The organism is Silvanigrella aquatica, assembly GCF_001907975.1.
Taxonomy (GTDB): Bacteria; Bdellovibrionota_B; Oligoflexia; order Silvanigrellales; family Silvanigrellaceae; genus Silvanigrella; species Silvanigrella aquatica.
Map to the genome: position 1 here is coordinate 2,740,987 of NZ_CP017834.1, position 57,671 is coordinate 2,798,657.

The following is a 57,671-nucleotide window of genomic DNA, read 5'->3' on the forward strand; positions in this document are numbered from 1 at the left end:
AAGATTACAAAAACAGAGTGCGGTTCCCTTGACCTAGAATAGAGTCTCTTTACAGAGAACTCGAAATTCCTAGAAAGGAGGTGATCCAGCCGCAGGTTCCCCTACGGCTACCTTGTTACGACTTAACCCCAATCATCGCACAAGCCTTGGCAGGCTGCCCCCTTACGGTTAGCCCACCTGCTTCTGGCTTATGCAACTTTCGTGGTTTGACGGGCGGTGTGTACAAGGCCCGGGAACGTATTCACCGCAGCCTGATGATCTGCGATTACTAGAGATTCCAACTTCATGTGGTCGAGTTGCAGACCACAATCCGAACTGAGACCATGTTTTTGCGTTTGGCTCCACCTCTCGGCTTTGCTTCGCTTTGTCTTGGCCATTGTAGTACGTGTGTAGCCCTGGATGTAAGGGCCATGAGGACTTGACGTCATCCCCACCTTCCTCCGGTTTATCACCGGCAGTACCCCTATAGTTGCCAACTTAATGATGCCAAATAAGGGAAAGGGTTGCGCTCGTTGCGGGACTTAACCCAACATCTCACGACACGAGCTGACGACAGCCATGCAGCACCTGTATCCGTGTGTATTGCTACTATTACGCATCTCTGCGCTTTTCACGGTATGTCAAACCCAGGTAAGGTTCTTCGCGTTGCTTCGAATTAAACCACATACTCCACCTCTTGTGCGGGCCCCCGTCAATTCCTTTGAGTTTTAGTCTTGCGACCGTACTCCCCAGGCGGATAACTTAGCGCGTGGGCTACGGTACTGGAGGGGTCAACTCCCCCAACACCTAGTTATCATCGTTTACGGCGTGGACTACCAGGGTATCTAATCCTGTTTGCTCCCCACGCTTTCGTTCCTCAGCGTCAGTATTCGGCCAGGTGGTCGCCTTCGCCTCCGGTGTTCCTGCTGATCTCTACGGATGTCACTCCTACACCAGCAATTCCACCACCCTCTCCGAAACTCAAGAAACACAGTCTCAAATGCACGTCCCAGGTTAAGCCTGGGGATTTCACACTTGACTTGCATTCCCGCCTACGAACCCTTTACGCCCAGTAATTCCGAACAACGCTCGCACCCTTCGTATTACCGCGGCTGCTGGCACGAAGTTTGCCGGTGCTTCTTCTTTTGGTACCATCAAAGAACTGCTTTATTAAAACAACTCCCCTTCTTCCCAACCGAAAGAGCTTTACAACCCGAAGGCCTTCATCACTCACGCGGCGTTGCTGCGTCAGGGTTTCCCCCATTGCGCAATATTCCCCACTGCTGCCTCCCGTAGGAGTCTGGGCCGTGTCTCAGTCCCAGTGTGGCTGATCGTCCTCTCAGACCAGCTATCCATCTTCGCCTTGGTGGGCTGTTACCCCGCCAACTAGCTAATGGAACATGGGCTCATCTTTCGGCTGCCGGCCCGAAGGTCCCGGCATTTCCAGCATCGCTGCTGCTTACGCGGTCTTAGCTACAGTTTCCCGTAGTTATCCCCCTCCAAAAGGCAGATTCCCATGCATTACTCACCCGTGCGCCACTAAGGTATTGCTACCTCCGTTCGACTTGCATGTGTTAGGCACGCCGCCAGCGTTCGTTCTGAGCCAGGATCAAACTCTTAGCTCTAATTTACTTACGTTGAACTATTTCTAGTCCCACGATTTTTTTACTATCTTGACGGTTCTTTTACGGAACCTTAACAACCTCTTCTTAAAAACTTTTACATTCCTAATCCAACGTTGCTCGGGAACCGCACTCTGTTTTTGCTTTCTTCTCTTGTCAAATTACTTAACCAGCGTTTTCAGGTTGTTAGATTCTTTTCAGAACCTTTTCACCTGCTGGTGAATGAAGTAGCTACAGAAACCGAATTCTTTTGTCAAACTTTTTGCAAAGAATTTTCCACTTATTTTTTTATTCAATATTTTCATGATGTTATTTTGCTAAAGAAAGTCGCTTTTCATTTTTGGACAATCGATATATTGTTCCTGCCGACATTGAATATCTTAATTTTTAAGGATTTTTTATGCATATAGGACTTATTGGAGCCTCAGGAAGACTCGGCACACTCGTTTGCGAAAATTTAGTTCAACAAAAGCTTACCTTTACCAAAATAGCGCGTGAGGACTTGCAAAACATCCCAAGTTTTATGCAGTTGCTTCAACATGTCTCTGAAAGTATGATTATATTGGACATCAGCTTACCTGTTGGCACAGAAAATATATGTAATATTATCAATAATTTAGAAGAAAAAAATCTAAAACAAATTAAAGGCCTCGTCATAGGCACCACAGGTCATAATGACCGCCAAAAGCAGTTGCTTTTAAGCACTTCGCAAAAAATCCCCATCTGCATGGTCTCTAATTTTTCTAAAGGTGTTTATCTTTTTGAAGAGATATTAAAAGCAAAAACATCTCAGGGCTTAACTGTAACTGAGCTGGCAAGAGCTCTAGGCTTTGATATGGCAATGACAGAAATTCATCACACTCTCAAAAAAGATGCGCCCAGTGGAACAGCAATCACTCTAGCTGAGGCCGGTAAAATCCCAGCGAAGCAAATAAGCTCAGTCCGCGTTGGTAAAGTCGTAGGCGATCACTCGATTCATTTGAGTGCTGATTCAGAAAGTCTTGAAATCAAACACACGGCTCACGCGCGCAAACTCTTTGCCGAAGGAGCCATTGAGCTTTGCAAAAATATATATACTCAAGCTCCAAAACCAGGATTTCTTAGAAAAGAAGACTTTTTCATATCATAATCAGGTCTCAGATTCGATCTATTGCATAAAATGTAAGGCTCTATTATACCTTCATAGGGATTCGCCCAAAATTTTGTAAGCATAATAAAATCATAGTAAACTTATAAAATTTTGGTTGATGACACTCTCTCACTTAATTTAATTTGGTTGGAATATGGATACCGTCATTCTTGTTTTTAGAGTATTATTTTTAGTTATTGGTTCAATAGTAGGTATATTTTATATCCTATTTCAATTTTACCAGAAACTACCGTCAGCATCTTTCAAACTTTCTACTACTGATTATGTTATTGCATTTTTAATTGCATTTATTTTTGGATTTGCAACAAATTCTTACATAGGTCTTGGTGCTTTTATTCCCCTATTATTGGTTAAATATTTATGCACCAAACTCATCAGTCCTACTAAATTATCTGGCTCTGGAATGTGGATGGAAATTGATTGGAAAAAGCTCACCCCACGCGGTTACGAGCGCAATGTGCCAAGACACATCATGGAACAAATGAATAAGATGATTGAAAGCACTCCCAAAGACACACATTTTATAATTCCAAGACTTTATGCGATAATTGGAATTCGTTTTATGCTACGTAAAATGAAAAAAGAAAGCGCAAATCTTCCTAAAGGATTTACGCCTCAGCAACAGAACATGGGCATGGATCAAATGACATCATTGGCACAAAATATATTGAAGTTAGATACTGGTAAATCGGAGAAAAAAGATTTGAATATAGGTGTCTTAAAAATCACACGCCACTAATTTTCTTCCCTAGGCAGGTCAAAAATCCATTCTACATTATTATTTTCTTTACTAAATCCAGCAATAAGTACTGTGGGAATGGAATCATTTTTAGAAGATAAATTTAATATTTTTTCAAAATTATCAGAATATTCAGGTAAATTTAGACTTTTTATCCACTCTAAAATTGAATTTAATGAAGTTCCTACAAGAACTATTTGAGGATTATTTTCATTGGAAAAAAATTGGGACAAGCGTTCCAAGGCATCTTTTAAAGTACCAATTTGGGGATTTGAAAGAGTATGTTTGTCAAAGCGGTTGTCCACACAAATGGGTAATGCGAGTCCTTTTGCCAAAGTTTCGCATGTCTTAAAAGTTCTATCTTCATTTCCAGAAACCATTATAATATCAGGAAATAATTTAAGAGAAGCTGATATTGCCTTTTCAAAACTATCTTGCTCTTTAAACGATCGCCAAATAACATCTTCATTCAATGATTTTGCACGAATATCATACTTTTCTTGAATATTAATTTTAAGAGTTTCAGATAAAAAAGAAATAATAGTTTCAGTAAGAGTTTCGGCGCCTTGCTCTCCTGTTCGACTTAAATAGTCGGGAGCACCCATTTCAGATTGCGTAAAAAATAAAAAAAGCGATTTCATGATGTTCCCTTCCTATTGAAAAAACAGATTTACCAATAAGTTTTATCTCTCGCCTCAGTCAAGTCCTTATAGTATGTTAAAAAATGATCGAAGCAAAATCATTCTGTATCAGAAGTTTTGTGAAAAACGGTTTTAATTTATTAATAAAATTGTATGGAGCTTGATAATGGCTAATGAAATTGAATTTGAAAATCATTTTTCAGCACGAGTCATCGTAGTTGTGTTTCCAAATGGGTATAAAATTGAAAATGAAGAAGACCTGGCAATATTAAAAGATGCTTGGACAAAAAATTTAAAATCTTGGCATTCTCCTTATACTTGTTTATTTGATTTAAGGAATTTTAAATTAAATTCTGATTATCAATTGGCATTTGAAAAATTAATTAACTTCTTTAAAAATTTTTTTATGAGAAAAATAATCGGATTTTACGATGAAAATTCTGAAAAAGTAACGGTTCATTTTGAAACTGTTATTGGAATCGATACGGCATCGGCACAAACAGGACTTGCCCGAGGTAATGGTTTTGAAAAAAATATTACCGATTTACGCAGTAAAATTCAGATTGATAATGACTTTAATGCTCATGTTATGGAAATTAATTTTTTAGCTGATACGGAATTTGTCACTGCTTCCGATATCTCTATTTTTAAATCTAAACTCCAAAATATTCTCATGTTATGGCACACGCCCTATAGCATTATGATCAATTGCGTGAACTGCAAATTTTCAGAAGAAGCTAAAACTGAATTTGCAAAAATAGATCGTTTTTTAAAAGGATTTTTCTGTAAAACAATAATAGGTTATGCCCCTAAGGCTGATAAAGAAACATATCCCTTTCCTGTGGTTCGTTCACGCCATTTGGCCGCGGCATCTTTAGAAAATAATGGATTAGAGTCCGGAGAAATTGCAAATTGCTCTACACGTAAAATTGGCACATAGCTATTCAAAATTAGAGTTACAATTAAGCTGACAACAGATTTCACATAGGAGCTTAATGGTATGTCTAATACAATTACTGAAAAAGAGATACTCTTAGCGTTTTCAAAAAACAGTAATCAAAAAGTAATCGAACTAAATGGTATTGCTAACGTTTTGCTAAAAGAAGGCGCAAAACCCGAACTTTTTGATGCCCTCTCCAGAACAACAAGCGCGATGAAAACCTTTGCAATAACCTGCCATCAACATCACATAGCAGAATTTATTTCAAAAATGATTGAACCTGATTTTGACAGAATTCGTGTTGAAAATCTTACCATTACAGAAGAAATAAAATCTGCACTAAAAGAAAAAATTTCAAAACTTAAAACGATGATCAAAGATGCTTCTAAAGACATGCCTGCACAAGATAATATTGAACCACTTTCTCTACAAGACGAAGGAATGTACTCCTTATTGACTTCCATTGGACAACTGAGTGTGTGGAGTTTTCATGAACTCATGAATGCTCTGGCAAAAGTACATGGTTATACAGAAATGCTAGAAGATGTTTATCAGCACGTGCCAGACAATGTCCCTGAAGTTAAAAGTGAATTAAAAACAATACAAGAAAAATTAATATCGAATACAGCTCATATGACGGGAATTATAAATCGCATCAGAGCACTTCGTGGTAAAACAAAAATCAATATCAAAGAACATAATATTAGAGATATTGTAAAAAACATTCAAGAGTTAACTCAACAACCACCTAAAACATTAAATTGGTCTGCCTTGCATATTCCAAGCGTTAATGTTCAATTTGATCAAATTATATTTGAACAAATATGGGTTCATTTATGGAAACTATTAGGAGAGTGGCAAAATCCAGGTACTTTAATTCAATCTATGTGCTTTGGTAAAATCGATCCAAACAAATCAAACCAAAATAATAAATTTATGAATTTATTATCCTTATATATTTGGTTAGAGCCTAATGGAACAGCTAAATTCGATCCTACAAAATTAAATTATTCTACTCAAACGCCTCAAGCTGACTTAGCATATGTTTTTCATTTTACCTCAAAAATTGCACAAAGAATTTCTGCTAATATAACCTGTGCCAAAGCCTCTTTTGGCGGAGTTGTTTTTTGTATATCTATTCCTTGCGGAGAATTACAAATAACACATTCTGAAACAGGTTACGCCATACCACAGCCCCTACATATTTCCAAAATGAATCAAAAAGAAGGCCCCTTAAAAAACATTCTTATTCTAGATGACGAAAAAGATCTTCGTACCATTTTAAGTTTGAAAATTAGTAAAATGGGATATGGTGTCTCCGTAGCAAGTACAATTGCCGAAGCAACTCAAATGCTAGAATCTAAGAAAATCGACCTCATTATTTCGGATCTTTTTTTAACGCAAGAAAGTGGCCTCGATTTACTAAAGAAAATGAGTGCGACCTCACCAGAAATTCCCTTTATTTTTATTACAGGAGCAAATGAAGATGATATTTCTAAGCCAATATTAGATATTTTAGCAAAATATTCAAAAGGTTTTCTAACCAAACCAATACCAACACAACTGCTTAAAGAAACAATTGAAAATATACTTCCTTTATAATATGTATATTTTGTCTTTTTTAAAAGGAAAAAGTATGAAAAATAAAAAGTTATCCAAATTAATTAACTGTAGAAATATAATCACAATATCATTACTTACATTTGTAAATTCTTCATTTGCTGATAATACAATGAATTTTAACTTTTCATCTCAAATACCTGACGGAGACTATAAGAATATAGTCACTACAATTGTAAATCCAACCCGATTTCAATTTATGTCTTCACCCTCAAGAAATATAGGTCGTATTATTCCGGTAGGAATTTCAGTTGGCGGGGGCGTTTCTTATGTAAATATCCCTCAATCAACAACAGATTCTTTAAATAAATACACCGATTCAGCTAATAATTTTCCCTCAGCCATTGTCATACCAAGACTTATTGCTAAAATAGATATCCCCGGAGGCTTAGATGTTGCTGTTAACTACGCAACCATTCCTCAAAGTTCAATCGTACTTTCGGGTATTGCTGTTCAATATTCTTTATTTGATCCAAGACTCGTCCCTGTATCTTTCGCCCTTCGAGGGGGTTACACGCGCATTCAAGGATTTGCCCCATTAGATGCCAACTCAACCAACGTAGAAGCACTGCTTGGTGCTAAATTAGCTATATTAAAGCCTTATGTTGGAGTTGGAAATAATTGGTCAAATGCCAGCACAAATATCACAAATCAATATGTTACCTTGTCTAAAAGTCTATCATGGACAGAAACATACGGAATTTTAGGTTTGCAACTTTCAGCACTCTTAGGATTAGGTGTCGAAGCCCAAATTTCTTCAAGCCAAACAATATATAATGCAAAACTTTCTATAGAAATTTAAAATCAATAAAATCATCAAAATTGCATATCACCCCAATAACTTCCTACAATAGGAAATTTTTGCTCTGTTAATTCCAAAATTGAATATCCGAAATCTTGAACAAGCATCTGGGAGTTCTCACAAGAAAGCCTTTTTGCCACAGGAATTCAAGACGTGTTCCTGCAATGCCATGGAGGCTTTTATTATGATTTTTTTTACCTTGCAAAAGAAACTCAGAGAGCTTGTCACTTCAAAGTGCACGCTACTATGGCTAGAGGGAACGAAACACGAAAGAGTTATGAAAATAAAATTATCAGGAAACAAAATTTTACTTACTTTAGCCAACGATACCACACGAGTTATTGCATTCGAGCGCTATGCGACGACTTCAGTAGGATTGCAATTTTGGTACCAAGGTAAAGCAGGCGTTTTATATAAATGGGAGCAAGTGACTTCACCAGAGCACTATGGACAACTTCCCAAAGATGATTTTTTACCAGATGACGATCCAACTCCACCAGACATTGCGGCTTAAAAGCTCAATTATTTAAATGGAGTAAATGGGAGCGAATATGAGGCTGACTGCAAAAATTCTTTCATGGTTATTGGCTGCCGTTGTGGTTGTCATGGTCATGTTTACAAGTTTAGCAATATATATGTTGCAGAAAAATCTTGAAGAAGAAGCCTTTCGTTCTCATAAACTTATTTACTCTTTATTCCTTCCCACCATTACTCGTTACCTTTGGGAATTTGATATTACAGGAATTAAAGAAACATTATCAAATATTATTGAAAATAATTACGCAAATAAAATTTACATTTATGATGCTGATACAATATTGGTCACATATCTTTTTAAAGATAAAAGCACAGGAAAAATATCTAACGTAAGAGATAATGATAAAACAGTTGAAACAAATAAAATAATCTCTCCTGAAAATAAAGATCTCCTTGAAAAGAAGTCTGCTGCAAATGAAGAGTTTTTTATTTATAATGAAAATTCAGTAAACGACACATCAAGAATTATAGGAGCGATGCAGCATAAAAAGGGGACAAATGCGAGTGCATCTGTCATTGGCTATTTTGTACTTGATTATTCAACAGACAATATTACAACTGCAATTCGTTCCATGATAAGAGGCGTTGTTATTCTTGCCTTATGTGTTACCATTATGCTTGTGGTATCAATTGGATTTTTATTAAGGAAAACCCTTATAAATAGTATCTTAAAATTAAGCCAAGCAAGTATAAATATTGCGAAAGGAAAATTTACAAAAATAGATGTTCCTAAAAGAAGTAAAGATGAAATGGTAGATCTCTTAAGAAATTTCAATATGATGATCACCCAAATTGAAGTTAATCAAGAAAATTTAAAGCTCCTTGCCGAGGAAGGTATAAAAATTTCTAGCAAATTTAATATAAGTGATGTTGCTATTCAAGTTTCAGAATCACTTAATAAAATAGCTAAATTAAATATTAATACGGAGTTTTTTGTCATCAATACCATGCTGCAATCAAACCCTACAGAAGGTTTCCATGAAATGCTAAAATCAGGGACACGCAGCATGATCAAATTGACAGATGAGATTGATGATCCACCAAATAAAAAACGTTTCTTTATTAAAGATTCATCAAATAAAATTTGTATTATTCTTCAAATTGATGATTTAAGAAGTGCTCATCTTTATTCTTTTACTGCAGCAGAATCTATTTATAATGCCATTCGTGCTTTACAAATTAGCATTACTAATGCATTAGATAATATTCATTTCGTAGCAGATCAAAAGGAACAACAAAGACTTGTTAGCGAACAAGAAACAGCACGACTGGTGCAAAATAATTTAATGCCAAAATTTGAATATAGAAAAGTGGGTAATTTTGAATTAGCAAATCACTTTGAAGCTGCGGCAGAATGCGCGGGAGATTGGTGGAATTATTATATTCTTCCTAATGAGAAATTGTTACTTCTTTTAGGGGACGTAACAGGCCACGGTACCGCAAGCGCCTTATTGACTGCTGTTGTGAAAGGATATTGCGATTCTATTCACATTCAACCTGAAATTACATCAAAAGACATTCTAAGCCAGCTCGACACTGTCGTAAGACAGAGTGGCGATGGTAATAAAGTAATGACGATGTTTGCCGCCATTCTCGATCCTATTAACGGCACTATTACTTTTTCTAATGCCGCTCATAACTTCCCCATGATGATTAAACTTAAAAACAATGGTAAAGTTGTTGAAAAATTAATCGCTCAAGGAAGACCTTTAGGTTATGAATTATTATCAACTTCTGAAGGACAAACAAGTTATGCATACGATCAAAGACAAATAAAACTTGAGCCAGGCGATGTTCTTTTTATCTTTTCCGATGGACTGGTTGAAGCAACAAATAAAAACGGAGATGAATTTACCGAAAGAAGATTAAAAAATGCTTTACAAAAATATTCTGATAAAGAAGCGAAAGAAATGAAAGAATGTATCATAACAGAATTTAGAGAATTTATATCGCATAAAAAACTTGATGACGATGTTACATTCCTTGTTTGTAAATTTAATTTAAATACTTAAATCATTCCATTAATTTAATAATTTCAGCTTCTATTTGAAGCCATATTTCTTCATCTGAAAGCAATTTCTTTTTAAGCATTTGAAGCTCCTTGTCAAGTTCATCAATTTTATGATAATTACTTGTGTCTTCTTTTTCAATTTTAATTTCTAATTCTTTTATTTTATTTGTTAAATTTAAAATTTCAGATTCAATTTTATCTTTCGCTTTTTCTAATTTTTGCTTTTCTTTTTTCACATCTTTTTGTTGCTGCTTTATGTCTTCGCCAGATTTTTCATTTTGAAAAATAGCATTCGAATTATCCTCAACGATTCGTGCCATTTCCATACTTCTATCAGGACTAAGAATATCAGGAAAGCCGGACAAGGGGGCTAATCTTTCATAGTCATCTAATTTACCTTCAAATAAAGCAAATCGACCATCGTTTGTCATGGCAAAAACATGGGTACAAATGGAATCAATAAAGTTTCTATCGTGGCTCACAAATAACAAAGTACCTTCATACTCTTCAATGGCGCCCGCAAGAATTTCAGCGCTGGACATATCTAAGTGGTTTGTAGGTTCATCAAGTAATAAGAAATTGGCTTGTTGCAATAATAAACACGCTAAACCAACACGACTTTTTTCACCGCCAGATAACACACCCACTCGTTTAAAAACATCGTCCCCGCGAAAGAGAAAACTTCCTAATAAGCTTCTTGCTTTGCGTTCGCCCACATCGTCAGATATGCTCATCACATTTTCAAGTATGGTTTTATGTTCATCAAGATTTTCCAATTGATCCTGTGCAAAAAAAGCCATGGAGACATTATGGCCAAGCTCAAAACCTCCCGAAAGAGATTGTATTTTGCTGGCAATTGTTTTTAGAAAAGTTGATTTTCCAATACCATTAGGACCAATAATTGCTATTTTTTGTCCACGTAATACATTTAATTTAATGTCTTTCGATAAAATAGAAGTATATCCTATACTCATGGATTCTACTTTCAAAACTTCCTTGCCACTTTGTGTTACTTTAGGTAAGGAAAATGAAATTTCTTCGACATTGTCATCAATATCAAAACTATCTTCGAGCTCTTTCATACGTGTCAGCATTTTCATGCGGCTTTGCGCTTGTTTCGCTTTAGAAGCTTTTGCTTTAAATCTGTCAACAAATTTTTGAATTTCATCAGCTCTTTTTTTATGTCTTTCAAAAGCAGCTGTTTCGAGTTCTAAACGTTGTTCTCTTTGCTCTAAAAAGGAATCAAAATTTCCTTTATAGGGAGTAAATTTTCCGTTGTATAAATGAAGGGTAATTGTAGACAATCTATTTAATAAAGCTCTATCATGTGAAACAAATAACAATGTTCCTTTAAAATCTTGCAAAAACTTTTCCACCCAAATTAAACTCGGCAAATCGAGGTGATTTGTAGGTTCGTCAAGAACAAGAAATTCCGGATCATTTAAAAACACACGGGCCAATTCAAGACGCATTCTCCAGCCACCAGAAAGCTGCTTGGGACTTTTTCCAAGTTGCGAAGCTAAAAATCCAAGGCCTATTAAAATTCCTTTGGCACGAGCTTCCAGAGCATAGCCGCCCGCTTCACGAAAATTATCTTCGATTTTTTCAAATTTCTTATGAACATCTTCACTATAATTATTTTCCATTTCCAAAAGAATATTGTCGAGCTGAATTTTAAGTTCACGAAGTTTTAGGGCACCGTCAACACATTCCTCAAGAACAGTCGGCTTCGGATTAGGGTTAGGTTCCTGGGGTAAATAACCTAAGTTAACACGGGCAGGTTTTAAAATTTCTCCAGAATCTGCCTCATCAAGTCCACAAATAATATTGAGTAAGGTCGATTTTCCAGCCCCATTAGGACCGACCAAAGCAACCCTCTCCCCTTCTGGAAAATGATAAGAGGAGTTTTGAAAAAGTACTTTTTTACCATATGCCTTGGCTAAATTTTCGATCCGGATCATGCTACAGTCCCATTCCTATTGTTCAATTTCTTTTATCAATCCAATGAATTAAATCAGAAAGGGCTTGAGAACGATATTGTTCCGTTTCATTAAAAATCTCATGTCCAGCCCCCTGAATCACCTTAAAAGAGCTATCATTGTGAGAGAAATAAGGCACGCATTTTTTCGTCACTTCCAATTTGACCAATTTATCATCCTCTGCTGCAACAATGGTAACAGGTGCCGATATCAAGCGAATGGCTTGGATTATTTTTTTTTCTTCTACAGCAGATAAAAATGTATTTCCCATTCTTGCTGTTATATATTTTAAATTCAATTCATCGTCTTTTGCTGCTTGATTATTCTCTGGATTATTTGAAAGTTTTTCAGGGAGAATGCCAATAGGAGCTAATATTTTTGGAAGATATTTTGAAACTTTATCTGCTAAAAATCTTTTCCAAATAGGAATCTCTTCTTTTACACCATAGCAAGGTGAACTTAAAAAAAGAGGGGGACAAGAATCGGCAAGATGTGCCGCCGCATAAGTCACTAACAACGATCCAAAACTATGCCCCATTATTCCAAAAAAAGAGTTTTTTTGCTTAGTAAAACCAAGAATTTGTTTGACATAATTTATCATAAAAATCACATCTAGCACCATGGCGTGTAAATTTTCCGCATCTCCTCTGACAGGTCCTGACTTTCCATGCCCCCTAATATCAAAAATGGCAAAAGCTAAATTTTTTGCACAGACTGTTTTTGCTACATGAGAATATCTGCCACTGTGTTCCCCAAAACCATGCACGGCAAGAACAACACCTTCTAAATTTGACTCCTGCTGAACTCTTTTTGCAGGAGTGTAAACACGGAAAAAAAGCTCGTTTTCATCAAAACTTTTTATGATTTCTGCACGTTCTTGAAACATACTGCAATCTCCTCTTGCTTCAAATTTTCCTATAGCATTTCAGATAGCTGCAATGTTTTCACACAACTTTCAAACGAAAACAATTTATCCTGCAAGAAGAACTCAAGATCATTTTTTCTTGAAACCAAAAGGGGGCTGTTATGCTGCGTAGTTTAAACACCGCTGCAACAGGCATGGATTCACAGCAGAGATTAATTGATACGCTATCGAACAATATGGCAAACGTAAATACGATTGGTTTCAAGGCAAGCAGAGCGTATTTTCATGATCTGCTATATCAAAACATCCGCGCACCAGGCTTACAAACAACAACGGGAGTCGTAGCTCCCAGCGGCATTCAAATAGGAAATGGCTCCAAAATTGTTTCTGTTGAAAAATCATTTGAGGAAGGCGCTATTAAAATTACAAACAAAGACACAGACATGGCCATTATGGGGAAAGGTTTCTTTCGCATTCAGCTTCCTGACGGAAATATTGCTTACAGTCGTGATGGGACATTTCGCCGCAGCGCCGATGGCCGCATTGTGACAGCAGAAGGACTCCCTTTAATTCCTGAAATCGTGGTCCCGCAAAACACATTGCATTTGAACATTGGAATCGATGGCATTGTCACGGCTAAAGTAAGTGGTGAGCAAGATCCGAGAAATTTAGGGCAAATTCAATTGGCAAATTTCATAAACCCCGCAGGCCTAAACTCAATGGGTAGAAACCTTTATACCGTAACAGCAGCCTCAGGCGAACCTATTGTCTCGATTCCGGGAGAAAATGGATTGGGAACAATTGATCAGGGTGAATTAGAAACAAGTAACGTAAATATTGTTGAAGAAATGGTTCAACTTATTGTAGGACAAAGAGCTTACGAACTAAATAGTAAAGTGATAAAAACAGGCGATGAAATGCTCGCTTCAACAAACCAAATGAAGTAGTAGGCATTTAAATGATAATGGATCAACCACTTATATATATTGAATATAAATCACTTTCAAACGATGAGAGTATCTCAGAAATACAAAAAGACATCATCGTGCAGCTTATTAAAATAAATAAGCCTCATGATCTCATTATTATTGAAAATCTTCATGAAAAGGAACAGAATCATAAACAATATATTTTAAGCGCAAAATGCATTCAATGCCAAGTTATTGATAATTCGCAATTAGAGATCGACAGTACTTCAATTAAAAAATCAAACAATAAATTTACTGATGAATATACATTTAATGTGTCAAGTTTTTCTAATAAAAAAACCACTTGGAAAATTGAAATAATTGAAAAGAAAATTATTTATTATATTGCAGCAAAACAATATATTTCACCCAATAATATATTATCAGAAAAAGATCTTGAGGTTGTTTCCTGCATGACATCAGAACCCAAATGTCTTCCCAAATTTCCTTTTTTTTCGAGTAACGATGCACTACAACAATTTTCAATATATAAAAATAAAAAGGCAGCAACTTCATTCCGTGAAGGACAGGAGATTGAAGCAAAATGGCTTTCCGATGAAATACTTATTCGAAGTGGAGAAAAGACTAAAGTTACTTACAGCCCCAACAATTCATTGACCATCCAAACTTTTGGAAAATCCCTTTCCAATGGTGGACGTGGAGAAATAATTCGTGTTCAAATAAACGACTGGTTCGACAAAGGCGCTACTTCTCGTCCTATTGGAATCATTGAAGGAACAGTCGTAGCTCCAGGTGAGGTTGAATATGCAGCCAAATAGCAAATACACACAATACAAAACAACTCTCGATCAAATCAATCTTCAAGATGAAGATGGTTATGTTGAAGTCTTAAAAACAGCTATTATAAGAGAAAATAAGAAACAAAATAAATCCTTAAAATATTCCAAATTAATTCAAAATTCAGATAATGACGAATTAAAAAATGTTTGGGGTACAACCGTTGAAAAATATTTAAATTCTGTAGAATATGCTTTTGATAAAGGAAACAGCACAGGTAAAAAGTTTTCAAATGCTTTAGATAATATTCCAGAACCCACTTCTAAAAAATTTGTACTGCGTTTTACACTTGGCTTTGTTGTCCTTGTGCTTATTATATTTTTTTCCAGCTGCAAGGTACAAGCACAAGTTCCCTTACCACCTGATAGCGCAATCCCTTCCTCTATTAGCAGGGCAGAAATTCAACAAAGGCAAGAAACTCAACGAGGACAAGAACAACTCTTTATTAAAAGAGAAAGCCTACAAATTAAAGCGAAAGAGCCTGGTTCCACTTCTGGAAGCATATGGGCAGATTCCCAACAACCAAAATCCCTTGTTACAGAATACCAACCCACTCATACGGGCGAAGTTATTACCATCACTATCCCCGATGATTTGCAATACAAACAACCCACAGATCAACCCAACTCCCCTACAGGACAAAAATTTGAACCTGTGAAATCAATGAAATTTGAAATTGTAGGAATCGAACCTGGTGGAGATGTGTTTTTAAGAGGGATAAAAAACTACGTCAGCGAAACGGGAGAACAAAGATCTATAATGGTTATGGCAAAAATGCCGCAAAGAAGTTTAAATAAATTTGAAGTCAGCGCTCGCGAACTAACTGAAGTTGCTGTGAATTCAGTTATTAATGGAGCCTCCTCCGATTATTCTGCTGCGGGATGGGATCAAACCGTTTCACGCAAAGTTTCAGGCTTTGCTCCCGATCTCAACTCCGCCGTAGGAGCTTTAGAGGGACAAAAGAAAGAACTTGAAATCCAACAAAAAGCATTAAAAGATCAACAAAAAGCTTTAACCGATGAAGCCGAAAGACTTAAAAAGGATCGCGATCGCTTAAACGCAGAAACAGCGCAAGCGAAACAAATTCTCGATGCAGCCACAATTGCTGATCCCAGTTCACAAAATGGAAAAGGGGGAGGTAACAACGCAAATCAAGGTGCTGGGGCAAATAATAATACTAAGAAAACGGGTAATTAATTTATAGTTAAAGGGGAATCCCTTGCTTAAGAATATAAAAAGTTACTGTAAAATTTTTGTTTCATTATACCTCATTAATTTGTTACAAATAACTCCTATTTTTGCTGAAGAAACAGAACTGCCCGTTAGAATAAAAGATTTGGTAGAAGTCAGAGGTGTGCGCTCTAATCCCTTAAGCGGAATGGGATTGATCGTGGGTCTGCAAGGAACAGGAGATAGTAAATCGAGCATTGCGACCAATAGAGCCGCTGCCGCCGTAATGAACCGTCTCGGAATTACGGTCACACCAGAAGAAGTGATCACAAAAAACGTCGCTGTCGTCGTTGTCACCGCAGAACTTCCTCCTTTTGCGCGCATAGGTGACAAAATAGATATTCGCATTTCCAGCATGGGTGATAGCACAAGTTTAGAAGGGGGCACTTTACTCCTCACAAGCCTCAGCGGCGTCGATAGCCAAGTTTATGCAACAGCTCAAGGAAGCATAAGCCAAGGAACATCCATGGCGGGAAATGAAGGCGGAGCGGGACAACCCGCAAAAAGCACAACACCCAAAACAGTTTCTTTAGCCATGAGCGGTGTCGTCGAAAAAGAATTTTTTTCAACATTTATTAATAATAACAATATCGAATTGAGTTTAAAAAATGCTGACTTCACCACAGCAAGCCGCGTTGCTAAAGCTTTAAACGATTATTTTGGAGAGTTTATTGCCGATCCCATCAACAGTGGACTCATTTCAATAAAAATTCCAAAAACAGTGACAAGAAATAATCCTAGTTTTAATCCTGTTACTTTTATGTCACTTCTTGAACAAATTAAAGTAACACCTGATTCAAAAGCTCTCGTTGTCATAAATGAACGCACAGGAACAATCATTTCGGGGCAAAATGTCATTATTGAACCCGTTGCCATAAGCCATGGTCGACTTGAAATTCAAGTCGGGAAGAAAAGTAATAAAGTGAGTGAACTTCCTGCCAGCACGACAGTGGGAGAACTGGTCAGAGCTTTAAATACGCTGGGTGCAGGACCCAAAGATGTGGTTTCGATATTACAAACTCTAGAAAGCGCTAAAGCATTAAGAGCTCAATTAAAATTAATGTAATAGAGGTACACCTATGAGAATTAATTTAATAGATAATGCACCAATTGTTAAAAACAATGAATTTTTAAAGGCAAATGAAAAAGAAACATTAAATCCTAAAATTGCACAAAAACTCAAGGACGCGGAAAACGTAGCAAAAGAATTTGAAACAATTTATTTAGATATGATGATAAAAAGCATGCGCCAAACCGCAAAACCAGAAGACGAAAGTAACGCTCAAGATATTTTTAAAAGCATGCTGGATGGTGAATATTCTAAACTTATGGCCAACTCACAAAACTTTGGCATTCGTGATCTCATTTTAAATTGGATGAAAGAAAGCGATCCCGATTTAAATCCGAATGTAAAAGTCATGAAATATGAAAATAAATTAGATGCATCTGGAAAAAAAGATCTTAAAAATGCACAGGACACGATTTCAAAAATGAAAAATGACTCCTATATGTCCAAAATGGCTATTGAGCAATTTAAAATAGAAATGGCAAAGTAAGTTATTGCGAGAGCCATAATGAATTTGAATTTGAAGAATTTTCCGTAACAACAAGTGGACGCAATTGAATTTTACTTTGAGAATTTACATTATTATTTTCTTCGCCACTATATGGCTGAAAATAAATATCTCTTACTTTATTTTCATTCAAACTCACATTAGATTGTAAAAAACTCTGCCCACCATCAGAAGAAAAAAACAAGCCCAAATCTGTACCCAAATACAAAACAGTACCTAGTTTATAAATACTATTAATTCTACTTGTTCCAAGTCCATTATCACTAGTGGAAGTTATATTTTGAAAATTTTCTCCACTGTTGTGTGAAAACCAATAACCCTGGCTTGTAGCTATATAAATATCATTATTATGGCAATATAAATTATTTATTGTTGGAGAAACATTTGCTATATCCCCAAAGCTAGGCACTAGATTAGGTTTATCTTCAGATTGGTCATATTTCAAAAGTTTGAATGTATCTCCATTTTCATTTGGCGAATAATGATATAATTCATTATTTTGAGTGACAGCAAAAATTGATTTTTCATTTGAAAATAACTTTTTTATTCTTATTTTACGCAATATAGACAAATCAGAATTATGAATTATGATTTTATATCCTGATTTTTTAATAATATATTCATTTATAACTTTCAAATCAAAATAAAACATATTTAATCCAGAAATAAAATAAATTTTACTACCGAATTGTACCATATTATCAATAGAATTAATTAAGTTACTTTTATTTTTATAATCAAATAGAGGTTGTTCAAAACTTTTTCCAAAATCTTTAGATATATAAAGCCCATTACTTGTGCCTAAAAACAAATAGTTATTATAAAATATAACCGAATTTATTTTAACTGTACTTTTTAATTTTTTTTGTATAATTATATCTTGAAATTCTCTTCCATAATTATTAGACAATTTTAAACCCTGATTTGTGGCTAAAAATATTTTATTTTCAAATAATTCAATTTTATTTATAATTCTATTAGATAGATTTTTATTATCATACTGAATATCATATATTTTTTTAAAAATTTTCGGATAATCTTCTATAGATTCAGAAATTAAAGACCCATTTTTAATCAAATATAAAACAGTTCCGATAGATGTAACAGATGAAATATTATCATCTCCAAACTTTTTTTCCTTATTAAAAACGCCATTGACTCCCGTATTAGACAGCCATAATCCCTTACTTGTTGCTAAATATACAATATTATTTTTTACATAAATTGAGTTAAAATCGATATTCCCATGTTGCCTGGAATCATTTATTGTTAAAAATGAATTCTTAAAATTCATTTTTTCATCACTCATATCTGCATAATGTATCTGATTTTTTGTTAGAATATAAAAGACATTATTATTTATAAATATATTTTTTATTTCTTTATTAGAATCGTTAAATATTTCTTTTAAAAAATTATGATTATTTGAATCCATTGAAATAATCTGTTCTTTAGTTGCGATATAAAATTTATTTTTATCCTGGGCTATAGCAACAACAGAATTTAATTCAAATGCACATATTCCATTAAATTCATATTTATTTACACCTTTTTCATATTTACCAAATTTATCTATACCTTCTTTTGGATTACGAATAACTGCGAGTATACGATCTTGAAATACATTAATTGAAGAGACAAAATCAGAGTTTTTTATATTTTTTTTAGTTTTAAACCCTTTTCCACCATGACGTGAAAAGTAGAGCCCATCTTCATTTCCTTTTTGTAAAAAATAAAGCTTATCGCCATCTAAATGAATATTTGAAATTGTATTTAAATCTGCACTATCATTTGAATCCAAAAAGTTTTTTTTCTTATAATAAAAGCCGCTTGTCGTAGTAGCGTATATTTTTTCATTATCTACAGTAACACTCATCATATTACCAAAAATTTTACCGCTAAATATTTCTTTAAATTTTGGGAAACTCACTTCTTTATTATCTGTTTTATTCAAATAACTTAAATGTATTCCATTAGATGAACAATCTGAATTTTTACAAGGAGATGCTACATATAGAATATTATCAATTATTTTTAAATCATATATTTCATTATTTTTTAAATCATCTATTTTTGCCAAATTACATTTATTTTTCTCATCTTTATTGCAATAGTATAATCCATTACTTGTACCAATAAATAATAAGTTTTTATATTTAGTAATTTCATTTATCGAAGAATCATATGGTAATTTTATATTTTCTCTCTCAAAATTTTGCGAATAAAAATTAGGAGAAAAATAAATTGATTCCTCTAAAACTCCATAAGAATATTTTTTCAAATCTAAAACCAAATATAAATTATTTTGAAATAAAAAAATCTTAGAAATTGAATAATCTGAAATATCATTAAGAAAATTTGGAATATTATTAAGATTAAATTTATTGTTATTACAAAATTTCATATCTTGACAAAGAGGAGATAATACTCCTTCTTTTAAATATAAAAGATTATTTTTACTTGTAGCAATAATTAAAACATCATCATTAGATGCAATACTTTTTACTTTCATTCCATTTAATAATTCAAATTTTTCAAATCTGTAATCTTCTTTATTAACATCATAAAAATAAAGCACAGATTTATTTGTTAATGCATAAATAATATCACCTAAAGACACCATGTTAGTAATCTCAGAATTATCATCAATTCCAGAGACATTCTTAAATTTTCCATGCATTCCATTTATGGAATATTTTACATTTTTAATTTGATTATTTATTAAAGTTGCAAAAGTTATACCATGAAAATTATAAACTCTATATATCGATTCATTTTTTAATTCATTCGATTTTTTAATTTCACCTTCATCCAAGTTTTTAATATTAATATAAAATAAATTTGATTTAAAACCAGTTTTACGATCATCATTCTCAACAAAATAATCTGTTTTAAACCTGAATATGTTTTTCATTTTTTGAAAATTTCTATTAACAATCAAAAGATCTGCATAACAAAATGATTTTTCTGGATAAATACTCTTAGTATTTAATGATGAATTCTTATCGCAAGTATTGTTATATATATCATCATAGCTATATTTTTTTATACTTAAATTAAAATCTCCCTCATTTTGAAATTTAATTTTTTTAAATGAAAATCCTCCTTTATATAAATTAATATCATCAAAATTATTTTCTGATTTTACACTTAATAATAATTGTCCAGTTAAAATCTCCTCACTTATATTGTTCTCATCAGTATTCATTATGACAACTTCAATTTTTGGTGTGTCTAAGAAATTATGATTTATCATTTTTACATTTGCATATAATTTCTGTACATAGTCTATTTTTGTTTCATAATTTTTTTTGTTCTCTTTTTTTTTGCTTATTGGTAATGGAATATTATCAGAAAAAAATTCACTTTTTAGTATAGAATTTTTTCTATCTAATATTTTATGATAATTGATTTTATTATGGGTTAAGTCAACTCGACTAAGATGCAACTCACATCCTATGTCTTTTTCTTTAACTCTTAATAAATCAAATGATTGATAATCCGAGCTTGTGCCGATACTCCAGCTATCCCCCTCAGAATGACCTTCACAATTTTGATATGTCCCTTTTAAAATTAAATTGTCATTACTATCTATAGTCGTGTGTTCTGAAAATGAGTAACTTTGCTTTACAATCAATTCTGGAATCAAAAAAGAATCATGCGTTTCATTTTCTTTTCCACATGAAATTAAAAAAATTACACTTAATATTATTGAAATCTTATTTAAAAGATAGAAATATTTAGAAATCATATCCATTCACTCATTTTTAAATAAAAAAAGTAATTAATTTCAGAAATAATATTCAATTTTTTTATTAAATTAAATTTTTTAAATATTATTTATTATAATGCTTTTAAAGGAACTCTCAAAGAGTAACAAAGCTTGATTCATCAAGGCGTTGAATATTATAAACATTTTTAATTTGCAACAAATAATTCACTTAAATTCTAAAAAAAACACCCTCGTAAAATTAATATTACCATTATTAGCAAGAGCAATACTAGATATAGAGAACCATATCTTTTAGAATTTCAATTTGAAATTAATCTTGGTTATCTATATATCAATAAATAAAAAATATATGCAATAAAAATAAATATAAATTGCCTTTTAAATTCAGACATATTTTTTTATTATCATATTTAATATTAAATATGAATATTTATAAAATTTTTAGCAATCTATTTCAATTTTATCTTGCGCTATCTCGATATCTCCAATAAGGAAATGAGAGTAAAATAATTATATCTTTAATATCAATTACTTGAATTATTTGTTTTCCAAAATCCCGACAACTAAACACTCAACATATTAATATAATTATAAAAAATAATATTCATTAACAATTTATCAATTAGATCCCGAAAAGTGAGACTGTAATCCCTTTTGTCATTCAAGACCATGGAGTACATATTGATCAAAAAAAAGCCGCTTAACAAATTTAATCATGAAGAAACCATATTGAGAATCTTTCTTTCAGAAAATCAGATGGGAATAGAAAACACAAAAAAACTACAACAAGTTAAAGAAACATACACTTCCCTAACATATGATCAAAAGTGCTATATTGCTCAATTTACCGCTGAGCTCATAAAGACAAAATACCAAAATTTTGAAAAATTTTCAGATCATCTCTACTCATACAGCATGCTGTCAAATGACATTGACAAGTGGACTTACTCAGAAAAGCTTATAGAGTATTTATCTGAAAGCAATCATGACAATAACTTTATTCTAAAAATATGTGAAGTCTTACTTGAAATCATTGACTATGAATTTGATAAAGAGATCTATAATAGCCCATTGATTGCAAATTGCCTTGCTTTATTAATTGATATTGGAATTAATACTACCAAAAACAGGAGCAAAGAAATTCATAATTTAAATATTTTTGACTATATAACCTCAAATTTAATAGCAAGATCTAATTTAAATCATTTGGAAATTCGTATTGCTCTAGTTTATTACCTATCACGAGTTGAAGAAAAAAATCAAATACATTTGCAAAAAATTCTTTCCCGCTTTGGACAAAGTCTTTTAGAACATATATTTGGTAAGTATTTTTCAAATACAAAAAGCACTCCTGTTGCCTTTTTATTTTTACTAGATCATTTAAGTAATTTCATTTCAGGATCAGCTTATCTTGCCGAAATGGGCAATGCCGTTTTGCAAAGTCAAATGTTAAAAAATCCTAAAGATTTTATTATATTCCTTGAAAACTTTTTATTGCGAAGTCCTATTCAAAGTGAATTTATGCACGCTATGACAATTCACATTTCCTTTTTATTAAAAAAATCATGTGAAATTAACAACCTAGAATTAATAGAAAGCTTATTACAAATCATGTCAAATCATCTCGATAAAATCTACGATTTAAACAAGAATGATTTTAACCTGCAATATGACAACATAATTGATATTATTACAAATGCGCACAATAAAAAATCAAGAGAAGCATTAAAAAAACTAGAAAAATACTATCTCCAAAAATCAGATAAAAAATCGAATAAAAAAATAATATACTCAAATTTTAAAAATAAAAAAGCAAATATAAAAGTATCAGCAAAAGATGATAAAATATATTCTCACTTTGAAGAAATACTTATTTTGGCAGCATAACACAAATTTTCCTACACTATTCATCAAAATATTGAAATAATAAAAGCACTCTTGCACATTAGTTTGAGTATTAAGGGAAAAAAATGCCTAAAAAACATGAACCATTAAAAAACGAAGAGCAAAATATTAAAAAAAAGAAATTCTTAAAAAAAATTTTTATTCCATCCTCCTTTAAAATTGGAGTTTTAATAACATTTATTTGTATCTTTTTCCTTTTGCGACATTATACTCTTCCCAAAAATGCGCTTGATCTCGTCGGACAACTTGAACGCGAGCTCTATGATATTCGCTTTAAATTAAGAGGCCCTCAAAAGATGAGCGGTGTTGTGGGAGCACTTACTGCTGATGATAAAAGTATTGAAAAGTTTGGACGCTGGCCATTTCCTCGTGGCATTTACGAAAAAGTATTTCAAAATTTAAAAAAAGCGGGAGTCAAATGGATTGGATTTGATGTTTTTTTCTCTGAGCCTTCTCATCGTTTGCTTAGTGAATCCATTCCCGATCTAAAGGAAATTGTCAGTTTACAAAATAAAAATCCCGCTTTATTTGACAGTAAAATAGCGTCACTTTTAGAAGCCAGCCCTGGCGATGTGTCCTTAGGCAAAGGGATTGATGATTTTGGCAATATCGTTCAAGGTTTTTTTTATATTGAATCTTCATCGCAATTAAAATCTTCAAATTATAATTGGCAAAGCAGCTTTTTAAGACTTAAAAATTCTTCCATAGATTTTATGGATTTTCCCACAGGATATCATTTAGAACAATACAATGACCTTAAAAGTCCTGGTGCTGTTACAAACACAAATGTTGTTGCAGGGAAATCAAAATATATGGGTTTTGCAAATAATCAATCGGATTCCGATGGCCTTATTCGCAAAGCAATCTTAGTAAAATCCATAGAACCTTATAATCAGCAAGGTAAAAAAATCAGTACGCCCCTTCTTGTTCCGAGCCTTGCCCTATCACTTGCCGCAAATTATTTATCTAGTGGAATTATAATTCATTTTGATCCCTCTGGAATTGACTCAATAGAGTTATATCCTTCCTCAAGTAAAAAAAATACAATTAAAATACCGGTATATTTCGATGGAACTGGCAAATTATTAATCAATCATTATGGTGAATTTTCACAAATTCCTCATATTTCTCTTGAAGATGCTTACAATAATAACTTACCCAAAAACATTCCACAAATTCTTGTCTATGGAGGCACAGCGACAGGAACAAATGACAAACGCCCCTCACCATTTGATGAAAATTTTGATGGTGTTGGCCATCATATCGCAATTATAGAAAATATTTTAACTCAAAACTTTATGCAACGACCTATTTCAGCACCTCTTTTAGAAGTTACTTTATTATTATTATCTGGAATTATATTTTCATATGTATTAAAATATATGAGTGCATTAAAATCTTCATTTTTTATATTATCAATTCTTATTATTTTTTATATTATCGATGAAAAATACTTATTTGGAAAAGGGTACTGGTTTTATGCCGGAATGTTTTATTTACAAAGTGTATCCATTTATTTTGGCATAACAATATTTAAATATTTTACCGAAGAACGGGAAAAGAAAAAAGTCAAAGGAGCTTTCCAGCATTACCTAAATCCAGCGGTAATCAACCAACTTATGGAGCACCCCGAACGTTTGAAACTAGGTGGTGAAAAAAAATTTATGACCGTATTTTTCTCTGATGTAAGAGGATTTACAACAATAAGCGAAGCGTTATCTCCAGAAAAATTGACAGCATTATTAAATGAATATTTTACACCTATGACAAAAATTATTTTAGATTCCAATGGACTTTTAGATAAATACATTGGCGATGCCATTATGGCCGTTTGGGGAGCTCCTATTGCCATAGAAAATCATGCTGACAGAGCGTTATCATCAAGCATAAAAATGCTTGATGAGCTTGAAAAACTACAACTAAAATGGAAAAATGAAGGGCTTCCTTTTCTTGATATTGGTATTGGTTTAAATACGGGCGACATGGTTGTAGGAAATATGGGAAGTGATCAACGCTTTGATTATACCGTACTCGGTGATGCTGTTAACTTAGGAGCCCGATTAGAAGGTATTAATAAAAACTATGGTACTCGTATTATCTGCTCTGAATTTACAAAGCAATCTCTTAAAGAACCAAATAAGTTTCTCCTTCGAGAACTCGATAATATTCAAGTTAAAGGAAAAAATGAACCTGTTCGTATTTTTGAAGTCATGCGATTTCAAGACACAGATAGACAAAAAGCAATCAATCTGGCGCAAACATTTGAAGAAGGTTTAAGTCTTTATAGACAACAAAAATGGGATGACGCTATTCAAAAATTTAAAAAGGCGATAGAAGTAAATGAGGGGAACGATCCTCCAAGTCAAGAATTCATTGAGCGTTGCAAATATCTCAAAAATAAAGGTCTTGAAAAAGACTGGAATGGAGTTTGGGTATTTAAAACAAAATAAGGAAACACAATGACAACTATAAGAGAAACACTTACAAGTGATTTAAAACAAGCCTTAAAGAATCATGATAAAGAATTAACCGGTGTTCTAAGAATGCTTATTAGCGCCATTCAATATGGCCAAACCGCAGCAAAACCCATTGCAGAATTAGATGCCGTTCTCTCCTATCGAAAACAATTGCTTGATGCACTGGAAATGTTTCCCAAAGAGAGTGAAAAATACACCCAAACAGAAAATGAACTTAAACTCGTTGAAAAATATGTCCCACGGGCTCCAACGGAACAAGAATTATTTGAAATCATACGTAACAAAATCTCTCAAACTCCTCCGCAAGAAAAAATAAATATCGGCAGTATTATGAAAGAAATCAAACAGCTTTATCCTACATGCGATGGCAAAGCCGTTATGACACTCATTCAAAAAGAAGTTTCCTTAAATAAATAAATCAATATAAATATTTTAAATAGAGAAAATATTATTATGACTTCAAAAAAACATTCTGAGTTTAAAACTCTGTCTTTATGTTCGCTTGGTGGTGCTTTTGAATATTATGACTTCTCTTTATTTGCACTTATGGCTCCTGTCATTGGGCAACATTTTTTTAATGAATCTATTCCTAGCATCGCCCTCATGAAAACATTCGGCATTTTTGCTGCCGGTTATTTTGCTCGATTTTTAGGAGGATTTTATTTTAGTCACCTTGGTGATACAACGGGACGTAAATCACCCTTTATGATCACTCTATTTCTCATGGCCATCCCCACTTTAGGAATTGCAATTTTACCTACATATGAGCAAATCGGTATTTTAGCTCCGCTTATTTTATTGTTACTCAGAATTGCACAAGGCTTTGCTTTGGGCGGTGAAGCTCCCTGTGCCATGGCATTTATACATGAATATGCAAGTAAAAATAAAAAGTGTTTTGCAATGGGACTCCTATTTGGTGGAATTTTATTTGGTTCCTTTTTTGCTTCTTTAATATATACATTTTTAAATACTTTGATTCCTAAAGCAATGTTTGATGATTGGGGTTGGCGCATTCCTTTTGCAGTTGGAGGAATATTAGGAATTATAGGTGTCTATTTAAGAAAAAATCTTAAAGAAAGTAATGAGTTTATCCACTGCAAAAAATCTAATCTTTTACTGAAAGTCCCTTTTTTAAAAATATTCCAAAAACATTTATCTAAAATATTTATTGGTATTATCTTTTTATTGCCTTCATCCACAGCATTTTTATATTATTTATTAATCTCATCTAAAACATTAGAAACGGAATATCATTTTGATCCAAAATTTATTAAGGAAGTCACAACTCTAGGATTTTTCTTAAACGCAATTTTTGGTATTTTCTTTGGTTATTTATCAGATAAGTTTACAGCTAAAAAAATATATATCTTAGGTATTATTTCATTGTGTATATTATCTTCTGTTTCTCATTTTATTTTATCCATGGGAAGTGACACAATATTTTTATTATTTATCATGTTATTGAGCATAAATTTAGGTGCTTGTGTAGGATCCGTGTTTCACATTCTTACAATGATGTTCCCCATTCAAATTCGAACTTCATCGCTTGCACTTGCCTTAAATACAACAAATGGATTATTTATTGGCATAACCCCTTTATTGCTATCAAACATCGCCAGTTTTACCAATAATAATGCTTTACCTGGCTTTTATATTTTAACACTTTGCTTATTATCGCTGGTAATTATTATTAAATTTAATAAAAAATATTTATAACATGAGTTGAGAGAAATTTCATTTTTTTGAGATTGATTGATGACAAACTATCCTCTTACTTTTAAACTCTCGTACGCCATAGCATCTTTAAAGTATTTTTAGCACGGTCATTATTACAATTAAATTAAATTTAAATTAAAAAAGGGGATCGATTCAGGGCATTCCCTTAATTGTCAAAGGTATAACTTAAATTAATTCCCATGGACATTTTCTTAAAATTATCAAAACTAAAGTCATTGTCGCGAGAGGAATTGGGAATGCTCTCAAAAGATTTTTGTTGTGTAAATCCTAATAAAGGCCTCGCCTTAAACCCCGATTGCGCGCTAGCATAGGCACTGCGTCGCGATGAAGAACAATCGGATAAAGAGAGTTCAACCACACCAATGATAACACCGGCTCCCGCCCCAATAAGAGTGGCCGTTGCTAAATTAGGGGCAATATTGGTGGAAGATTGATTTGCCACCATAACAAGAGCGCCAACACCCAATCCAACGGCAGAACCCAGTAGAGTATCTCGAAAAAGAACAGAACCCACTTCGCATTGAGCTTGTGCAACTTGAAAAGTAGGAAAAAGCAATAAGCAGGAAGATAGAATGATTTTTACTTTTCTATTAAAAATTTTTTTCATAAATTCACCAAAATGCAATCGGATAAATAATTCCAACAATTCATATCAGGATGACACTAACCAACTCAATCTGTCTTTGCAATCCTATTCCTTATTCATCAAGCTTTTTTTGCAGAGATTTAATAAATGCTTCATCAAAATCAGCGGCAATAACACTTTCATCAATACCTCCGTTAGAAATATATTGAACAGCCAATTGTAAATAATTTTTTTCTTTTCCATCGGAAAGCATTTTTACGGCTTGTGGAAATAAAGACCAATTTAACGAAAAGACTTCATCAAATGCCTTTATTTCATTTGGAAGTGAAGCCTTTAATGAGGCTTTCCATTCCAATAAATAACGAATAGAAAAAGTCTTTGAAATATTTGAATCAAATGACGCATGACGCTTTAAAGGATATATTTTTAAAAAATCTTCCAGTGAGTTTTTTGCAATCGAAAGAGAGGGGATTTCGCTCCCTTGTGTTGCAAAATAAACCTGCGCACCTCCGTTTGTAGAACGAATTTTTGCAAAAAAAAGTACTTTTATTTTCATATATCCTCAAATCATCATCATTTTTATTTAGAAAAAATATTATTAGGCAAAATAGCTTCTTTAAAATTCATCTTCGAAAGCCAATCATTATCAAGCATTTTTGTCATATAATTACGAATGCCATCGGGCAAAATAACGACAATTTTAGATCCTTGCGGAATATCTTTAAGAACTTCTGCCACTCCCATTAAAGCCGATCCCGAACTCCCGCCACACAATAAACCTTCCTCACGAATCGCACGTCTCGCCCATTTGAAACTGGGCTCATCCGTTGTTTTAACCCATTTGTCTATCAAATTGCAGTCTAAAGCTTTTGGAAAAAAGTCATACCCAATGCCCTCCACTTGATAAGTAGAAACATCTGTTCCACCCCCCAAAATGCTCCCCACGGGATCACAACCTATTATTTTGCAACTTGGTTTTAATTCTTTAAATTTCTTTGCAATTCCTGAAATTGTGCCACCTGTTCCCGCTCCCGCTACAAGATAATCTGGAACCATTCCCAAATCATCAATAATTTCTTGAGCTGTAAAATTATAATGAGCGGCGCAATTGGAAGGATTCGCGTATTGATCAAGCACATGGGCATTAGGAAGTTCTTTCGCCAACTTATTTGCCACTGAGATATGACTTTCAGGAGCATCATAAGCCGCTTCTGTCGGAGTTCGAATGATTTCAGCTCCCAAAGCAGCTAAAACCACTTGCTTTTCTTTGCTCATTTTCTCTGGCAAGGTGATAATCACACGATAACCTAGCACAGCTCCCGCCAGAGCAATTCCAATTCCCGTATTGCCACTGGTGGGCTCAATCAAAATATCACCAGGCTTAATACGACCCGATTTTTGAGCATCAATAACCATTTGATAACCAATACGATCTTTAACTGAACCGCCCGGATTCATAAATTCACACTTCGCAAACACCTCAACGCCAGGCTTTTGAAATAAGCGGTTTAATTTTACCAAAGGGGTTTTACCGATGGACTCTAATATATTTTTTATTTGCATTTGACTACCTTCCCATGCGACAAACAGGCCGTCGCTTCTTATTTTAGGAAACACTTCTAACTCAAAAAGGGTTACTATGTCCAAGCAAAACAACAACCATAAATTGCTTAATCTAAATGTTGCAAAAGGACTTCGTCTGCGTTTTGCAGATGATGGAAATACCTATGCTTCCATATCAAGCTCATCAGGAGAATTTTATATGGCTCCTGAAGTTCTTTCGCTGTTGTGTTTACTTGGTAATAAAAATCTAAAATACACCTTAAAGGAAATTCCCGGATTATTAAAGAAACAATTTCAAAATATTTCATCAAACTTGCCAAACGAAGCAGAATGTTCAGCATTAATAGAAGATCTCATCGGTGCTGGCATTTTATTATTAGAGACAAATCAAACAAGTAAACACATGCAGTCCGATGGTTTTGGTGATCCCTGGGCGCAATGGACCATGCTAGCCGATGAATTTCGCTCTCAAGCTTATTTTAAAGCTTTAAAAAAACACATAAATAATAATTCCATTGTGTTAGATGTAGGCTCAGGAACAGGTTTTCTTTCTGCCATTTCATTACACTTAGGTGCCAAAAAAGTCGTTGCCATTGAAGAAACAAATACAGCAAATTGTATTAAACCTATATTAAATCAATTAAAGTTAAATACATCAAATAAAAGCTTTATTTTACATAATATGAATAGTTTTGATGTCACATTAAATGATGAAATAACAACAATAGTAAGCGAGTTATTTGGCAACGATCCCTTCCAAGAAGGTGTTCTTCCTACATTACGAGAAATAGGTTCGCGTTTATTTGATAAAAAAATAAATTATATCCCTCAAAGTGTTGCCGTATTTTTTGATATTATTGATTTATTAAATCATCCTGCACTGCATAGAATAAAAGCTTTTCAACAGTTTCAAAACAAAAATTTTTATAAAGAAGAATTTCTCACTGAATTTTTATGCGCAGCTGGAAAAACTCTTGACTTAAATGAAATTTCTTTTTCTTTGCCCTTAAATAAAAATGACTTTATTGCCGCAACAAAATCAACAGAAATTGGAAGCACGAGGCTCGATCCTCCGCCTACATTTTCAAAGGACTTAAATAAGCATCCCTTTTATGGAAAAAAAACGATTAAAATCAATCACGATTGTCAAAATGCCCTTGCCCTCATTTGGTTTCGTGCCGAATTAACAAAAGATGTTACCATTTCTTCACTCATTTCCGAACAGGACGCCTGCGCCCACTGGAGTCCCATTGCGATTCCTTTAAAAAAGACTTTAATGAAAAATGATATCATAGAAATTCATCATGAACTTAATGATACTGAAAACTATATCCATTGCAAAATCTTCCACAACAACGAAAAAATAGGTTCCCGATGAATCAACATATTGAAGAAAATTTAGAAAGAAAAATTAAAAAAAATATTTATGGCAAAGCTCAAAGTGTTAAAATCACTTTTCCTGCAGGACTGGGCTCCACTGCCTTAAAAGAAATAGAATCCATATTAAATAATTTATGGTTTCCTCAAAAATTTCAAAGTCATTGCCAATTATTAAAAAATGAAATTCAAATAGATAAAATACATATGTCAGCTATTTCAGAACTATTAATACGCTGCCAATGCATATCAGATATAAAACTTATTCTGTTAGAAGAAAAAGCACTTGGAAAAGAAGCATTTGAAAAACAATGCCGCTCTTTAAATTGGAATATGTTCCTTCAAAAAGAGATGTCGCTAAAAATTAAAGTGAATTCCGTTGCCAGCAAAGCTTTTCATGAAACAGGTTTAAAAGAAATCCTTGCCAATATTTTAAACAACCATGTCTCTGAAATTGTCAGCGGTGAAAACACGACAGAAACCACATCTCTTAATGCCGATTTATATAAAGACACATTAACTTTAAGTATTTCACTTGCAGGTGATTCCCTTTACAAGCGCGGTTACCGTGGTACCTTAAGCGCCAGCGCACCTTTGCGAGAAGATGCCGCGGCTTGTTGCATCCAAAAATCAATTATGTTTGCCCAAAGCAAAAATTCAAACTTCAATATGAATACCATACTCATTCCTTTTTCTGGAACAGGAACCTTTGCCTTTGAATATCTACAATGGCATTATAAATTTGTACCCGGATTATTTGAAAGAATATATGCTCTACAAAAAATGCCTTTATTTCGTCAAGAAAGCTTTAATTTTTTATTAAAAAAAGCAAAAGAAAATTGTTTATTTAAAACTAAAGATGAAAATAACTCAGAGAACTTAAATTCAGAAAATTTAAAAATCATCTGTATTGACAATTCTAGTAACGCGAATACAGCACTCGTAGAAAATTTAAATATTTTTGAAAAGAAAATTCATAATAATGATTTTATTTTTCCAGCTGAAATCTTTGAAAAGAATGCTGTCATAAATGAAAACTTCTTAAAATTAGATATAGATTCATTCCTTTCCCATAAAAATTACGGCCCTATTTTTCTTCCCTTAAACCCACCTTATGGCATTCGCATTCACAAAAAATCCGACCCCATCGCATTTTATAAAAGCATCGCGATAAAAATAAATGAACTATCGAAAATATTAAAAAAAGAAAATCATAATTTATCTGGTTTTATTTTATGCCCTAACGAAGAAACTTGGTCTTCTTTTTGCAATCAATTAAAACATTTTGATTTGGAAACTTATCATTTTACGCAAGGTGGCATGGATATACGCGTTTGTCAGTTTTATATTTAATCATTTTTATTTAAATAATTACAATTTCATGACATTTTTAAAGCATAAGATTTTATTAATTATTTTTTTAATTTGCATTTAAATTTGACGAATTTATTTTACACAGATAAAAAAAAGATACTGGGTAGAATCCACTACCCAGTATTCGAAGGAGGTCTGATATGAACCATCAGAATCTCCCTATGAAGAAAGATAACACAACACCGCAGTCGTTTCAACTCTCTTTCTCCTATAAATTAATCATAGGAAAATTAAAGTGTAACACGCTGCAGCTTATTGTCATTATCCTTTTTTTAACTTTTCTTATTATGCTCGCGGTATCTGTTTACCTCGCTCATATTTTGAAAAAGACATAGGGGAGGAATCGGGGTTTCCCGATTCCTTTTTGAATTTTTTAAATGTATATTCTCACCCCAAAATTTATTTTCTCTAATAAATCATTAAAATTAAAATAAATTTTTCTAAAAAGTTGCACTCATTTATAAAAATAAAGTAAAATGCTTTGTTACTCAGTAAGATTCATTCTCATAACCATGGTTATTATTAATTATGACTTTCATTTCAAAAGATTTTTATCTACAGGATGCAATTCATGTTGCCCCACAACTTCTGGGAATAAAAATAAATCGTGAACTGAAAAATGGGAAAGTCATATCAGGAATCATTGTGGAAACGGAAGCCTACATGCCCGACGACCCCGCATGTCATGCAAGCCGAGGAGTCACAAAAAGAAATGCTCCCATGTTCGAAGAAGGGGGAATATGTTACGTTTATTTAATCTATGGAATTTATTATTGCTTAAATGTTGTTACTGGAAAAAAAGGGAGTGGCCAAGCCGTGTTGATTCGAGCTTTAGAATTGCCATCTCATGAAACAAATAGAAGAGCCGCTGCAGGACCGGGAAAACTCTGTCGTCATTTGGCAATTAATAAAGAACAAAATGGATTAGAATTTTCAAAATTAAATCAAATTTGGATTGAAGAAGGAATTCCTATTTTACCTGCTGATATTCAAACTTCTAGTAGAATAGGAATATCAAAAGGAATTGAAATGCAATGGCGATTTTATATTAAAAATAATTCCTTTGTTTCAAAACAATATGATACTAATAATACAAAGGAAATAAAATAAGCGAATAAGGATCTGGAATTTTTTCAAATGTCTCCTCAATTTTCTGCTCAGTTCGTTGACATTGTTTCTTCGATTCTGAGCGTACGATTGAAAAACAATGAAAAATATATTTTTGCTATAAGTGATTATATGGATAGAGAAGAAACATTAAAATACTTCTGAAACTAAATACTGAAGAGTTGTTGTGACTTATTCGATGAATTTAGATAGAATAAAACCATCATAGTCTTTTTATTCTATTTGGAGACTTTTCAGAATAATTTAAAATCGTATTATATTAGGGTGTGTTTATTTAATGATACGTTTAAAGAATATTATTTACTTTGTAGGCAGAAAATCAATTTTTTGGTTTATTATAACCTTTTTTTCTGCTATATTTCTGTCTTTTCTTGAGTTGTTAATAGTTGCATTTTTGCAATTATTTTTAGTGAGCTTAGGGTTAGTTGAAACTAAAATTAAAATTCTAGGATTTGTTATACCTCGTATTGATCTTTCTTACGTTATTTTATTTCTTGTATTAATAGGATTTTTTAGAATAATAGGACAAATATTTTCAAATCATAGTACGAGTTTTTCTCTAGAATATGCTAATTGTAGGTTAAGAAATTTAGCTGTTTATGATTTATTTAATCAACGGACTAGAGACAATGGGGTTTCAGATGTAAACTTTAGGATTACTGAAGTATTTCCAAAAGCCTCGTTATTTATATCAAACATAGTTTATTTTTCTTCCTTGTTTCTTCAGTGCTCAATTGTTATGTTGCTTATGTTTGCAACGGCTTGGAAAGAATCAATTATAGGTTTATTTGGTATTTTTTTTATTGGGATACTTATTCTTAAAATCACTAAAGGTGTTAGGAAGGTTGCTTTACAGGTACCAATAGAACAATATAAATTGAACGCTGGAATAGAGAAAATTTCAAGAAATCTTCTTTTTATAAAAATTATGAGAACCCAAAATTATGAGCAGAAAAAATTAGCAGAAAATGTTATTAATTATGGCCTTTGTTCAATAAGAGCTTCATTTTTAAACATTTTAAGCATAACAATATCTCCATTTCTAGGCATACTGTTACTTGTTATCATTATTTTAATGAGTCAGAAATATTTTCACACTGAGGGTATGATTTTAGTTTCTTTTTTATACTTATTCATTAGATTTATTCAAAATCTATCAATATTATTTGGATACTTTAGCTCTCTAAATCTATATTATCCGCAAATTAAAATCGCTTTTAGGTATTTTAATAGTTTTCATAAAAACGAAATTTATTATATTAATAAATCTTTAGATGCCATTAAATTTATTGGCTCAAATAAAAATTATATATTACCAGATAAATTTCTTGAAATTTCATCGGTTAATAATGTTAGTAATATAAATATTAAAAATTTGAATATAATTTTTGAAAATGTTTCTTATTCTTATGAGTCTTATAAAGCTCCTCTCATTGAGAACTTAAGTTTTGAAATTAAGCAAGGCAGTCATGTGGGTATAATTGGCCCAAGTGGATCTGGAAAAAGTACAATTTTATTTCTTTTACTCGGTATAATTAAACCGAATATTGGAAATGTATTTATATCAGGTTTTTTGCCTGAAGAGTTTTTGGACTCACCTAATGTTAAAGTGGGTTATGTTGGAGCAGAACCTTTTTTAATAAAGGGAACGATAAAAGATAATCTTTTATATGGTATGAAAGAACCTGTTTCTGCAGATCAAATTTGGAGAGCTTTAGAATTTGCAAGTATGAAAGATATAGTAGAAAAAAAGTCTTTGGATTATATGATACCTGAAGATCAATCTGGATTATCTGCAGGACAGAAACAGAGGCTATGTTTAGCACGAGCTATTTTACATAATCCTCAGCTTCTCGTACTTGACGAATGCACATCTAATCTTGATGAAGGAACAGAATATGAGATAACATCATCTCTTGAAAGATTGAAAGGTATATGTACTGCGATTATTGTTTCACATAGGCCAGGAATTTTAAGATCGGTAGATAAAATTGTAGATCTTAAGAGTAGGAATTTTGAAAAATGATTAATTTGCATGAACCCATATTTGATAAAGACGATGAAGACTATGTTCTTGAAGCTCTACGTTCTTCATGGGTTTCAACAGGTGGGCCTTTTGTTGATAAATTTGAAAAAGATTTTGCTGATTTTGTGGGCTCAAAACATGCAGTATCAATATGCAATGGAACTATTGGTTTACAGCTTTCTATTGAGGCACTAAAGCATAGATTTCGGGTTTTGAATAACTTTGATATTATATTGCCTTCATTGACTTTTATTGCCACAGCAAATGCGGTAGTACATGCGGGTGGCTCACCTCATTTTATTGATACTGATGAAAATTCATTGCAGTTTTCCATTGAAAACTTTAAAAAATATATTTTAAATAACTATGAATATAGATTTGAACAAAAATACTGGATAAATAAAGTAACTTTTAATAGATTACTTGCTTTTATTCCTGTTCATATTATGGGCTGGTCTGCAGCAGAAAGTTATTTATTAAAAGGAATTTCGGAAGAGTTTAATTTGACAATATTAGAAGACGCAGCAGAAGCATTAGGGACATATAATCTTGATGAAACTCATATAGGAAATGAAAGTTTAGCAGCTATTTTTAGCTTTAATGGAAATAAAATACTAACTACCGGTGGTGGTGGCATGATTACAACAAATGATTTTGAATTTGCAAAACATTTAAAACATCTATCAACAACGGCAAAAATTGATAATTTTAGATTCGTGCATGACGAAATAGGATATAATTTTAGACTTGTTAACTTATTAGCAGCCCTTGGATGTTCTCAATTAAAAAAATTAAAATCACGTTTAGTACGTAAAAAAGAGATTTTTGACTTATATTCAAATTATTTAAATTCACCATTTTTAAATTTATATAAACAGCAAAATTGTCACTCTAATTATTGGCTAAACTGTGTCATATTTAAGGATTTTAATTTAAGAGAAAAAGCTTTAACAATTCTCATTGAAAATAAAATTCAAGCACGACCTTTGTGGACGCCATGTCATTTGCAACCAGCATATAAAGTCGAAAATAATTTATTATTGAAATATACAGAAGACATTTGGAATAGAACACTGTCTCTTCCTTCAAGTCCCAAAATTTTAAATGAAGATGTAAAATTTATTTCAGATTTAATTCTTTTAAGTATAATTGGTGATAAATGATAAATAAATTTTCTCCTACATACAACCAAGCTATTTTATCAGAACATTCAACTTTGAAAGAGTGTTTATCAATCATATCAAAGTCTGGATTGTTAATTGCTTGCATTTCATCTTATCAGAATGAAAAATTTTTGGGAATTCTTTCTGATAGTGATATTCGCAGGGCGCTTTTAAGTGGAGCCTCCTTAGAGGACTCTTCCAAAAACTGGATTAATAAAAATCCAGTTACTGCACATGAAAGCAGTTCAACTGAAGAGTTGTTTGAACTTTCTCATAGAGTTGGAAAAAGGGAAATCCCTCTTTTGGATGATCAAGGTTTTGTTGCAGATATCTTTATTTTAGGTTTGAATGATATTCGTACATCTGAAGTAAAACAAAAAAATGTTGAAATAAAAAATCAAGTATCAAATTATATGTTCATCTTGGCAGGAGGACTGGGCTCTCGATTACGCTCTATTGTAAATGATAGACCTAAACCATTAGCTATTGTTGGTGGGAAACCGATTATTGAAACCCTTTTGAATCAGGCAACTTCTCAAGGGTTTAAAAATTTTTATGTGTCTACGAATTATCTCGCCGATCAAATTGAAGAATTCTTAGCTTCTGAAAGATTTTCTGGACTAAATATAGAATTTGTAAGAGAAAAACAACCTCTTGGCACTGCGGGCTCAATAGGGTTTATAAAAAGTAAAATTCATGAGTCTTTAATTGTTTGCAATGCGGATATTTTGACAAATGTTCAGTATGCAAAAATAGTTGAAGAGCATGAAAATCACGATGCAGATATTACATGTGCTGTAAGACCATTTCAGTATACAATCCCTTATGGAGTAGTAAATGTATTAGATAAAAAAATATCAAATATTTCTGAAAAACCTAAATTTGATTTTTTAGTTAATGCTGGAATTTATGTATTAAGTCCAAAAGTAATAGAATTAATTGAAAATGAACAATTCTTAAATATGACCGACTTTATTACTAAATGTAATGCAAAAGGAAAAAAAATTATTCCTTATTTGTTACATGAATATTGGATTGATGTTGGATTACCAGAGGAATATTTAAAAGCAAATAATGAATATCATCTTCACTTTGAAAGTTAATTGTATGTCAAAAAGAGAGCTTGGAAAAATATTTGTTACTGGAAGTGATGGTTTTATTGGTAGTCATTTAGTTGAAACTCTTATAGAAAATGGTTTTGAAGTTACAGCTTTATGTCAATATAATTCGTTTGGAAAATATGGTTGGCTTGATGACTTCACTCATAAAAAATGCCCTCATAATTTAAAATTAATTTTGGGAGATATTCGCGATCCTTTTTTTCTTAAAAAAATGATAAAAGATCATGACACCGTTTTTCATCTTGCTGCTTTAATTGCAATTCCTTATTCTTATGTTGCTCCTCAAAGTTATTTTGAAACAAATGTTTTAGGTACTTTAAATGTGATGGAAGCTTGTTTAGATTCTTCAAGAGTGTCTCGATTTATTCATACTTCAACAAGTGAAGTTTATGGAACAGCACAGTTTGTTCCCATTACGGAAAAACACCCTTTACAAGGTCAATCGCCTTATTCTGCAAGTAAAATTGGTGCAGATATGGCTGTAGAGTCCTATTTTAGATCTATGTCCCTTCCAGCTGTAATATTAAGACCTTTTAATACTTATGGTCCTAGACAAAGTATGAGAGCGGTAATTCCAACAATAATATCTCAAATTTTATCTGGAAATTCAGAGATAAAATTAGGAAACCTCACAACTACAAGGGATTTTAATTATGTAATAGATACGGTTAAAGCTTTTATAGCTTTGGCTGAGAGTAGTAATGATGATATTTTAGGGCAGAGTTTTAATACAGGGACTGGGCAAGAAATTTCAATAGAAGATATTTTTAAGCTTATTTCCAAAATGTTAGATAAAAAAATTTCTATTGTTACTGAAGAAGAAAGAAAACGTCCTGAAAAAAGTGAAGTTGAGAGATTATTATCTGACCCAACAAAGTTATTTCAGGCAACCGGTTGGAAAGCAAAATTTAGTCTTGAAGAGGGCATTCTTCAACTCATTCACTGGATGAAAAATCGTAGTGACTATTTGCAAGAAAATACTAGGTATTTTGTATGAATAAATTAATAAAGTAAGAATAATATAAATGCAAAAATTATTAATGAAAAAAAATATTTGTGTAGTTACTGGTTCAAGAGCAGAATATGGATTGCTTTACTGGATTATGAATTATTTTAATCATGATGCAGATATAAATTTACAGATTATCGTAACAGGAATGCACATGTCTCCTGAGTTCGGTGATACATATAAACAAATAGAAGCAGATGGCTATAAAATTTCTTATAAAGTTGAAATGCTTTTATCTAGTGACACAAAATCAGCCATAACAAAATCTATAGGCTTGGGTGTAATTGGATTTGCAGATGCTTTTGAAAATCTAAAACCTGATCTTTTAATTGTTTTAGGAGATCGTTTTGAGATTTTATCGGCAGTTCAATCTGCTGTAATTTATCAAATACCAGTAGTTCATATTCACGGTGGAGAAATTACCGAAGGATCGGTTGATGACTCTTTTCGCCATGCAATAACTAAAATGTCTCATATACATTTTGTTGCAACAGAAGAGTATAGAAAAAGAGTTATTCAAATGGGAGAGAGTCCTAAAACTGTATTTAATTTTGGAGCTCCTGGATTAGATTCTATTCATAAACTGAATTATTTTAATCAGTCTGAACTTGAAGAAAGTTTAGGTATTAAACTTGGTAAAATAAATTTTTTAGTTACTTTTCATCCTGTAAGTATTTTTTCACAAGAACAAAATATAAATTCTGTTAAAGAACTTTTAGATGCCTTAAAAAGGTATCCAGATGCTAAAATAATTTTTACTAAAACAAACTCAGATGCATTTGGAAGAACGATGAATAAACTTTTAGAAGATTTTGTTGAAGAAAATTCTTCTCATTGCGTAATTCATTCATCTTTAGGTCATAAACGCTATTTATGTTTATTAAGATTTGTAAATGTTATGATCGGTAATTCATCAAGTGCGTTTATTGAGGCTCCTGTATTTAATTTGCCTGCCGTGAATATTGGATGTCGTGAACAAGGAAGAATTGAAAGTCCGTCAATAATTAGTTGTCATGATAAAAAAGAGGATATTTTAAAAGCTATAGATAGAGCTTTAAGTGCTGAGTTTAAAAAATCAATTGAGTTTCAACCTTTACCTTATGGAAAGGGAGGTGATAACTCTTTGAAAATATGTAATCATTTAAAATCTATTTTATTTGATCCTGATTTTTCCGCAAGTGATTTTATTAAAAAGAAATTCTTTGACTTAGAAGTTTCTGTCAAACAAGAGAGTATTCATAATGAATAATGATAAGGTTACTATTATAGCTGAAGCTGGTGTAAATCATAATGGTTCTATTGAGCAAGCATTTAAATTGATTGATGTAGCTGCTGAAGCTGGCGCTGATATAGTTAAATTTCAAACATTTTCAGCGGATAATCTAGTAATTAAATCAGCTAAAAAAGCTGAATACCAAATAAAAAATATTGGAAATTCTGAAACTCAGTATGAAATGTTAAAAAAATTAGAACTTACTTATGATCAATTTTATTTATTAAAACAGCATTGTATTAATAAAAATATTGAGTTTTTATCTACACCGTTTGATGAGAGTAGTCTCCATTTTCTTGTTCGAGATTTAAATATTAATTATATAAAAGTTCCTTCTGGTGAAATTACGAATTATCCGTTTTTGTTAAAAATGTCTAAAATGGGATTGCCTTTGATTGTTTCTTCAGGAATGACATCTTTAGGTGAAATTGAAACAGCTTTAGCAGTAATTGCTTTTGGTCTACTAGGTAAGAGTGATAGGCCTTCTTTAGATAATTTTATGGATGCCTTTTATTCAGAGGAAGGTCAGAGTATATTAAATAAAAAAGTTACGTTATTGCATTGTACTTCTGAATATCCTGTTCCTTTCAATGAAGTTAATTTAAATTCTATGAAAACTTTAAAAGCATCTTTTAGTTTAAATATAGGGCTATCCGATCACTCCGAAGGTATTTCAGTTCCTATTGCCGCTACTGCTCTCGGTGCTACAATTATTGAAAAACATTTTACATTAGATAAAAATTTACCTGGTCCCGATCATAAAGCTTCACTTGATCCAGTTGAGTTAAAAGAGATGGTAAAAAGTATTCGTGAAGTTGAGAAATCTCTTGGTCATGGAAGAAAAATACCATCTCAATCTGAATTAAAAAACAGAAAAATTGTAAGAAAAGTTCTTGTGGCTTCAAAAGAAATAACAAAAGGCGATTTTTTCTCTGAGCATAATGTATGTATGAAAAGAGCCGGTTTTGGTATGTCATCTATGAATTATTGGGATTTAATTGGAAGTAGTGCTCAAAAAGATTTTTGCGAAGACGAGATCATACAATAAAAAAGTATTTATTAGAGGATTTTATATGATTAATTCGCACTTACCCGTTGTCATTATTGGTGCAGGGGGGCATGCAAAAGTTGTTGTGGACACACTGCAAGCAATGCAATGCGAGATACTTGGGTACACAAATATTACAAGTGAGAAACCTCTTTTAAATATAAAATATTTAGGTTCTGATGATTTTATTATAAACCAAAACCCTAAAAATATTTTACTTGTAATCGGTTTTGGAAGCGTAAAATTTGCTCTCGAAAGACAAAAAACATTTGAAAAATGGAAATCCTTAGGTTTTAGTTTTAAATCTTTAATTCATCCATCAGCTATTATATCTCAGTATGCTAAACTAGGGGAAGGTGTACAGGTCTTGATGGGATCTCTTATTCAGGCATGTGCTACCATAAAAGATAATTGCATTATTAATACAGGAGCATCTGTTGACCACGATTGTTTTATTGATAGTCATTGTCATATAGCACCAAGAGTTACGTTATCAGGAGGTGTTACAATTTCTTCTAATTGTCATATAGGTACGGGTGCTGTAGTTATTCAAAATATTATTATTGAAAATAATGTAACAGTTGGTGCAGGTGCTGTTGTAATTAAAAATGTTTCATCAAATTCTGTTGTTTATGGTATTCCAGCAAAATAATGAATAAATGGATAATGATAAATGACTCTCTTAAATAAAAAAATATTAGGTATAATTACAGCTAGAGGCGGTTCTAAAGGTTTAATTAAAAAAAATATATTACCATTCGGGGATAAACCTTTAATCGCATGGACTATAGAATCAGCTAAAAATTCCAAATATTTAGATAGAATTGTTCTGTCTACAGATTGCTCTGAAATTAAAGATGTTGCACTTCAGTATTCATGTGAAGTTCCTTTTATTAGACCAGCAGAATTAGCAACAGATACTTCTACAAGTATAGATGTAATTTCTCATGTATTAAATAATATTAATAGTTATGATTATTTTGTTTTATTGCAACCAACATCACCTTTAAGGTCTCAATTTGATATTGATACCTGTATTGAAAAATGTGTAAACGAAAATGCGCCAAGCTGTTTAAGTGTTTGTAAGTCAGATACGTATCCTCAGCTTATGTATACGATTGAAGATAATCAAATATTAAAACCCTTACTAGCTGGGGAAAAACCAACAAGACGTCAAGATATGAAAAATTATTATACTCTTAATGGTTCTGTATATGTTGTGAATATAGAATTTTTTAAAAAATATAGAAAATTAATAGCTGAAAATTCTATCTGTTTTGAAATGCCAAAAAATAGATCTATAGATATTGATGATGAATATGATTTTTCTATTGCTGAATTCATATTAAATAAAAATTTGACGAAAGAGATATAAATGAATCACAGAATAATAGCTAGATTAGATGTAAAAGGGCCAAACTTAGTTAAAGGGATTCATTTAGAAGGATTGCGTGTACTTGGAGACCCTGTACATTTTGCTGAATATTATTATGAACAAGGTGCAGATGAAATCATTTATATGGATGTCGTCGCAAGTCTTTATGAAAGAAATAGTTTACATGATCTTATTTCAAAGACAGCAAAAAAAACGTTTATACCCATTACGGTAGGTGGTGGAATTCGGTCGCTAGAAGATATTAAGTCAATATTAAGATGTGGGGCAGATAAAGTTGCGATAAATACAGCGGCTATAAAGGATCCAAATCTTATAAAAGAAGCTTCTAAAAAATTTGGATCGTCTACCATTGTTGTTGCAATAGAAGTTATTAAGCAGCCTAATGGAGATTATTTAGTATTCACAGATAACGGACGAGAGTATACAGGTATCGAAGTTTTAGCTTGGGCAAAACAAGTAGAAGAATTTGGAGCGGGAGAAATTTTAATAACATCTGTAGACAACGAAGGTGCTGGAGGAGGATATGACAATAATATAATTTCTATACTAAGCAAATCTCTTTCTATCCCAATAATTGCCCACGGAGGAGCAGGTTGTAAACAGCACATTTATGATTGTTTCTTTGAAGGAAAAGCAGATGCTGTCGCTATTGCGAGTATAATTCACTATGAATCTGCTTCAAAATTATTTTCTAAGTATACAAAAACATCTGAAGGTAATATTGAATATTTAAAATCAAATGCAGTTCCTCAATTTATTTCTCCGGCAAGTATACCAATTATTAAAGAATTTTTACTGAATAAATTCATTCAATGTAGACCTTATAAAGGTGAAAATCCATGAGTAAAAAAATAATAATTTTAGACTATGGAATTGGAAATTTACAAAGTGTAGCGCAAGTTTTTGCTCATTTAAATAATCCAGCATTGATTTCTTCTAATTATAAAGAAATTATGTCTGCGGATGCTTTAGTATTGCCTGGAGTTGGTGCATTTGGCCACGCAATGAATAATTTAAAAGAATTATATCTTGATAAATCAATTTTAGAATTTGTTCAAACTGGTAAACCTCTGATGGGTATTTGCTTGGGATTTCAATTATTATTTTCAGAAAGTGAAGAATTTGGAAATCATAAGGGTCTCGACATTATTAAAGGGAAAGTTCATAAGTTTACAAATGATAACGTATTAAATCTTGGTATAAAGATTCCTCAGGTCGGATGGAATAAAATTTATAGATCTTTAACTGCTGTTGACAATTGGGCTAAATCTCCATTAAGAGAAATACAAAATATGGACTATATGTATTTTATTCATTCCTATTATGCTAAGCCAGAAGTAACAAATGAAATATTAACTTTAACACAATATGAAGGAACAGAATATTGTTCTTCAATTTTAAAAGATAATATTTTTGCAGTTCAATTTCATCCTGAAAAAAGTGCTTGGCAAGGAATTCGTATTTATAAAAATTGGATAGGAACGATTTAAGGAGCGTATATGAATATTAATGGTAAATATACCACAAAATATGGATTACCAGAAAAAGTTATTTTTTGTAAAAAATGTGTAATGTCGAATCAAAGACCAGCGTCAACATCCGAATTTCATCATACAGCTGAAAGTAAAAAAGTAACACTGAATATTGACGCTGAAGGTGTATGTGATGCATGCAGAACGGCTGAGCAAAAAAATAAAATTGATTGGGACTCAAGAGAAAAAGAATTATTAATATTATGCGATAAATATAGAAAAAATGACGGAAGTTACGACTGTGTTGTCCCTGGTAGTGGTGGCAAAGATAGTGCTTATGCGGCACATTTATTAAAATATAAATACGGCATGCATCCTTTGACAGTCACTTGGCCACCTATTATGTATACAGAATATGGTTATCAAAATTTTAAAAATTGGATTGAAATAGGTGGATTTGATAACATAACTTTTAAGCAAAATGGAAAAGTTATGAGACTCTTAACAAAATTGTCAATTGAAAATTTATTACATCCTTTTCAAACTTTTATTTTAGGACAAAAAAACTTAGCACCCAAAATAGCTGCTAAATTTGGTATTCCTCTTGTTTTTTATGGAGAAAATGAGGCGGAATACGGTAATCCAATAGCAGAAAATGCTTCTTCTTTGCGAAATAAATCATATTTCACTATGAATAACATTGATGAAGTTTATCTTGGAGGATTATCTATAAAAGAATTAAGAGAAAAATACGAAATCCCTTTAGCTGATTTAATGGCATATTTGCCTGCTTCCATAAATGAATTACAAAATTCTAATATTGAAGTTCACTATTTAGGATATTATAAAAAATGGGTGCCGCAAGAGGTGTATTATTATGCTGTGGAAAATACAGGATTTAAACCACGCCCTTTTCGAACTCAAGGAACATATAGTAAATACAATAGTATTGATGACAAAATTGATGACCTTCACTATTATACAACATTTATGAAGTTTGGTATCGGAAGGGCGACTTATGATGCATCACAGGAGATAAGAAATTTTCATATAGATAGAAAAGAAGCTTGTGCTCTTGTAAAGCGTTTTGATGGTGAATTTCCTGATAAATATCTAAAAGAAATATTAAATTATTTAGATATATCTGAAGATCGTTTTATGATGTTATGCGATAAAGCAAGGTCTGAACATTTATGGGAAAAAGTGAATGGCGAATGGAAGCTACGTCATACTGTAAATTGCGATGGAATTGATGATAAATGACAATTTATATTCAAAGATACTAAATTGTTAAAGGGCACTGAAATTTAATTATGCCAGAGAGTCTTGTTTGTGCTTACGAATACACTTCTAATATCTAAAAACGATTCGAATACGTTTTAAAAAAAAGGAAATTCTAGGGTTGATGAGATATTTTTTTAAAATAAAACAATTATTTAGTAATATTCATATATTGAATAAAAGATTTCCTCGTACTTATTGCGTTGTATATGGATGTGATTCAATCTATAAAAAAAGTATTCTAGAGGTTATTTCGCATGTATCAACTCCCGTTTTTATTGAGGCAGGATATTTTTATTTAAATATTTATAGATTTTTATTAGTTTTTCCAACATTTATTAAGATTGTATTTAAGTCTGAAATGAGATGGAGTTTTCGTTCTTTCTCAATTGCTTTGAAAGTTGCTTTTCTATTTCAAGTAATTCAATCTTATAAACCTCGAGTTGTATTAACTTACTTAGATAATGATAGTATTTTTCAATTTACAGCTCGGATAAGTTCAAATATTAAATTTTTTTGTATTCAAAATGGCTCTCGTGGAATATATGATATTGAAGCTGTCCCAAATTTAAATCTTGTAAATTTTTTCTGTTTTAACAATTATGTTATTAAATTTCTTTCCCAAAGTGGTTATAAAGCGAATAGATGGTTGCCTATTGGGAGTTTTATGTCAAGTTTTTTTATAAAGCATATTTCAGAGAAAAGTAATTTTATAAAGGAATTTGATATTTGTTTAGTATCACAGTGGAGATTATCTTTTTATTTGGAATCTAAAAATAATCCATTTTTTTATTCATTTAAAAAAATGGTTGATGAATTATTGGATTGTTTATCTACGTTACTTAAGTTAAATGCACATATAAAAGCCTGTATTGCATTGTGCTCAGAGGATGAGAGAGAGTATAGTTTATATAAGGACAAATTTTTAGATAGATGTCTTATCTTGAAGAAAGATAAAAATTATGAATGGACATCTTATGAGGCAATAGCAAAAAGTAAAATTACAATAAGTATTAATTCAACAATGCTAGAAGAAGCTTTGGATCTGAATTCAATACCGCTAGGATACAATTCAAGTGGAGATCCTTTACTTAATGCTTCTTTACCAGATTTGTATCTTGCAAACAGTAAAGAACAATTCACAGAAAAAATACATCATAACTTATTAGTTAGTTCAAATTTAGATTCGCTGGATATTTCTGATTTAAAAACTTCTAATACAATTCCTGCATATAAAGTCATACAAAATGCGGTGAAATTTGGAATAGGAGATTCTCCTCAGTTATTTGAAGAATATTTAGATCAATTTTCTTATTGCCAGAAGTAAATAAAAAGTTGTTTCCATATTCTTTTGCCATGAAACTTTACAAATTAACACTGCTTTTCTCTAAACTGTTTCCATTTTCTAAAAACACTCTGGTTTAGACTACTTGCTTCTGGGTTTTTTTGAAAAAAATTATATATGCCATTAAAAGACAAATCTTGAGTAATTAATTGGTATTCAATAATTTTTTCAATTAATAAAGTGTCTTTTATTTCATCAACTTCAAGATGATGATTTGGTAAATAATATTTACCATTTGCCCTGCTATTATATATTTTGAATATATCAGGGTGTTTACGGATGAATAAAGTAGCATGTTCAAGTTCTTCAGATGAGCTAACTAACTGATAAGATTTTTCTAAAGTTTCAAATTTAAATACTTCTACTTCCATTCCGGGAGGAAAAGTAGTTTCAAGAGTGTTACTTACGAAATCGAAATCTTGCATTAAAAATGTTAATATCATGTAATCAATAATTTCGGGACAAATTAAGGGGCCATCGCCGTATATATTAACTCCGATAGTTGCTTTAGATTGTGCTAGTGCTTCTTTAATACGCTCTAAAACGTGTTCTTTTGAACCTCTGTAGCAACTAACTCCGTATTTATTGCAGAATACTTCAATGGGATTGTCTACTGTTTCATGACTAGTTGCTACAATAATATCATCAATATAATATGTGGATTTAACACGATCTAAAAGATGCTCTAGTAAAGGTTTACCATGGATATTAAACAGAGTTTTACCAGGTAAACGAACTGAATCCATACGTACTGCAATTACAGCCACAATTCTTTGATTCATTATTTTAATTAAACCTATTTTGAACGATTAGAAAAATGATTTAAAAAATATTTATTTTCTGGATTTAAGGTAACAATGTATTTTTAATTTAAATCCAGAGCTGAAATCATGTGATCATCATGAATGTCGCGAACAGCCATTTTTCCTATCAAATCATTTATATTATTAGGAGGTAAACCTGTTCCTGGTCTTTTACAGATCAAGTCTTCCATTTGGATAATTTTTCCTTTAGGAATAAAATGAGCAGACACTATACTTCGACGCGCAAATTTTCTTGCTTCTTTTTCTTCATCTGCAACATTTTTAGAATTATTACCTAGCAGGGAAGAAATAAATTCAATATTATTTTTAAATATTTTAAGGTCATTAACATCCATGGAATGATAATGATCATTGCCAGGTAAGGTTTTGTCATGAGTAAAATGTTTTTCAATTATCAAAGAGCCGAGAAGCCACGCGGATGTTATGACCAACATTTGATTATCTGGTTTGGTATGGTCAGAATAGCCAACAACATGCTTTGGAAATACTTTTTTTAGATATGGAATAACGTTAAGATTGGCTGCTTCAAAGTTACAAGGGTAACTTAATACGCAATGAAGAATCGCAACGCTTTTTGCGCCATTTTCTTCAAGGATATTTAGAGCGTATTCAATTTCAGGAAGATTAGAGGCACCAGTAGATAAAATAATAGGTTTGTTTTTTGAAGCTATTTTTTGTAACAAAGGAACATTAGTAATGTCGGCCGAGGCAATTTTAAAAACAGGGACATAAGGATCAATCCAGTCAACGGCTTCTAGATCAAATGGTGTTGACATAAAGTCAATTCCAATTTCACGGCAATAATTAGCGATTTCTATATATTGCTCTTCACCAAAAGAGTCATATTTTTTAAAAAGATCAAACTGATTTGAAATGGTTTCTTCGGCTGTATTCCAATAGGAAGGGCTATTTTTACATGCTAATTTTTCAGCTTTATAAGTTTGAAATTTTATCGCATTTGCTCCTCCATCTTTGGCTAAACGAACTTGTTTCTTAGCTATATCCATATTGCACTCGTGATTTACACCAACTTCAGCAATCAAATATGGATTTTTACTTTTTGAACTATCCCAATTTCCTATTTTCATTTTTATATTCCTATTTTCTCAATTCAATTAAGGCTAATTGTACACGTTTGATCATTTCATCAAAATCGTCATGACTCATCCACTCATGAAATGGAAAAGAAATCATATTATCAAAAAATTTATCTGTATTTGGACAACTAGCTTCAGACATATTACTCTTTTGAAAAATTGGGTAACGATATAGAGGATAGTATTGAACAACTGTTTTTAATTTATAAGTATTAAATAATGAACTAATCAAATCATCTCTAGACTTTCCATAAATTTCACTGTCATAATAAGCGGTCATTAAATGCCAAGCATGCTTGCTTTGAGGCTGAATTTTTTGAAATATTAATTCTGGAAAATTTTTAAAAGATTCCAGAAATTTATTTGCGCGTTGTGTACGTTTCTCAATAATTTGATCATTACGCTTTAATAAAGCACTTCCTAGAGCGGATGGAACTTCTGCCATACAAAAATTATAAGGCCAAATACCTTGTAAATCAAAATCAACATTCGACATGGCAGGTTTCCAATAATATTCTTGATTTTCAAATGGACGTAATCCATTATGCCGTAATCCTGGAACCATTTTAGCTAAATTCGGATCTTTAACCCAAAGCATTCCGCCTTCACCTAAAGTTGAAATATTTTTGTGTGTATGAAAGCTAAAACAAGAAAAGTCACCAAATGTTCCTAGTTTTTGATGATTTAATTCTCCTCCTAATGCTTGAGCTGCATCCTCAATTAAAATTATGTCATGATTGCTACAAAGCTCTTGCAGTTCTTGCATAGGCGCTGCATTGCCATAAAGATGAACAGCCATTAACGCTTTGGTTTTTGGAGTAATAAGTTTTCTTATATTTTCAATATCGATTACGCGAGTGTGAAAATCAATATCCGCCCATTTAATCACACATCCCAAACGAGCAAAAGATATTGCTGAAGCAACAAATGTATGAGCAGGAATAATAACTTCATCGCCTTTTTCAAACTGACAAAGTATTGCAGCTAATTCTATAGCGGCGGTTGCGCTTGAAACTGCATAGGCGTGCCCGTTTTGTCCTAGGTAATTTTCAAAATCTTTTTCAAATTGTTTTTGGTATTGTCCTTGAGTTAAAGGATCGGCTAATGTTGCTACTTCAGTAATTAATTTTAGCTCTTCACTGGTATATTGTTGGCCTCTGCCACTCCAATTAATAATTTTTTCCATTTTTGTAAGCTTCCGAGTGTTTTTTGTTAATTTTAAGATCAAATTCTGCTTTTTTTTCAAGATCTTTCGTCATATTTTTTTCGTGCAAACGATAACGATACAAAGGCAATGGAATTCGTGTAATACCATATTTCTTAGAAAAACGCTCTTTTAGATCAACTTCCTCATTAATTAAAAAACTTTCATCATACAAACCAATTTCTATTAATTGTTCAATACGAAACATGATTCCACAGCCAATTGGATCTTTTTCTGAATTACATCTTCTAATAACATCTTCCTTATCATCAATTAAATAATAATCACAGCAGACAGCGTCAAATTCATGATTCATTTCTAAAAATAAGCTTAAAATAAAAAGATAATCTTTATTGACAAAATCATCCGAATCTAAGCGAACAATATATTTTCCTTGAGCGTTACGAATTCCTTCATTTAGAGCTGATGGCAATCCCAAATTCTGTGAGAGATTTATTATTTTTATTTCTTCTTTAAATAAATTTAAGACAAAACTCGTTTTGTCGGTGCTGTGGTCATTAACAACTATTATTTCGTATTGATCATGATGTAGAGTCTGCTTAAGTATAGATCTTAAACAACGAGCTATGTAGAGCTCGCCATTATACACAGGAATTATAACGGAAACTGCTAAATTATTTTTCATGGATCACATCATTTTAAAGAGATTAACAACTTTGTCTAGTGTTAAGATATTTTCAAAATCCTCTCCTAAAGCATTTATAAGAGGCTTTTGATGACAAATAGATGATTGGTATAATTTTAAATACTCTTCATTTGAAAGATTTTTTGTAATCCCCGTAGGTAGGGTATAATTATTTTTTTCTTTATAAGACATAAAGAGATTATACTCCTTTGGATAGTATTCTTCCATAGCTTGCATCACAATACAGTTGGCAACACTATGAGGTGTTCCAAAAACTGTACTAAGACCTGCCGATAATGGATGAATGATTCCTACATAACTATTCGCTATAGCACTACCACCCAAAAACGATGCTAACATAGCTTTTTCTAGATTGACATCGCTCATAGGATCATCAGAGGAAAAAATGTCATCAATTAATTTTAATGCTTGCTGTGCATAAGCGTCTGAGAAAGGACTTCTAAAAAAACCATTAAGTAATTCCATGCAATGAAAAAATGCGTCCATCACCGTGTAGAAAAATAAATTTTTAGGAATGGATTTTAATAAATTTGAGTCACAAATAACTTCCTTAAAAACACTGTACTGAGAGTTCATGCCAAGTTTTAAATTTTTAACTTTATTTAGCAAAACGCATGTTTTAGAGCTTTCAGCGCCTGTCCCTGGCAGAGTTGGAATTCCAACTGTATATAGGGAAGGATTATTGAGTAAATCCCAGCCTTGGTATAAAGCCGCCGAACCAGGATTCGTGTAAAGGTTTGCAAGAGCTTTTGCGATGTCAAGAGACGATCCTCCTCCTATGCCTACCACGCATTCTAAATTAATTATGTTGCGTACTTGTAAGGATAGTTCGTCAACATAATCAACAGATGGTTCTGTTGAGGTATCCACACTTATGAGACTGAAATTATTATTTTTCAAAATATTTAAAGAGGCATGATTAATAAGATTTTTATCTATAATAATTAGATTATTTTTAAAATTATCTAAAATACTGCTCAATTCTGAAAGTGAGTTTTTACCAAAATGAACCTTAGGAACATGATATATTGTTGACATTAAAATCTCCGCTTTAGAAAACCACTTAGAAATTTAACCACAATACTTCAACTTCGCTTAAAGGTGAAGCTAATGTGATCCTAAAAGCTGGACTATTTCATGGATAATGATATATCATGTTAAGACTGGGTAAGCAAGATTGAAGTTTTTAGCAATGATAAATTATTTTTTAAAGTAACTTTATTAAAAATTTTGTCCTTTTAAACTAGGAATAATAGCAAAATGCTTTTAGTTACAACTCCTATTGAAAAATTTTGGGATGCTAAGAAAGATATTTTATTTTTAGGTGAATATTGTAAACACTACAGTCGAAAAGAATATTGGCAGACTTTAAATTTTAGCACTTTCCATACTATTTGGAGTGATTCAAGTAAAAAGAAAATTTATGCAAATTATTTAAATTCCATTCAAGAAAAAACTATTGAATATCTCGTTGAAAAATTAAATGAAGTTCATGGAACAAAATTTTCTAAGAGATACTGGAGAATTTTATTAACCCCTTTTTTAATGCACTATATTCCAAATTTTTTTGACAAATATATTCATATTCTTGAAGTAAAAAAAATGTTTCCCCATAATCTTTCAACAATAATACTTAGTGAAGAGTCATTTTTTGATATTAATCTTGCTGAAGAATTCATTTCAGAAATGGTTAAAGATGAATGGAATTTACAAATAACATCACAAATTATTCAAAAAATTGGTGATATAAAGATATGTGATATTAAAAAATTAGAAAGAAAAGATCAGAAAATAGGGTTAATGTATGAATTGAAGTGTTTTTTAAAGAATATTATTACATTTCTATTAATGTTTATTTTAAGAAAATCTTCTATTAGAAATTTTTGTCAGCAATTGCCATTAATACAATCTTTTTCCTTATATTTTTTTTCTTTTTTTGAATTTGTACCTTGTAAAAAAATTAAAATAAAAAAAAATAAATATTTGAAAAACAATATGGAAATGCGAAGTATTTTTTCTTCTTATAAAGATGTAAATGACGATAAATTTTGCGATATTTTAATGCAAAGTTTTGAAAAAAATTTTCCATTGCAATTTATTGAAGGATTTGAATATTATTTTAAAAAAGCAAAATTTTTATACGGAAGCAAATGTCCTAAAGTAATAATTCAGGATACATCAATTTATTCAGATTCACTTTTTGCAATGTGGTTTGCATATTGTATTGAAAAAGGTACAAAATCAATTGGATTTCAGCATGGTGGTGGATATGGCGATCGTTTGTATAATCCAAGCCAAAATTTTGAATTAAAGGTTAATGATTATTACATTTCTTGGGGCTGGAAAAAAGAGGGTTACAATATTCTTCCACTTCCTAGCCCTATCATATACATTCCTCAAAAAAAATTAATTGAAGTAAACAATAATAAAGATATTATGTTAGTTGGAACTGTTATTCCTCAACATTTTATACGTTATGATTGCCAACCTATAGATTTGCAATTTTTAGAATATTTAAATTGGGAATTACGTTTTTATCAATCAATTTCTAAAGAAATATCTAGTAATTTTTATATTAGAACTTACCCTGTAGATTATAATTGGAACATAAAAAAAAGACTTTTAAATAATTCAGTAAGAGTAAATTCAAAGAAAAATTTTCAAGAAGCGTTACTTAATTGTAAAATTTTTGTAAGCGATAATTTAAATACTACATTTCTTTATTCTTTAGCTATTAATAAACCAACCATATTATTTTGGGATCAAAATTTGTGGGAAAGCACAAGTGAGGCTTTGCATTATTATTCTATTCTTGAGAAGGCGGGTATTTTTCATAGAAACCCTGAATCAGCCGCGTTAAAAATTAATGAGATATATTATTCAGTTGATTTGTGGTGGAAGTCTGAAGAAATACAAAAAGCAAGATTATTATTTGTTGAAAATTATGCTAAGACATCAGACTGTTGGGAGAGAGTCTGGGTAAAAGAAATCAAAAATTTAATTAGATATTAAGTATTAATTCGAATTATTATTAAGGGAAGTTTTTATGAAAGTATCATTAGGCAGTTGGTTAACGGTATTACATCCAACCATCGTTGATTTGATGACAGATCAAAAACTAGATTGGTTTTGTGTTGATATAGAGCATTCCCCTACTTCTTATTTAGACTTACAAAATTCAATTTCAACAATTCAATTAAAAGGAAAAAAAGCTTTTGCGAGAGTAGCACAAAATACGCATTATCATTTGAAGTTTCCTTTAGACGCTGGCGTCGATGGTGTCATTATTCCAATGGTAAATTCTGCTGAAGAAGCAAGACAAGCTGTTTCTAATTGTTATTATCCTCCTAAAGGAAATAGAGGTGTTGGTTTAGCAAGAGCACAAAAATATGGATTTGCTTTTCAGGAGCATTTGCAGTCAAATCTTAAAGATTTGACTGCCATTGTTCAAATTGAACATTTTAAAGCAGTTGAGCAAATTGATTCTATTTTAGATATTGATGGAGTTGCAGGGGTTTTTATTGGCCCTTATGACTTGAGTGGTTCTATGGGAATTCCAGGACAATTTGATCATCCTAAAATGAAAGAAGCAATTCAAAGGATATCAAATGCAACAATAGCAAGAAATAAAATTCTTGGTGTGCATATTATTTCTCCAAAGTTTGAACAAGTAGAAGAGTTTGCTCAAATGGGATACAATTTTATTGCTTTTAGTATTGATACTCTTTTTTTGGGAACAGCAATACGTGAGGAACTTTCAAAAATAGGACGTTAATTCGTTACCATGATTAAGGATGTTATGTTACATTTACTCCTCTAAATATCTTAAATTTAAATATATTTTTTAACAGGGGAATTTAATGGAATATGAAAAAATAAGTTGTGATTTTTGTGGTAGCCCTGAAAACTCTGTAGTTGCTAGTCAGACAGATCTTTTATATAAAACGACGAAAGATACTTTTAATGTTGTTAAGTGTAAAGACTGTAATTTGCACTTTACAAATCCGAGGCCTGACGCAAATACAATTGGTAATTTTTATGTCCAAGATTATTCTTTTCATAGTTCAAGAAATTATATAAAATATTTATTTGATAAAGTTCTTGGTTTGATAGCGAATTCTTTTTTCGTTTTATTTTTTAATCCTTTTTCTTTTTTTAATCCATATCTGATCCAAAGAATGAAACCAAAAATTCCAGACCCAGTTTTAACTAGAATTAAAATTTTAAAAAACACAAAGAGACAAAAAATTCTAGATATTGGCTGTGGTAGCGGAACTAATTCACATTTTTTTGGAGCAAAAGGGAGTTTAAACTATTATAAAAAATTTGCCGATGTAATGGGCTGCGAATTTTCTGAAAATGCTCGTAATAATTTAAGTGAATTAGGAATTTTTTGTTATCCTTTCATTGATAAAATTCCTAGTAGTGAAAATTATTTTGACATTATTCGTATGAACTGGTCTTTAGAACACGTTGACAAGCCTAGTCATTATTTTAAATTTATAAAAGAACATTTGGCAAAAGATGGGATTGCCGTTATTTGTATTCCAAATAATGAAGGTCATGTTTATCAAAATTATCCAAATTGTTTAGAGCTTCCCATACATTTTTATCATTTTAATATAAGTGATATTTTTAAGTATGCAGAAAAATATGGGCTTAAAATAAAAAATGTAAATACCTTTTCATATCCGGGATTATATTATTTTTCTAGTAAATTTTACCCAAGTTTAAGTCATTATAAAAATATGTCGATTTTTGATGCTTGGAAGATGAATAAATTATTAAACAAATCATATACTGAAAATGGGAATGATATGATTGTAATTTTGGGTCTATAATATTTTATTAAATTTTTAAAATAAACTCCTTCGGTATTGCATTCGTATAATCGAGTGCATGTTGATGAGTGGACTAAAATGATCTACAATACAATTGTCTTTCGAAATGATTCTCTTTTACTAAAAATACCTATTTGTGAAGAACTATAAAAGTTAGGATTTTTTTTACTATGCACATTTGTATTATTCCTGCTCGCATGGGCAGTTCACGATTTCCAAATAAACCTTTAGCTCCCATTTTAGGAATACCCATGTTAGGTCATGTGGCATTAAGGTGTAAATTAGAACCCTTATTCGATCTTGTTGCTGTAGCGACTTGTGATCAAGAGATCTTTGAGTATTGCGCAAGTATTGGTGTGAAAGCAGTAATGACTTCCAATAGGCACGAAAGAGCTTCGGATCGCATACAAGAAGCACTTATTTTTTTAGAAAAAAAGCTAACTGAAAAAGTAACATCAGTAACTATGGTTCAGGGAGATGAGCCCATGGTTACTCCAAGCATGTTAAAAACAGCTCTTTCTGCATTATACTCAAGTAAATCAAATATTGTAAATTTATGCTCTGAAATTGAAACAATTGAAGAATTTTGTTCGCCAAATTGTGTAAAAGTGGTTTTAGACAAGAATCAATATGCTCTTTATTTTAGTAGAGAAGCAGTACCAAGTATTTCTAAGTTTAAGGGAAAAATTAAACCTCTAAAACAAGTTTGTATTATTCCTTTTCAAAGAAATTTTCTAATTGAATATAGTAATCTTCCACCCACTCCTTTAGAGGAAATCGAATCAATAGATATGTTAAGAGTACTAGAGCATGGAATGAATATTTATTGTGAAATAATCAATGAAAAGTCGTGGCCAGTCGATGTTCCTGAAGACATCATTCGAGTTGAAAAAGCGTTGAGTACTTGTCCCTTGCTTTCTAGGTATATAAAATGAATAATAATGTCATAGCAGTTACATCACCCTCTTTTTCACAATCCTCTGTTCTTGTGAATGAATTAACTTCATTAGGATGTAGGGTGGTTTTAAATTCTTCTGGTATTCGTTTTAATGAAACAAATTTAATTGAATTTATTAATTCTTGTAAAGCAAATGCAATTATAGTTGGCTTAGAAAAAATAAGTGAAACTGTTTTGACAACTTGTAGAAGTGTAAATTTTATTAGTAAATTTGGAGTTGGACTTGATAATTTAGACTTAAGTGCTTGTGAAAAAAATGGGATTAAAATTGGTTGGACTTCAGGATTAAATAATAGATCTGTTACTGAACTTGTTCTTGCTTTTTCTTTGGGGCATTTAAGAAATTCAACTAAGGCTATTTATCAAATGTCTAAAGGAATTTGGAATAAAAATGGGGGAAAGGAACTTTCAAATTGTACATTTGGAATTGTAGGAATGGGAAATATTGGCACGGATCTTGCTAAAGTTTTAAGTGCGTTTGGTTGTCATATTTTATTTTATGATATTTTAGATAAATCCACGAATGAGGATGTTACTAAATTAGGATTGAAGCAGGTATCATACCAAATTTTATTAAAAAACTCTGATGTTATTTCTTTTCACGTTCCTTTAACTAAGGAAAGTCAATATATGTTTTCTACGAAACAAATAGAATTGGTAAAGCCAGATTGTTTTATAATTAATACATCTAGAGGTGCTGTGATTGATTTTGAAAAAGTTTGTTCAGCAGTTCTAAATAATAAAATAAGTGGATTCGCTTCAGATGTATTTATAGAAGAGCCTTATGACGTTAGTTCTTGGTCTGAAGTTCCAAATTTATATTTTACTCCACATATAGGTGGAAATTCAAAAGAAGCTGTACTAAATATGGGGCGTTCCGCTATTAATCATATTGCAAATTATTTTGGTGTAAAACACAATGAAAAATGAAAATTCTGAAATTAAAATTATTGTATTTGGTGGATCGGGATTTTTGGGGAGTCACGTTAGTGAAGAATTAGTTGCACGCGGCTATAAAGTTACAATATTTGATTTAAACAGTTCAAAAATATTTTATAAAAATCAAGTTGAATTTATCAAATCAGATATACTTGATAAAAAATCCGTTATTGACGCATGTGAACTTCATGACATCGTATATAATTTTGCTGGCCTAGCTGATATAAATGTCGCAAAAGATAATCCAGAATTAACTGCGCAATTAAATATAATGGGAAATTTAAATATTTTAGAAGCTTGTCGAATTCATCAGATTAAAAGATTTATTTTAGCAAGTAGTATTTATGTTTATAGTGAATCTGGATCATTTTATAGAATAAGTAAGCAAACGAGTGAGAAATTTACAGAATTATATTCTGAAAAATATGGAATTTCTTTTACTATACTTAGATATGGTTCACTTTATGGTCGAAGAGCGGATTTTAGAAATGGTTTGTATCGTCTCATTCATCAAGCCATAACAACTGGGAAGATAACTTATTCAGGTACGGGTGAAGAGTTAAGAGAATACATACATGTTTCAGATGCGTCTGTAGCGAGTGTCAATATTTTAAGCCCAGAGTTTAGAAATCAACACGTTGTGATTACAGGACATCAATCCTATAAAGTTTC

General features: G+C 31.9%; 51 protein-coding genes and 1 rRNA gene (1 of these 52 running past the window's edge). 39 read left to right on the top strand and 13 right to left on the bottom strand.

Annotated elements, in window-relative coordinates; all coding sequences use genetic code 11:
• Positions 1-73 precede the first annotated feature (73 nt).
• Positions 74-1,604, bottom strand: a 16S ribosomal RNA gene (locus AXG55_RS11625).
• A gap of 397 nt (positions 1,605-2,001) precedes the next feature.
• Here AXG55_RS11625 and AXG55_RS11630 point away from each other — a divergent pair.
• Positions 2,002-2,730, top strand: coding sequence for a 4-hydroxy-tetrahydrodipicolinate reductase (locus AXG55_RS11630; protein ID WP_148698278.1), 729 nt, complete (start codon positions 2,002-2,004; stop codon positions 2,728-2,730).
• Between the two features lie 154 nt (positions 2,731-2,884).
• Positions 2,885-3,490: a hypothetical protein gene (locus tag AXG55_RS11635; RefSeq protein WP_148698279.1), complete on the top strand. Its 606-nt coding sequence runs from the start codon at positions 2,885-2,887 to the stop codon at positions 3,488-3,490.
• On the opposite strand, the gene AXG55_RS11640 is transcribed toward AXG55_RS11635, so the two are convergent.
• Positions 3,487-4,131, bottom strand: coding sequence for a hypothetical protein (locus AXG55_RS11640; protein WP_148698280.1), 645 nt, complete (start codon positions 4,129-4,131; stop codon positions 3,487-3,489). The two genes, AXG55_RS11635 and AXG55_RS11640, sit on opposite strands and share 4 nt — an antisense overlap.
• A 166-nt stretch (positions 4,132-4,297) precedes the next feature.
• Between AXG55_RS11640 and AXG55_RS11645 the strand changes: the two genes are divergently transcribed.
• From AXG55_RS11645 to AXG55_RS11665, 5 genes are all read left to right on the top strand, one after another.
• A complete protein-coding gene (locus AXG55_RS11645) occupies positions 4,298-5,071 on the top strand; it encodes a hypothetical protein (protein WP_148698281.1) in 774 nt (257 codons plus the stop codon).
• A gap of 60 nt (positions 5,072-5,131) precedes the next feature.
• Positions 5,132-6,673 carry a response regulator gene (locus AXG55_RS11650; RefSeq protein WP_148698282.1) on the top strand — a complete coding sequence of 514 codons (1,542 nt, stop codon included), beginning with the start codon at positions 5,132-5,134 and terminating at the stop codon, positions 6,671-6,673.
• Between the two features lie 34 nt (positions 6,674-6,707).
• Positions 6,708-7,493, top strand: a complete 786-nt coding sequence (locus AXG55_RS11655) for an autotransporter outer membrane beta-barrel domain-containing protein (protein WP_148698283.1) — start codon at positions 6,708-6,710, stop codon at positions 7,491-7,493.
• Positions 7,494-7,677: 184 nt separating this feature from the next.
• Entirely contained in the window at positions 7,678-8,007 is a 330-nt protein-coding gene (locus tag AXG55_RS11660; protein ID WP_148698284.1) for a hypothetical protein, read from the top strand.
• A 37-nt stretch (positions 8,008-8,044) separates the two neighbouring features.
• Positions 8,045-10,042, top strand: coding sequence for a SpoIIE family protein phosphatase (locus AXG55_RS11665; RefSeq protein WP_233231188.1), 1,998 nt, complete (start codon positions 8,045-8,047; stop codon positions 10,040-10,042).
• 1 nt (position 10,043) lies between these two features.
• On the opposite strand, the gene AXG55_RS11670 is transcribed toward AXG55_RS11665, so the two are convergent.
• A complete protein-coding gene (locus AXG55_RS11670; protein ID WP_148698286.1) occupies positions 10,044-12,002 on the bottom strand; it encodes an ABC-F family ATP-binding cassette domain-containing protein in 1,959 nt (652 codons plus the stop codon).
• A 22-nt stretch (positions 12,003-12,024) separates the two neighbouring features.
• The gene (locus AXG55_RS11675; protein ID WP_148698287.1) at positions 12,025-12,906 is read right to left on the bottom strand and encodes an alpha/beta fold hydrolase; all 882 of its coding nucleotides are present in this window, start codon (positions 12,904-12,906) and stop codon (positions 12,025-12,027) included.
• Between the two features lie 140 nt (positions 12,907-13,046).
• On the opposite strand from AXG55_RS11675, the gene flgG reads away from it, so the two are divergent.
• From flgG to AXG55_RS11700, 5 genes are read left to right on the top strand one after another with little or no spacing between them, the layout of a single operon-like run.
• Complete coding sequence (gene flgG, locus AXG55_RS11680; RefSeq protein ID WP_148698288.1) at positions 13,047-13,832, top strand: flagellar basal-body rod protein FlgG; 786 nt, start codon at positions 13,047-13,049, stop codon at positions 13,830-13,832.
• An 11-nt stretch (positions 13,833-13,843) separates the two neighbouring features.
• Positions 13,844-14,632 carry a flagella basal body P-ring formation protein FlgA gene (locus AXG55_RS11685; protein ID WP_148698289.1) on the top strand — a complete coding sequence of 263 codons (789 nt, stop codon included), beginning with the start codon at positions 13,844-13,846 and terminating at the stop codon, positions 14,630-14,632.
• The gene (locus tag AXG55_RS11690) at positions 14,619-15,848 is read left to right on the top strand and encodes a hypothetical protein (RefSeq protein WP_148698290.1); all 1,230 of its coding nucleotides are present in this window, start codon (positions 14,619-14,621) and stop codon (positions 15,846-15,848) included. The genes AXG55_RS11685 and AXG55_RS11690 overlap by 14 nt, the downstream gene beginning before the upstream one ends.
• Before the next feature lie 22 nt (positions 15,849-15,870).
• Positions 15,871-16,947: a flagellar basal body P-ring protein FlgI gene (locus AXG55_RS11695; RefSeq protein WP_148698291.1), complete on the top strand. Its 1,077-nt coding sequence runs from the start codon at positions 15,871-15,873 to the stop codon at positions 16,945-16,947.
• A gap of 13 nt (positions 16,948-16,960) precedes the next feature.
• Positions 16,961-17,437, top strand: a complete 477-nt coding sequence (locus AXG55_RS11700) for a rod-binding protein (RefSeq protein WP_148698292.1) — start codon at positions 16,961-16,963, stop codon at positions 17,435-17,437.
• 1 nt (position 17,438) lies between these two features.
• Here the strand turns inward: AXG55_RS11700 and AXG55_RS11705 are convergent, their stop codons facing one another.
• Positions 17,439-21,206 carry a WD40/YVTN/BNR-like repeat-containing protein gene (locus AXG55_RS11705; protein ID WP_148698293.1) on the bottom strand — a complete coding sequence of 1,256 codons (3,768 nt, stop codon included), beginning with the start codon at positions 21,204-21,206 and terminating at the stop codon, positions 17,439-17,441.
• Positions 21,207-21,869: 663 nt separating this feature from the next.
• Here AXG55_RS11705 and AXG55_RS11710 point away from each other — a divergent pair.
• The 4 genes from AXG55_RS11710 (at position 21,870) to AXG55_RS11725 (ending at position 27,286) form a co-directional block, all read left to right on the top strand.
• Positions 21,870-23,075 carry a hypothetical protein gene (locus AXG55_RS11710; protein WP_148698294.1) on the top strand — a complete coding sequence of 402 codons (1,206 nt, stop codon included), beginning with the start codon at positions 21,870-21,872 and terminating at the stop codon, positions 23,073-23,075.
• 83 nt (positions 23,076-23,158) lie between these two features.
• Positions 23,159-25,543, top strand: coding sequence for a CHASE2 domain-containing protein (locus AXG55_RS11715; RefSeq protein ID WP_148698295.1), 2,385 nt, complete (start codon positions 23,159-23,161; stop codon positions 25,541-25,543).
• Positions 25,544-25,552: 9 nt separating this feature from the next.
• Complete coding sequence (locus AXG55_RS11720; protein WP_148698296.1) at positions 25,553-25,987, top strand: GatB/YqeY domain-containing protein; 435 nt, start codon at positions 25,553-25,555, stop codon at positions 25,985-25,987.
• A gap of 36 nt (positions 25,988-26,023) precedes the next feature.
• A complete protein-coding gene (locus tag AXG55_RS11725; RefSeq protein ID WP_148698297.1) occupies positions 26,024-27,286 on the top strand; it encodes an MFS transporter in 1,263 nt (420 codons plus the stop codon).
• A gap of 166 nt (positions 27,287-27,452) precedes the next feature.
• On the opposite strand, the gene AXG55_RS11730 is transcribed toward AXG55_RS11725, so the two are convergent.
• The 3 genes from AXG55_RS11730 to AXG55_RS11740 all read right to left on the bottom strand — a co-directional run bounded on the left by AXG55_RS11730 (position 27,453) and on the right by AXG55_RS11740 (position 29,456).
• The gene (locus tag AXG55_RS11730) at positions 27,453-27,914 is read right to left on the bottom strand and encodes a hypothetical protein (protein WP_148698298.1); all 462 of its coding nucleotides are present in this window, start codon (positions 27,912-27,914) and stop codon (positions 27,453-27,455) included.
• A gap of 91 nt (positions 27,915-28,005) precedes the next feature.
• Complete coding sequence (locus tag AXG55_RS11735) at positions 28,006-28,449, bottom strand: hypothetical protein (protein WP_148698299.1); 444 nt, start codon at positions 28,447-28,449, stop codon at positions 28,006-28,008.
• Positions 28,450-28,472: 23 nt separating this feature from the next.
• Positions 28,473-29,456, bottom strand: coding sequence for a pyridoxal-phosphate dependent enzyme (locus AXG55_RS11740; protein ID WP_148698300.1), 984 nt, complete (start codon positions 29,454-29,456; stop codon positions 28,473-28,475).
• Between the two features lie 76 nt (positions 29,457-29,532).
• On the opposite strand from AXG55_RS11740, the gene AXG55_RS11745 reads away from it, so the two are divergent.
• The 17 genes from AXG55_RS11745 to AXG55_RS11820 all read left to right on the top strand — a co-directional run bounded on the left by AXG55_RS11745 (position 29,533) and on the right by AXG55_RS11820 (position 46,451).
• Positions 29,533-30,834 (top strand): 50S ribosomal protein L11 methyltransferase, encoded by a 1,302-nt coding sequence (locus AXG55_RS11745; protein ID WP_148698301.1) that lies wholly within the window; start codon positions 29,533-29,535, stop codon positions 30,832-30,834.
• Entirely contained in the window at positions 30,831-32,186 is a 1,356-nt protein-coding gene (locus AXG55_RS11750; protein ID WP_148698302.1) for a hypothetical protein, read from the top strand. Before AXG55_RS11745 ends, AXG55_RS11750 begins: the two co-directional genes overlap by 4 nt.
• A gap of 161 nt (positions 32,187-32,347) precedes the next feature.
• Positions 32,348-32,542 (top strand): hypothetical protein, encoded by a 195-nt coding sequence (locus AXG55_RS11755; protein WP_148698303.1) that lies wholly within the window; start codon positions 32,348-32,350, stop codon positions 32,540-32,542.
• A 193-nt stretch (positions 32,543-32,735) separates the two neighbouring features.
• On the top strand, positions 32,736-33,317 hold the full coding sequence (locus AXG55_RS11760) for a DNA-3-methyladenine glycosylase (protein ID WP_148698304.1): 582 nt from the start codon (positions 32,736-32,738) through the stop codon (positions 33,315-33,317).
• A gap of 27 nt (positions 33,318-33,344) precedes the next feature.
• Positions 33,345-33,479: a hypothetical protein gene (locus tag AXG55_RS15060; RefSeq protein WP_272866902.1), complete on the top strand. Its 135-nt coding sequence runs from the start codon at positions 33,345-33,347 to the stop codon at positions 33,477-33,479.
• Between the two features lie 133 nt (positions 33,480-33,612).
• Entirely contained in the window at positions 33,613-35,361 is a 1,749-nt protein-coding gene (locus AXG55_RS11765; RefSeq protein WP_148698305.1) for an ATP-binding cassette domain-containing protein, read from the top strand.
• On the top strand, positions 35,358-36,524 hold the full coding sequence (locus AXG55_RS11770; protein WP_148698306.1) for a DegT/DnrJ/EryC1/StrS family aminotransferase: 1,167 nt from the start codon (positions 35,358-35,360) through the stop codon (positions 36,522-36,524). Before AXG55_RS11765 ends, AXG55_RS11770 begins: the two co-directional genes overlap by 4 nt.
• Positions 36,521-37,627 (top strand): nucleotidyltransferase family protein, encoded by a 1,107-nt coding sequence (locus AXG55_RS11775; RefSeq protein ID WP_148698307.1) that lies wholly within the window; start codon positions 36,521-36,523, stop codon positions 37,625-37,627. Before AXG55_RS11770 ends, AXG55_RS11775 begins: the two co-directional genes overlap by 4 nt.
• 4 nt (positions 37,628-37,631) lie before the next feature.
• Positions 37,632-38,642 (top strand): GDP-mannose 4,6-dehydratase, encoded by a 1,011-nt coding sequence (locus AXG55_RS11780; RefSeq protein WP_148698308.1) that lies wholly within the window; start codon positions 37,632-37,634, stop codon positions 38,640-38,642.
• Between the two features lie 28 nt (positions 38,643-38,670).
• Complete coding sequence (neuC, locus tag AXG55_RS11785) at positions 38,671-39,903, top strand: UDP-N-acetylglucosamine 2-epimerase (protein ID WP_233231189.1); 1,233 nt, start codon at positions 38,671-38,673, stop codon at positions 39,901-39,903.
• Positions 39,896-40,975 carry an N-acetylneuraminate synthase gene (neuB, locus tag AXG55_RS11790; protein ID WP_148698309.1) on the top strand — a complete coding sequence of 360 codons (1,080 nt, stop codon included), beginning with the start codon at positions 39,896-39,898 and terminating at the stop codon, positions 40,973-40,975. Before neuC ends, neuB begins: the two co-directional genes overlap by 8 nt.
• 25 nt (positions 40,976-41,000) lie before the next feature.
• Complete coding sequence (locus AXG55_RS11795) at positions 41,001-41,627, top strand: acetyltransferase (RefSeq protein WP_148698310.1); 627 nt, start codon at positions 41,001-41,003, stop codon at positions 41,625-41,627.
• Positions 41,628-41,648: 21 nt separating this feature from the next.
• Positions 41,649-42,350, top strand: a complete 702-nt coding sequence (locus AXG55_RS11800; RefSeq protein ID WP_148698311.1) for an acylneuraminate cytidylyltransferase family protein — start codon at positions 41,649-41,651, stop codon at positions 42,348-42,350.
• On the top strand, positions 42,351-43,214 hold the full coding sequence (hisF, locus tag AXG55_RS11805; protein WP_148698312.1) for an imidazole glycerol phosphate synthase subunit HisF: 864 nt from the start codon (positions 42,351-42,353) through the stop codon (positions 43,212-43,214). It begins immediately after the preceding gene.
• Positions 43,211-43,861 (top strand): imidazole glycerol phosphate synthase subunit HisH, encoded by a 651-nt coding sequence (gene hisH / locus AXG55_RS11810; RefSeq protein WP_148698313.1) that lies wholly within the window; start codon positions 43,211-43,213, stop codon positions 43,859-43,861. The genes hisF and hisH overlap by 4 nt, the downstream gene beginning before the upstream one ends.
• Positions 43,862-43,870: 9 nt before the next feature.
• Positions 43,871-45,106, top strand: coding sequence for an N-acetyl sugar amidotransferase (locus AXG55_RS11815; RefSeq protein WP_148698314.1), 1,236 nt, complete (start codon positions 43,871-43,873; stop codon positions 45,104-45,106).
• A 139-nt stretch (positions 45,107-45,245) separates the two neighbouring features.
• The gene (locus tag AXG55_RS11820) at positions 45,246-46,451 is read left to right on the top strand and encodes a hypothetical protein (RefSeq protein WP_233231190.1); all 1,206 of its coding nucleotides are present in this window, start codon (positions 45,246-45,248) and stop codon (positions 46,449-46,451) included.
• A gap of 44 nt (positions 46,452-46,495) precedes the next feature.
• Here the strand turns inward: AXG55_RS11820 and AXG55_RS11825 are convergent, their stop codons facing one another.
• From AXG55_RS11825 to AXG55_RS11845, 5 genes are all read right to left on the bottom strand, one after another.
• Positions 46,496-47,251 carry a cytidylyltransferase domain-containing protein gene (locus tag AXG55_RS11825; protein ID WP_148698316.1) on the bottom strand — a complete coding sequence of 252 codons (756 nt, stop codon included), beginning with the start codon at positions 47,249-47,251 and terminating at the stop codon, positions 46,496-46,498.
• Between the two features lie 83 nt (positions 47,252-47,334).
• On the bottom strand, positions 47,335-48,381 hold the full coding sequence (locus AXG55_RS11830; protein WP_148698317.1) for an N-acetylneuraminate synthase family protein: 1,047 nt from the start codon (positions 48,379-48,381) through the stop codon (positions 47,335-47,337).
• 10 nt (positions 48,382-48,391) lie between these two features.
• Complete coding sequence (locus AXG55_RS11835) at positions 48,392-49,576, bottom strand: DegT/DnrJ/EryC1/StrS aminotransferase family protein (protein WP_148698318.1); 1,185 nt, start codon at positions 49,574-49,576, stop codon at positions 48,392-48,394.
• Positions 49,560-50,240: a glycosyltransferase family 2 protein gene (locus tag AXG55_RS11840; RefSeq protein ID WP_148698319.1), complete on the bottom strand. Its 681-nt coding sequence runs from the start codon at positions 50,238-50,240 to the stop codon at positions 49,560-49,562. The genes AXG55_RS11835 and AXG55_RS11840 overlap by 17 nt, the downstream gene beginning before the upstream one ends.
• Before the next feature lie 3 nt (positions 50,241-50,243).
• Positions 50,244-51,299: an iron-containing alcohol dehydrogenase family protein gene (locus tag AXG55_RS11845; RefSeq protein WP_148698320.1), complete on the bottom strand. Its 1,056-nt coding sequence runs from the start codon at positions 51,297-51,299 to the stop codon at positions 50,244-50,246.
• A gap of 222 nt (positions 51,300-51,521) precedes the next feature.
• Between AXG55_RS11845 and AXG55_RS11850 the strand changes: the two genes are divergently transcribed.
• The 6 genes from AXG55_RS11850 to AXG55_RS11875 form a co-directional block, all read left to right on the top strand.
• Complete coding sequence (locus AXG55_RS11850; protein WP_148698321.1) at positions 51,522-53,273, top strand: LIC12162 family transferase; 1,752 nt, start codon at positions 51,522-51,524, stop codon at positions 53,271-53,273.
• A 34-nt stretch (positions 53,274-53,307) separates the two neighbouring features.
• Positions 53,308-54,036, top strand: a complete 729-nt coding sequence (locus AXG55_RS11855; protein WP_148698322.1) for an HpcH/HpaI aldolase family protein — start codon at positions 53,308-53,310, stop codon at positions 54,034-54,036.
• Between the two features lie 85 nt (positions 54,037-54,121).
• The gene (locus AXG55_RS11860; protein ID WP_148698323.1) at positions 54,122-55,102 is read left to right on the top strand and encodes a class I SAM-dependent methyltransferase; all 981 of its coding nucleotides are present in this window, start codon (positions 54,122-54,124) and stop codon (positions 55,100-55,102) included.
• Positions 55,103-55,272: 170 nt separating this feature from the next.
• On the top strand, positions 55,273-56,037 hold the full coding sequence (kdsB, locus tag AXG55_RS11865) for a 3-deoxy-manno-octulosonate cytidylyltransferase (protein WP_148698324.1): 765 nt from the start codon (positions 55,273-55,275) through the stop codon (positions 56,035-56,037).
• Positions 56,034-56,990 (top strand): NAD(P)-dependent oxidoreductase, encoded by a 957-nt coding sequence (locus AXG55_RS11870; protein ID WP_148698325.1) that lies wholly within the window; start codon positions 56,034-56,036, stop codon positions 56,988-56,990. The genes kdsB and AXG55_RS11870 overlap by 4 nt, the downstream gene beginning before the upstream one ends.
• Positions 56,980-57,671: the 5' portion of an NAD-dependent epimerase/dehydratase family protein gene (locus AXG55_RS11875; RefSeq protein WP_233231192.1), read on the top strand. It continues 229 nt past the right edge of the window; only the first 692 of its 921 coding nucleotides appear in the window; its start codon is at positions 56,980-56,982; its stop codon lies beyond the right edge, outside the window. The genes AXG55_RS11870 and AXG55_RS11875 overlap by 11 nt, the downstream gene beginning before the upstream one ends.

Excerpts from the sequence above, each read along its gene's own strand:
- AXG55_RS11630 (WP_148698278.1), top strand. The coding sequence starts at position 2,002 with ATGCATATAGGACTTATTGGAGCCTCAGGAAGACTCGGCACACTCGTT.
- AXG55_RS11635 (WP_148698279.1), top strand. The coding sequence starts at position 2,885 with ATGGATACCGTCATTCTTGTTTTTAGAGTATTATTTTTAGTTATTGGT.
- AXG55_RS11640 (WP_148698280.1), bottom strand. The coding sequence starts at position 4,131 with ATGAAATCGCTTTTTTTATTTTTTACGCAATCTGAAATGGGTGCTCCC.
- AXG55_RS11645 (WP_148698281.1), top strand. The coding sequence starts at position 4,298 with ATGGCTAATGAAATTGAATTTGAAAATCATTTTTCAGCACGAGTCATC.
- AXG55_RS11650 (WP_148698282.1), top strand. The coding sequence starts at position 5,132 with ATGTCTAATACAATTACTGAAAAAGAGATACTCTTAGCGTTTTCAAAA.
- AXG55_RS11655 (WP_148698283.1), top strand. The coding sequence starts at position 6,708 with ATGAAAAATAAAAAGTTATCCAAATTAATTAACTGTAGAAATATAATC.
- AXG55_RS11660 (WP_148698284.1), top strand. The coding sequence starts at position 7,678 with ATGATTTTTTTTACCTTGCAAAAGAAACTCAGAGAGCTTGTCACTTCA.
- AXG55_RS11665 (WP_233231188.1), top strand. The coding sequence starts at position 8,045 with ATGAGGCTGACTGCAAAAATTCTTTCATGGTTATTGGCTGCCGTTGTG.
- AXG55_RS11670 (WP_148698286.1), bottom strand. The coding sequence starts at position 12,002 with ATGATCCGGATCGAAAATTTAGCCAAGGCATATGGTAAAAAAGTACTT.
- AXG55_RS11675 (WP_148698287.1), bottom strand. The coding sequence starts at position 12,906 with ATGTTTCAAGAACGTGCAGAAATCATAAAAAGTTTTGATGAAAACGAG.
- flgG (WP_148698288.1), top strand. The coding sequence starts at position 13,047 with ATGCTGCGTAGTTTAAACACCGCTGCAACAGGCATGGATTCACAGCAG.
- AXG55_RS11685 (WP_148698289.1), top strand. The coding sequence starts at position 13,844 with ATGATAATGGATCAACCACTTATATATATTGAATATAAATCACTTTCA.
- AXG55_RS11690 (WP_148698290.1), top strand. The coding sequence starts at position 14,619 with ATGCAGCCAAATAGCAAATACACACAATACAAAACAACTCTCGATCAA.
- AXG55_RS11700 (WP_148698292.1), top strand. The coding sequence starts at position 16,961 with ATGAGAATTAATTTAATAGATAATGCACCAATTGTTAAAAACAATGAA.
- AXG55_RS11705 (WP_148698293.1), bottom strand. The coding sequence starts at position 21,206 with ATGATTTCTAAATATTTCTATCTTTTAAATAAGATTTCAATAATATTA.
- AXG55_RS11715 (WP_148698295.1), top strand. The coding sequence starts at position 23,159 with ATGCCTAAAAAACATGAACCATTAAAAAACGAAGAGCAAAATATTAAA.
- AXG55_RS11720 (WP_148698296.1), top strand. The coding sequence starts at position 25,553 with ATGACAACTATAAGAGAAACACTTACAAGTGATTTAAAACAAGCCTTA.
- AXG55_RS11725 (WP_148698297.1), top strand. The coding sequence starts at position 26,024 with ATGACTTCAAAAAAACATTCTGAGTTTAAAACTCTGTCTTTATGTTCG.
- AXG55_RS11730 (WP_148698298.1), bottom strand. The coding sequence starts at position 27,914 with ATGAAAAAAATTTTTAATAGAAAAGTAAAAATCATTCTATCTTCCTGC.
- AXG55_RS11735 (WP_148698299.1), bottom strand. The coding sequence starts at position 28,449 with ATGAAAATAAAAGTACTTTTTTTTGCAAAAATTCGTTCTACAAACGGA.
- AXG55_RS11740 (WP_148698300.1), bottom strand. The coding sequence starts at position 29,456 with ATGCAAATAAAAAATATATTAGAGTCCATCGGTAAAACCCCTTTGGTA.
- AXG55_RS11745 (WP_148698301.1), top strand. The coding sequence starts at position 29,533 with ATGTCCAAGCAAAACAACAACCATAAATTGCTTAATCTAAATGTTGCA.
- AXG55_RS11750 (WP_148698302.1), top strand. The coding sequence starts at position 30,831 with ATGAATCAACATATTGAAGAAAATTTAGAAAGAAAAATTAAAAAAAAT.
- AXG55_RS11755 (WP_148698303.1), top strand. The coding sequence starts at position 32,348 with ATGAACCATCAGAATCTCCCTATGAAGAAAGATAACACAACACCGCAG.
- AXG55_RS11760 (WP_148698304.1), top strand. The coding sequence starts at position 32,736 with ATGACTTTCATTTCAAAAGATTTTTATCTACAGGATGCAATTCATGTT.
- AXG55_RS15060 (WP_272866902.1), top strand. The coding sequence starts at position 33,345 with ATGTCTCCTCAATTTTCTGCTCAGTTCGTTGACATTGTTTCTTCGATT.
- AXG55_RS11765 (WP_148698305.1), top strand. The coding sequence starts at position 33,613 with ATGATACGTTTAAAGAATATTATTTACTTTGTAGGCAGAAAATCAATT.
- AXG55_RS11770 (WP_148698306.1), top strand. The coding sequence starts at position 35,358 with ATGATTAATTTGCATGAACCCATATTTGATAAAGACGATGAAGACTAT.
- AXG55_RS11775 (WP_148698307.1), top strand. The coding sequence starts at position 36,521 with ATGATAAATAAATTTTCTCCTACATACAACCAAGCTATTTTATCAGAA.
- AXG55_RS11780 (WP_148698308.1), top strand. The coding sequence starts at position 37,632 with ATGTCAAAAAGAGAGCTTGGAAAAATATTTGTTACTGGAAGTGATGGT.
- neuC (WP_233231189.1), top strand. The coding sequence starts at position 38,671 with ATGCAAAAATTATTAATGAAAAAAAATATTTGTGTAGTTACTGGTTCA.
- neuB (WP_148698309.1), top strand. The coding sequence starts at position 39,896 with ATGAATAATGATAAGGTTACTATTATAGCTGAAGCTGGTGTAAATCAT.
- AXG55_RS11795 (WP_148698310.1), top strand. The coding sequence starts at position 41,001 with ATGATTAATTCGCACTTACCCGTTGTCATTATTGGTGCAGGGGGGCAT.
- AXG55_RS11800 (WP_148698311.1), top strand. The coding sequence starts at position 41,649 with ATGACTCTCTTAAATAAAAAAATATTAGGTATAATTACAGCTAGAGGC.
- hisF (WP_148698312.1), top strand. The coding sequence starts at position 42,351 with ATGAATCACAGAATAATAGCTAGATTAGATGTAAAAGGGCCAAACTTA.
- hisH (WP_148698313.1), top strand. The coding sequence starts at position 43,211 with ATGAGTAAAAAAATAATAATTTTAGACTATGGAATTGGAAATTTACAA.
- AXG55_RS11815 (WP_148698314.1), top strand. The coding sequence starts at position 43,871 with ATGAATATTAATGGTAAATATACCACAAAATATGGATTACCAGAAAAA.
- AXG55_RS11825 (WP_148698316.1), bottom strand. The coding sequence starts at position 47,251 with ATGAATCAAAGAATTGTGGCTGTAATTGCAGTACGTATGGATTCAGTT.
- AXG55_RS11830 (WP_148698317.1), bottom strand. The coding sequence starts at position 48,381 with ATGAAAATAGGAAATTGGGATAGTTCAAAAAGTAAAAATCCATATTTG.
- AXG55_RS11835 (WP_148698318.1), bottom strand. The coding sequence starts at position 49,576 with ATGGAAAAAATTATTAATTGGAGTGGCAGAGGCCAACAATATACCAGT.
- AXG55_RS11840 (WP_148698319.1), bottom strand. The coding sequence starts at position 50,240 with ATGAAAAATAATTTAGCAGTTTCCGTTATAATTCCTGTGTATAATGGC.
- AXG55_RS11845 (WP_148698320.1), bottom strand. The coding sequence starts at position 51,299 with ATGTCAACAATATATCATGTTCCTAAGGTTCATTTTGGTAAAAACTCA.
- AXG55_RS11850 (WP_148698321.1), top strand. The coding sequence starts at position 51,522 with ATGCTTTTAGTTACAACTCCTATTGAAAAATTTTGGGATGCTAAGAAA.
- AXG55_RS11855 (WP_148698322.1), top strand. The coding sequence starts at position 53,308 with ATGAAAGTATCATTAGGCAGTTGGTTAACGGTATTACATCCAACCATC.
- AXG55_RS11860 (WP_148698323.1), top strand. The coding sequence starts at position 54,122 with ATGGAATATGAAAAAATAAGTTGTGATTTTTGTGGTAGCCCTGAAAAC.
- kdsB (WP_148698324.1), top strand. The coding sequence starts at position 55,273 with ATGCACATTTGTATTATTCCTGCTCGCATGGGCAGTTCACGATTTCCA.
- AXG55_RS11870 (WP_148698325.1), top strand. The coding sequence starts at position 56,034 with ATGAATAATAATGTCATAGCAGTTACATCACCCTCTTTTTCACAATCC.